The sequence below is a fragment of the Erwinia sp. V90_4 genome (assembly GCF_029967685.1).
Lineage (GTDB): Bacteria > Pseudomonadota > Gammaproteobacteria > Enterobacterales > Enterobacteriaceae > Erwinia > Erwinia aphidicola.
In genome coordinates, this window is the sequence record NZ_JASCAQ010000060.1 from 1 (window position 1) to 56,504 (window position 56,504).

Sequence of the window (56,504 nt, forward strand, 5' to 3'; positions counted from 1 at the left end):
ACAGGGATGTATTCATGCCGGTGCGGAAAGCAGCCCTCCCTCCTGAAACCGGGCACCTCTCATCCAGCGATAAAATTCAGAACAATTTTTTCTGGGGATACCTCAGGGGGCGACCTTCTTTTTTGCTCGACACAATTTCGGTCAGTCCGTTATAACGCCAGCTGCATCAATAACGTATCGCGCCATTCGCCGTGCTTAAACCCGACTTTACGGAAGTTGCCGACAATCTCGAAGCCCATTTTTTTATGCAGACTGACCGAACCCGCATTGCGCTCGCCGTTGCCGATAATCGCCAGCATCTGATGATAATTGCCCAACTGGCAGCGGGCAATCAGCGCCTGCATCAGAGCCGTACCTACGCCTCGTCCCGCCATTTCGGCATCGATATAAACCGAGTCCTCAATGGTGAATCGGTAGGCGGGGCGCGGGCGATATTGGGTGGCATAGCAGTAGCCGACTACCGCGCCGTCGATTTCGGCCACCAGCCACGGCAGGGCGAATGAGTGCACCTTAGCCAGCCGGGCGGCCATTTCTGCGGCATCGGGCGGGATCTCTTCAAACGAGCCGCAGCCGTGCAGCACGTGCCAGGCATAGATACGGGTAATAGCGTCAATATCGGCAGGTGCGGCATCGCGCACTACCATGGCAGAACCGGGAAGGGACATCATTGCTCCATGCACTTTTTTTTATTCAGTTTGCCACTGGCGGCTGAAGTTGCGGTCATAGATTATTCTTATGACGGCGAACAGGTTTTTACATCGCAAATCCTATAGTCCCGGCCAGGGCAAAAGCATAAACTAGCCGGCAAATTGACTGGCGCATCGCAGCGTCTACTTCAGTATCAGGAACCTTTTTCATGTCTGGCTTGTTAACTTTTCTTCGCATCTGTCTGCTGGCGCTGGTCGCACTCTCCCCGCAGCTGGTGCTGGCTGCCGATAATAGCGATTCGCAGCAAACTGAGGATGCCGCACCGAAGGTCAATGCGGCCGTCGAACTGCCAAAAATGCAGAAAGTGCTGGATAAAATCAAGCAGCAGGTTTCAGGCGAGACTAACGACAGCAAGCTCAGCGCGCTAAATGATATGGCGCTGGAGCTGTCCGGCGATGCCGATACCCTGGTCCAGAGCATTACCCCGCAGCGTGCGCAGCTGCAGGCGCAGCTGGCGGTGCTTGGCCCGGCCCCCAAGGCCGACAGCGGGGTGAAAGAGACCGCTGAAGTGACCAGCAAGCGTACCAAGCTGGAAAACCAGAAAAGCAAAATGGACGACCAGATCAAGCAGGCCGAAGCGATTAAAAGCGGCTCGATTAATCTGTCGGCACAGATTGTTAACCTGCGACGCGACGCGCTGAAAACCCAGCTGGCGCTCAACGCAGGCAGCATCTTTGGCCCGCGCTTCTGGGCACCGCTGTTCAATACCCAAAGCGATGACAGCAGCAAGATCGGTGATTTTGTCGATGAGCTGACGTCAACCGCCGCGCTCTCCTGGGAACCTGGCTGGCGTTTAGGCACGCTTGCCTGGCTACTGGCTGCCGTGCTGGTCGCCACGCTGGGCCGCCGTTACCTGGAAGAGTTCCTCGCCTGGGTCGGCATCCATCATCTGCCGGAAGGGCGCCTGCGCCGCAGCTTCCTTGCGGCCGCCACCGCGATGACCACGCTGGCTGCCGTGGTGCTGGCGTTTAACTTCCTCGACCAGGCGTTTACCCGTCACGATGAAGTGATCGATGACGTGCGCGACTTCGCCGATAAGCTGGTCGGCCTGAGTATTTTCTGCGGGCTGATTGCCGGGCTGGGGCGCGCTTTCCTCTCCACGCGCCGCCCGTCCTGGCGCCTGCCCAATATCTCTAATGAAGTGGCAATGGCGTTAAAACCTTTCCCGCCGCTCACTGCCGCGCTGGTGTTTATCTTCCAGACGGTGGAAATTTTTAACAGCAGCGCCAACACCAGCGTCGGCACGACGATTTTTGCTAACGGCATGACCGCGCTGCTGATTGGCGCGACCGCGCTGTCGATCAGCATGCGCACTAACCGCGTGCGTCGCCGGATGATCCAGCAAGGGCAGCAGCCGGAGGCGAAGTCGACGCTGGTGGGCTTGATCCAGATGGCGCTGACGCTGATTGGCGTGGCGATTATGATTGCGCTGACGATCGGCTATATCACCATGGCGCGCTTCCTGAGCTACGAGCTGATCTGGATGGGGCTGGTGTTTGGCACCTTCTATATCTTCAGCCAGCTGGTAGCCGACGGCTGTGAAAGCCTGTTTTCGACCAACAATGCCACCGGTAAGCGTATCCAGACCTCGCTGAATATTGACGAGCGCCACCTGGGGCAGATTGCCGCGGTGCTGGGCGCTATCGGCAAAACCCTGCTGGTGCTGGCCGCTGCGATGGCGCTGCTCAACGGCACTTTCGGTAGCTCGACGCCGATTGAGCTGGTGCAGAAAGCCATTGAGTTTTGGGGCGGTAAAGGGCTGGAGTCGCTGAATATCGTGCCGGCGCATATGGTGAATGCGCTGATCTGCCTGGTGGTCGGTATCTGGGTGCTGCGCTCGGTGAAGCGCTGGCTGGAGCACGACTTCCTGCCGAAAACCACCATGGATACCGGCATGCGCGTCTCGCTGATCACGCTGTTCAGCAACATCGGCTTTGTGCTGGTGATCCTGATGACGCTGTCGATTATGGGCCTGCAGTGGAACAAACTGGCGTGGATCGTCAGCGCCCTGTCGGTGGGTATCGGTTTTGGTTTACAGGAGATAGTGAAGAACTTTATCTCTGGCCTGATCCTGCTGACCGAGCGCCCGGTGAAGGTCGGCGATCTGGTGAGCATCAGCGGTATCGAAGGCGATATTCGCCGGATTAACGTGCGCGCCACTGAGATCCAGCTCAGCGATAAATCGACGGTGATTGTGCCGAACTCGCAGCTGATCTCACAGAATGTGCGTAACGCCACCATGGGCAACGCGCAGGGCGTAGCGACCATTACGCTGACTTTCCCGCTGGATATCGACCCGCAGCAGGTACGCCAGCTGCTGCTGGATGTGTATAACGAAAACGAGCGCATTCTCGAGAACCCGGAGCCGTCGGTGTCGTTCAAAGACCTGACCACCAGCGGCATTGTGCTGTCGGTAACCGGTAACGTGGCCAGCCCGCGCCAGGTGAGCGGGGCGAAAAGCGATCTGCTGTTCGATATCCTTACCCGCCTGCGTAAAGAGGGCGTGGTACTCTCCACGCCGCAGACCATGATCATTGAACGCAAGAATGGTCAGATGGTATTGCAGGAACCGAAAGAAGAATAACCCGGCCCGTGATAATCCCTACGGGACGACCCTTTTTTCCGGTCGTCCCGCTCAGATCGGCAGAGGGTTGTGATTGTGGACTGTTATGGTTTATCGCATCCGCACTCACCCCAGTGTTTCGCACGCGTGGTTTTGCCAATCCCCGGATTAAAACTGTTGGTCGGGTCGAGCTGCTGGTAAAACGCCTTCAGCTGCGGCTTGGCCTTGTACAGATGGCCGACATTGTGCTCGGCCGGGTACTCCGCGCCGCGCGCCGCCAGAATCTCCAGCATCTTCTCTTTTAGCGCGTGCACATCCACGCCTTTCTTCACGATATAATCCTGATGGAACACGTGGCACAGGAAGTGGCCGTAGTAGAGGCGATGCGTCAGCGCCGCATCAAACTCCGGCGGCAGCCGCTCGAACCAGTCGCGGTCGTTGCGGCGCAGGGCGATATCCAGCGCCAGGATATCCTCCACCTCGGTATGGTGCACCGCGTGATAGCGCACCGCCGCACCCGCCGCCGCAAAGCGATGCAGGAACGCGTGCGCCCCCTCTTTGCCCGCACATTCGAAATATTCGCCTTCGGCCTGCTGGAAGAACGTTTGCAGATAGGCGCGCGCTTCCGCCACGCCCTCACCGGACATTTTCAGCATCAGGTGATGTTCAAAACGGTCGCGATACTGCTTCATGCGCGCGGGCAGATGCGAAGGTAGCAGCGCGGCCAGTTTCTGCAACAGGCGGTCGCTGAAGTGCGGCTTCAGCCACGGGATACGCGCCAGCAGCGCATCGGCACGTCCTTTCAGGGTGAAGAACAGCGGCATTTTGTCGGTACCGAGCTTGTCGATCATCACAAAGGTATCTTTGCCGTAGGTCTCGGCGATATCGAAAATATCGCGATGCATATATTCGCCCGCCACCGGCAGGTTACTGAAGTTAGCGAGCATATGGCGACGCAGCTGGTCGAGCACCGCCGTGTCGTTGGTGCCGATATAAAACACCTGCTGGGCGCTTTCACTGGCAAAGGTGTCAAGGCGAACGGCAAACAGCGCCAGCTTACCGGCGCAGCCGCTGGCTTCGAACAGGCGGCGTGCGTCGGCGTTAAAGCGGGAGGGGGTATCGGCATCAACATCGCGCACCCGCTCGGCGTAATCGGGGTCGGAGGCGTGGCGCTCATCGTGCTGCACGTCAGCGGGCTGCCAGCTTTCATCATCCAGCTTGCTGAGGATCTGCTCCGGCGAGCTGCCAAGTGCGATCCCCAGATGGTTAACCAGCTGCAGTTTGCCCTCGGCGGTGATCTGCGCATACATCGCCATCTCGCTGTAGGCCGGGCCGCGCTTCACCAGCGAGCCGCCAGAGTTATTGCATATCCCGCCCAGCACCGAGGCACCGATACAGGATGAACCGATCACCGAATGCGGTTCACGCCCCAGCGGCTTCAGCACTTTTTCCAGCTGATACAGCGTGCTGCCCGGGAAGGCCAGCACCTGCTTACCGCCGTCCAGCAGCTGAATTTTGTCCATGCGCAGGGTGCTGATAATCACGATATCGCGCGGATAATCATTGCCGTTCGGCGTGGAGCCTTCCGTCAGGCCGGTATTGGCCGCCTGCATCAGAATAATCACATCAGCGGCAACGCAGGCTTGCAGAATACGCCACTGCTCCAGCAGCGTGCCTGGAAACACCACGGCGAGGGCATCGCCTTCACCCGATCGGAAACCCTTACGGTAGCGTTCGGTTTTTTCCGGTTCGGTGAGCAGATGGTTGCGGCCAACGATACGGCCCAGTTCAGCAATCAGTTTTTGTGCGGCGGGTTGAGAGGTGTGCATGTCATGTCCTTGTCAGTATCACCGCTTTACTGTAGCACTCGTGAGCGAGCAATAAAGCCCGGGAGGCGAGCGCTGTGATTCATCACCTGAAAACTAGCTGCTATTCTCAAGGTATGACACACTGCACCCACTTGTTACCTCTGGGTAAAAAAAATCAAACAACCTAGTCACTTGAGAGAAAATCATCTGATGAAATGGATTTGTTCTGTCAGCCTTGCCGTCACTCTGTCTATGCAGCCCGCTTTTGCCGAAGAGCTTATCGGCCCGCATCAACTGACCCCGCAGGCGCGCGACGCTTTCGTCAGCGGGCTGCTGAAAAAAATGACGCTCGATGAGAAGATTGGCCAGCTCAGGCTGATCACCGTCGGCCCGGATAACCCGAAAGAAGCGATCCGCGACATGATCCAGCACGGTCAGGTCGGGGCGATTTTCAACACGGTGACGCGTCCCGATATCCGTGCGATGCAGGACCAGGTGATGCAGCTGAGCCGCCTGAAGATCCCGCTGTTCTTTGCCTATGATGTGATCCACGGTCAGCGTACCCAGTTCCCGATCCCGCTGGCACTGGCCTCCAGCTGGGACACCGATGCGGTGGCGCAGGTTGGGCGCATTGCGGCCTATGAAGCCGCCGATGATGGCCTCAACATGACCTGGGCGCCGATGGTCGATGTCACCCGTGAACCGCGCTGGGGCAGGGGGTCGGAAGGCTTTGGTGAGGATACTTACCTGGCGTCCGTGATGGGCCGCACCATGGTTAAGGCGATGCAGGGCAAAAGCCCGGCTGACCGCTACTCGGTGATGACCAGCGTCAAGCACTTTGCCGCCTACGGCGCGGTGGAAGGCGGGCGGGAATACAACACGGTGGATATGAGCCCGCAGCGCCTGTTCCAGGACTATCTGCCGCCGTACAAAGCGGCGCTGGATGCAGGCAGCGGCGGGGTGATGGTGGCCCTGAACTCGCTGAACGGCGTACCGGCCAGCGCCGACAGCTGGCTGCTGAAGGATGTGCTGCGCGATGAATGGGGCTTCAAGGGGATTACCATCAGCGACCACGGTGCGATCAAAGAGCTGATTCAGCACGGGGTGGCGCGTGACCCGCAGGACGCGGTGCGTATCGCGCTGCAGTCCGGCATTGATATGAGCATGAGCGATGAGTACTACAGCAAATATCTGCCGGGCCTGGTGAAAAGCGGCGCGGTGAGCGAGCAGGAGATTGATAACGCTGCACGTCACGTGCTCAATGTGAAATATGATATGGGCCTGTTTAATGACCCGTACAGCCACCTCGGGCCGGTGGGGAGTGACCCGGCGGATACCAATGCCGAAAGCCGCCTGCACCGCGCTGAAGCACGCGATGTTGCGCGCAAGAGTATGGTGCTGCTGAAAAACCGTCTGGAGACGCTGCCGCTGAAAAAATCCGGCACCGTGGCGCTGATTGGCCCGCTGGCCGACAGCCAGATTGATATTATGGGCAGCTGGTCCGCCGCGGGCGTCGCGAAGCAGTCCGTGACGCTGCTGCAGGGGATGAAAAATGCCACCGCCGGCAAAGCCACGCTGCTGTATGCCAAAGGGGCAAACGTCACCGACGATAAAGGCATTCAGGACTTCCTGAATCTGTATGAGAAGGCCGTCACCATCGATACGCGCACGCCGCAGCAGATGCTGGACGAAGCCGTTGCCACCGCGAAAAAAGCTGATGTGGTGGTGCTGGCGGTTGGTGAAGCGCGCGGCATGGCGCACGAAGCCTCCAGCCGGACGGACCTGACGTTGTCCCACAGCCAGCTGCAGCTGATTGATGCGGTGAAAGCCACGGGTAAACCGATCGTGATGGTGCTGATGAATGCCCGCGCGCTGGCGCTGACCCACCAGCTTGAGCAGTCGGATGCGATGCTGGAAAGCTGGTACCCTGGCACCGAAGGTGGTAATGCGATTGCCGACGTGCTGTTCGGTGACTACAACCCGTCGGGCAAGCTGCCGATGTCCTTCCCGCGTTCCGTCGGCCAGATCCCGATTTATTACAACCACCTGAATACCGGCCGCCCGTATAACTATGAGAAGCCGAACAAATACACCTCTCACTATTTCGACGAGGCGAACGGCCCGCTGTTCCCGTTCGGCTATGGGCTGAGCTACACCACGTTCACGCTGTCGCCGGTGAAATTGTCGTCCGCAACGATGGCGCGTAACGGCACGGTCAATGCCAGCGTGACGGTCACGAATAGCGGTAAGGTCGACGGCGCCACGGTGGTGCAGCTCTACCTGCGCGACGAAGTGGCGAGCATCAGCCGCCCGGTGAAGGAGCTGAAGGGCTTCCAGCGCATTATGCTGAAGGCTGGAGAATCACAAACCGTGACCTTCCCGATTGACGTCAGCGCGCTGACCTTCTGGAATGCCAGAATGCAGCAGGTGGCCGAGCCGGGTAAATTCAGCGTGATGATCGGGCTGGATTCAGCGCGCACCGTCGATGCGGAATTTGATTACCTGTAACGAGGGTCGGGCATACCTGAACGACGGGGCGGGCATGCCCGCCCCCTACGCGCCCGGTTTAAGGAATAGCATCATGGTCACTATGCGCGATAAAATTCAGCAGCAGGTCTTCCGCTTAAACGGCCTGTCGCTGAATGAATTTGACCTGTCAAAGCCGATGGGTGACCCCGGCCTTTACGGGCCGGACAGCGTGATCTGGCGCGTGCACGGTGACTTTACCTCCATGCTGTGCGGCGGCATCTGCGCGCTGCTGCTGCAGATGCTGCATCCGCTGCCGCTGGCGGGCGTCTGGGATCACTCCACTTTTCGCGAAGATATGATGGGGCGGCTGCGGCGTACCAGCCAGTTTATCGCCGTCACCACCTTCGGCAACACCGCCGATGCTCATATCCTCATCGAGCGCGTTAAGCGCATTCACCTGAAGGTCAGTGGCGTCGACGCGCACGGTCAACCCTATGAGGCCAGCGATCCGCAGCTGCTCACCTGGGTTCACGTTGCGGAGACCAGCAGTTTCCTCGCCGCGCACCTGCGCTATAAAAATCCGCAGCTCAGCCTGGGCGAGCAGGATCGTTACTACGCCGAGGCCGCAGTGGTTGCCGAAGCGCTCGGCGCGCAAAACGTGCCCAAGAGCGTGGCGGCCGTCGAAGGGTATCTGCAGGCGATGCGTCCGCAGCTGCGCTGCGATGAACGCACGCGGGAAGTGCTCTCCCTGCTGATGAACGCCCCGGCCCCAAGCTGGCAGGCGCGCCCGGCAATGAAAGCGATAATGACCGCGGGCATTGAGCTGCTGCCTGACTGGGCTTTACAAGACTTTGGCCTGCATTTTTCCCCGATAAAGCGCCGGATTATTCACGGGCGTATTCATACTCTTGCCGCGCTGCTGCGCTGGGCTATTCAACGCGGCGCCTGGCAGCGTGCCATGGCGCGCGTTGGGCGTGAGTATTAATCATCATAAGGATATCATCATGAAAAAAATCGTTACCGTGTCGCTGTTGCTGCTGAGCGGAAGTGCCAGCGCCGCAGGCATCCTGCGTCAGGATCTGGATACTCAGCTGGAAAACTGTCAGCAGCAGGCGGTCAGCACCCTGGCCAATCTGCAATGCTATGACGCGGCGAATAAAGCCTGGGATGCCGAGCTGAACAAGCAGTATAAGCTGCTGCTGGCCGGGCAGTCAGCGGCGGCACAGAGCGCGCTGAAAGCCTCGCAGCGTGCCTGGGTTAGCTATCGCGATAGCTACTTTGAGGGGATGAATAAGTACTATCAGCAGCAGCAGGGGACTATCTGGGGCCTGGTGGCGTCGGAGTCAAAGCTGAACGTGGTTAAAGAGAAGGCGCGCGATCTGTATCGCCTGCGCAACAGCACCCATATGGAAGGGTAGGCGTTCAACCCGGGTCAGGCATGCCTGACCCCTACGCTTATGTTGCCCGGGCATGCCTGGCCCCTACGCTTTTGTTGCCTGGGCATGCCTGGCCCCTACGCTTTTGTTGCCTGGGCATGCCTGACCCCTATGCTTATGTTGCCCGGGCATGCCTGACTTCACGCACAGCGGGTCCCGTAGGGGCGAGGCATGCCTCGCCCACATCGTTATATGCCACCCTCGCAGCCATTTTGAGACTTTTACCCTTGCCTCCGGCGGCCTTCAGGCGCCATCCTCTCTTAATATCCTGGCCTATGCTTCAGGAATGGATCCCGCCACACACCGTCGAGGCGTTATGACACAGCCCTACCCGATTGCTGAAGTCACCAATCAGCAACAGACGCTGATCGCGATAGTCGAACAGGATGCGCGCACAGCCTATTTCTATATCTGGCCGGCCGAAGGCTTCCGCACCCAGTTTGCCGTGCGCGGCTGCTGGCTGCGCAACCTGCTGCCTGCGCCCATGCAGGAAGATGTCGAAGCGATGCAGCAGGGCACGCCGCCGCTGCTCAGCGCCGAATATTGCCGTACGCTGGAAGCCGAACCGATGCTGGATCCGGCCGGATTGCAGATTGTCTGGGAACCGACGGATGACGGTGCTGCCGTCTGGTATCAGGGCCAGCTGCTGGCCGTGATCCCCGGCTGGAGCCTGTATCAGGATAAGCAGGTCAGTTACTCCGCCAGCTGCATCAAAGCCAACCGCCTCACCGCGCCGCTCGGATCCGCATCCACCAATGAGTACTACGCCGCCGCGCAGCAGCACCGACAGTTCTGGCGCGACTGGCACGACGGCCAGCTGTGGGAGCCTATCCAGCAGGAGATGCTGCAGTGCTATGAAGCGCAGTATGGCGAGTCGCTGAAGTATTACTCCATCGATCAGGGTAACTGGCCGCCGATGGCGATCTCGCAGCACTACCACGAGGGCTGCTGGTATTTCCTGACCCTGGGCATGAGCATTCGCCCGATGCCGTGGGTCGATTTTCTCTATGAAGATCTGGCGCCGCAGTATCGGCGCGCCGAGCTGGCGCTGGCGATCGATGCACAAGTGATGACCGAAGAGAATGCGGTTCAGATGGCCAGCGCGCTAGCCGGATTCGCACATGTGCCCTGGGCACGCCTCAGCTGGCTGGGCGAGGGGCACACTCTGGAGTCGTCGGTGGCACCGATGGGCTTTGAGGGCTTTATTCTCTCCAGCGCGCTCGGGCGCGAAAGCGGACAGTTCCCGCTGCCGAAGCGCGAGGGTGAGAAGGTGAATCTGCTGTGGGCGGCCCCGGTCACCACGCTGGAGCGCGAGTTTGCCCAGGCGGAAGAAGATGGCGGACTGCAGCTGGTCGCACGCCTGCTGCAGTACGGCAGCGGCCATATTTTCCGCGCCCGCCAGCAGGTGGTTGAAGCCGGGGAGTGATCCCCCGCTGCGCTGTTTGTTAAATTTGTGAAGTCTGTCACTCAAGTAATTCATTAACACGCCGTTAACACGATCAGGCAATTGTGCCTTTTTCGTGTTGAGTGGTGTGCTCATGTTTAAAACAACCCAGGCCAGATTTACCCTGCTGATCGTCAGCTTCTTTGTGTTACTGCTGCTGATCACCGTGGTGGTGATCAAACTGTTTGTAGCGCCTCAACTCGCGACCAATGAGAGTCGTCTGGTGCGCTACGAGGTAGAAACTATCGGTGCCAGCATCACGGAAATGATGAATCGCGTGCAGGCACAGCAGCGCAGTATTACCGAGTCCGTTGCCGTGCTCGACAGCAACAATATTGATGCCGTGCTCCCCGCGCTGGTGAATCAGTATCAGGACGTCGACGTGTTTGGCGGCGGCGTCTGGCCGCTGGCGCGTCAGCGCGATCCCGCGCGCGACAAATTCAGCAGTTTCTTCGCCCGCGACAGCAGCAACAAGCTGCAGGTCAACACCTACTGGAACTCCGCCGAGGCGCCTAATTACTACGAGCAGTCGTGGTACAAGGATGGCATGGCAGCGGCAAAGGGCCAGTGCGCCTGGGCTAAAGCCTATCAGGATGCCGCCAGCCCGCAGCCGCGCACTAACTGCGCCATGGCGATTTATCGCGACGGCAACGCGTGGGGCGTCGCGACTATCGACGTGACGCTGGGCTTCTTTAACCATCTGGCGAAGCAGATGGGCGAAGCCATTCACGGCACCACGCTGATTGTTGAAGCGGACGGCAAAGTGGTGGGGGATGCCAGCCTGGTCGACGGCGCGCCAAAACTGCGCAATCTGTCGGAGCTGAACACGCCGATGGCGAGCGCACTCAGCCAGATGCTGGGCAAAGTCAGCGGCAGTGAGCCGCAGCAGAGCAGCTATGATGGCGAAGACGGCAGCCATACGCTACTGGTGCAGCAGATCGGCGGCAGCCCGTGGTTCCTCGCCAGTGATGTGCCGAGCGCGCTGTTAGCGCAGCAGACCAGCTCGATTCTCACCCGCCTCGGCCTGGTCCAGATCCCGCTGGCTGTTGTACTGCTGCTGGTGCTGCTCGGCTTTATTCGCGCCATGATGAAGCGCCTTAGCGGGCTTAACGACAATATTCTGGCACTCTCCACCGGCGGTGCCGACCTTACCCAGCGCCTGCCAGCCAGCTCCAGCCCGGAATTCAACGCGGTGGCGCAGAGCTTCAACCAGTTTATCGCCAGTCTGCAGGGGCTGATGCGCCAGGTCGGTGACAGCGCGTTGGCGATTACCACCGCATCGCGTGAGATCGCCAGCGGCAACCTCGATCTCTCCGCCCGCACCGAAGAACAGTCCAGTTCGATTGTGGAAACGGCGGCGTCAATGGAGGAGTTGACCGGTACCGTGCGTCAGAATGCCGATAACGCCACGCATGCCAACCAGCTGGCGGCGGATGCATCGCAGGTGGCGGAACGCGGCGCGCAGGTGGTGCAGAGAGTGGTGTCGACGATGGGGGAAATTAACGTCTCGTCGCGCAAAGTGGTGGATATTATCAGCGTCATCGACAGTATCGCCTTCCAGACCAACATTCTGGCGCTCAACGCCGCGGTGGAAGCCGCACGTGCGGGCGAGCAGGGGCGCGGTTTTGCGGTGGTCGCTTCAGAGGTGCGTAATCTGGCGCAGCGCTCGGCGAACTCGGCGCGTGAGATTAAAAAGCTGATTGAGGAGTCGGTGGCGAATATCGACGAGGGCAGTCTGCTGGTGCAGCAGGCGGGTACCACGATGGACGAACTGATGAGCGGCGTCAGCAGCGTCAATACGCTGATGGCCGAGATTATGTCGGCCAGCCGCGAGCAGAGTATGGGGATCGATCAGATCAACACGGCCATCACCCAGCTCGACAGCACCACCCAGCAGAATGCCGCGCTGGTGGAGCAGGTCTCCGCCGCTGCGCAGGCGATGGAAGAGCAGAGCGTACAGCTGGAGCGCGTCGTCAGCAGCTTCAAACTGTAATTAAAGCCGCATCCGGCGCAGCCAGCGCCGGATACGCTTCTGCCGTTATTGTCACACACCGCACGATTTTATGCAGATCAATGTCGACTTCTTATGCCAGAATAGTGGCATTCGTCTTAAGGAGTCGGCATGTCTGCAATTGAAGTTATCCTCGTCGATCGCCACGATCGCCCCACGGGTAAAATGGAAAAAATGGAAGTACACGAAAAAGGCTTACTGCATCGGGCGGTCACCGTTTACGTGTTCAATTCCCGCCATCAGCTGCTGTTGCAGCAGCGCGCCAGCGGTAAATATCACTGTGGCGGGCTGTGGAGCAACACCACCTGCGGGCATCCTTACCCCCAGGAATCGACTCAGCATGCCGCTGAACGCCGACTGTATGAAGAGATGGGCTTGCGCCTGACGCTGCAACCGATGTTCGAACTGAGCTATAACCTGCCGCTCAGCAACGGGCTGACCGAGCACGAGTATGGCCACGTCTATTTCACCATCAGCGATGCTCTCCCGGTGGTTAACCCGGAAGAAGCCGACGGCTGGCGCTACAGTTCGCTGGCGGATATTCAGCGTGAAATTGACAGCCACCCGGAGCGCTTCACGCCCTGGTTCCTGTTCACTTTCGCCCGCATCCCGCAGGAATTTGCCCGTTTTGTCGGGCAGCAGTAAAACGCGCGTTACTCTTCAAGATAGAGCCCCATTCTCTCCGCCAGCGCCAGCAACTCCTCCACTACCGGGCGCTCAGTAATCTTATGCGTTTTACTTTCGCTGAGCAGCATAGTGCCGTCGATACGGTCACCAAACCACTTCGCACAGCGCGACGCGAGGACTCTCCCCGGCATATAACGTGGGGATCACCGTTCCGTCAGGGGTAAAAATGGGGCTGAAGCGGGCATTGCCGCTGACCGTGTTGTTAAAGCTGCTGCCGGAATAGCGCTGGCGGTGCACGCGACACAGCGTTGTGCCCGCCGGCAGGCTGAACGTATTGATTGCCACGGGGTGAGAAGGCGGGGCGAAACGTGAAACTCCCTTTTCGGACTGGCTCTCCTTAGCCATGCTGCGCCCCCTCTTTTGCCTGCCGTGCGGCGGCAATCACCGCTTGCGGATCGCTGCTCAGCAGATCTTTCGGCCGGCGACCGCCCAGCCAGCTATTGCTGCCGGCAAACCAGGCGGCCAGTGACCAGGGCGTGCGCGAGCCGTCAAAAATAGCCAGCACCTGTTTCACCGCCGGCAGCGGCTGCCAGGCTTCATCAAAAGCATAATCCGGGTAGCGGTCCTGACCTTCAACGCTGATGGCAAAGGTTCTGCCACGGCGTTTCCAGGCGTTGGGGCCGGCGCTGCGGTTGGCGTTAGTGAAATGTGCTTTGTCTGACAGTTCGCTGGAGCTGAGCCACTGCCCGTCCGCCAGAATGAATGCGCGCAGGTCCTCTTTGCGCTGCTCATTATTGATTCGATACTGTTCGAAACCGCTAAAGATACTGTCACTGTTTTTTGCCGTCGGCGTGGTTTTAGCCCCGGCACGTGATGGCATTAGCAGGTTCTGGGCGATTTCAAAAAAGGCCAATGCCAGCGAAGGATCGAGGCGGGGATTGCTAACCAGCTTTTCCAGCTTTTTACGCAGCGCATCGCGGGTCCCGTTTTTGGACGGCGCAGCATCTTTCAGCTGATCGACATTGATCACCAGATATTCAGCGCTCTCTTCAGCTGCCATGCTGCGCAGCTGCTGCCCGCTGAACAGGCTAACCGTTTCTGTTTGTGCTGCACTGTTTTTGGCTGACATCGATCACCCCGTCTGGATAGATTGCATATATTGAATATATCGCATATCCAACGGAGTGTCTAAACTTTCGCCAGCTTAGCAATTATTCAGGCGAAGTCTTCGGCATCGACATCTCTAACGCGTCGTGCGCCGAAGAAGTGATTTCAGTCATGATGTTGAGTTTTATGTTCGGGAGTAAACTCAGAGCATAACGGCCCGACTGGCAGAGAGAAATTCCAGCTGGTTATGTGTCACAACGAAATGATCAAAGCCGGGCGGCCGGGGATTACCGCCAGTGTTTGCGCTCAGGAACGAACGATGAAGGTGTATCCAGCCAGCATCACGCCGCCGATGCCACCAACGGCCATCAGCAGAAAAATAAACACCACACCAATTTTTTGCCAGTTCATAGCGAAGCCTGTTTTCTTAAGGGAGGGCGAAGTATAGCGCCTTCGCCCAGCGGAATTAAGCTGAAAGCGGCATTTTATTGCCCGCTGGCCGCCTGCTTAGAGAAAAACAGCGTGACGCGCGCCACTTCGACGCCGAACTTTTTCATCGAGGTGACGTTCATCAGGTGCTGCGCATCCTGCTGGTAAATCCAGTCGTCAAAGTTCAGCTTGTAGCTGCTGTCGTCGGTTTTCACCGTCATGGTATAGCGCCAGTTAAAGGCGTTGCCACGGGAGTGCCCCTGCGCGGTGCCGATAATATCCCCGGCGGTACCGACATAGCTGCCGTCGCTCAGGCGGCGGATATGCCAGACGCGCTGCTGCTTCTCGCCGTCGTCATAGACGAAGTGTTCATTCAGCGTCAGGGTATCGCCGACCACCTGGCCGTTAATGGTCACTTCAAAGCGGCGGATCTGTTTGCCGCTGTAGTCCTGTACCATCCCCCAGGCGCGCGAGTCGCCGTTGAACCAGCTGAAGATATCGATTTTCGGCTGGGCTTGCTGATAGTCCTCAATTTTGGCACCGCAGCCTGCAATCAGCAGGCTCAGCGTCAGCAGCAGGAATTTCCACATGGTTAACCTCCGGTCAGTTTCCGACGAATATCGGGATAGGTGGTGTTCGGCGCGAGCCAGATACCCAGGAAAGCATCACGGAACTCACGATTAAAATATGGGCCGATGGGTTTCATGGCGCCCTGCATCCCGGCGGGCTGCCAGTAAAACTGGCCGCCGTCGGCATCGGCAGTAAAGGCCAGCCGCGTACCGTCGCTGACGTCCGGCCAGATGTCACCAAGCTGCTGCAGCCACTGCTGTTGCTGGCTGCTGCTGCCGGTTTTCTGCGCCTGCCACTGCTCCAGCGTGGCGTCCAGCAACGCCTGGCGGGTGATATCGCGGCGGTAAACGATCACCAGGGAGACGGGCCACTGCTGCGGCTGCCAGCGCCCGTTCGGCGTCAGCAGCTGTGAGTCGTAGACGGTGAACGGTCCCCAGGTCAGCGTGGCCTGGCCGACCGTACGCCAGCTCAGCCAGTCAGCGGCCTGGACAAGGGGGGAGAGCAACAGCAGGAGCAGCAGTAATTTTTTCATCAGTCGCGTCCTGAAGCAGTTGTGACCTGTTTTATCGGGCTGACCGGAACAGAGGGTCAGCCCCTACAAAAAATCATCACTGTGGCAGGGGCCGATCATCTTTTCCGCTCGGCCCGTGGCTGGCACTCGCTGCAGCCGAGACAGGCAGACACCAGCGGCAGATAGATCGCCCAACCCACCGCCAGCACGCCAAACACCAGGAGCGCAGGCTGATGCAGCTGCATCGCGCCCAGCCGTTCCCCGACGAAATAAGCAAACGGGCCGCCCAGCGCCCCCACCAGCGCCAATAGCGGGGCACGTAAAGCAAAGCGCTGCTGTAGCAGCCACCACCAGCAGGCGAACACCAGCCACAGCGCCAGCATCCAGGGCGGGAAAAACGCAACGCCGCTAAAGCTGAACAGCCCGCTCCACAGCCACAGGCTGTCGAGGGCAACGCCACCCGCGGCCACCAGCAGCAGCCGGGCTTTTACCTCGCGCGGGCAGAGTAGCCACGCCAGCAGCGCCACCGCCGATAATGCCAGCCAGATGCGCTCGCGCAGCGCGACCGCCAGCCCCCAGTAGAGATCAAAGCCCAGGGTCAACAGCCAGAAGCGCCAGCGGCTCATGCGCGCTGCAGCGTCAGCTGGACAGTGCCAATGGTGTTGGAGCGGAAGCCCGCTTCGCAGTAGCACAGGTAATAGAGCCACATGCGGCGGAAGCGCTCGTCGAAGCGGCCCTGCGCCAGCTGCGGCCAGGCGTTGTCAAAGCGCCGCCGCCAGTGTTGCAGGGTCTGCGCGTAGTCATGGCCAAGCTCAAACTGGTCGAGCACGCTGAAATCACTGACGGCCTTCAGGGTCTTCTGCAGCAGGCTGACCGAAGGCAGGAAGCCGCCGGGGAAGATGTAGCGCTGAATAAAATCGACGCCGCGCGCGTAGCTGGCAAAGCGCTCCTCGCTGATGGTGATGGCCTGAATCGCCAGGCGTCCGCCCGGTTTCAGCAGCTGCTGGCAACGTTCGATAAACAGCGGAATATAGGCTTTACCGACCGCTTCGATCATCTCAATGGAGACGATTTTGTCGTACTGCCCGGTCAGGTTACGGTAATCCTCGCACAGCACCGTAACGCGGTCGCTTAGCCCGGCGGCGGCGATGCGCTGGCAGCTGTATTCATACTGCTCCTGCGAGATGGTGGTGGTCGTGACGCGGCAGCCGTATTCGCGCGCGGCATATTCGGCCATTGCCCCCCAGCCGGTGCCAATCTCCAGCAGGTGATCGTGCGGGCTAAGTGCCAGCTTGACGCACAGCCGCTTCATTTTGGCCTGCTGTGCCTGCTCCAGCGACATCTCCGGCTGCGGGAACAGTGCGCTGGAGTAGAGCATCTCTTCGTCAAGGAAGCTGGTATAAAAGTCGTTGCCGAGGTCATAGTGCGCGGCGATATTGCGTTTCGCCTGACGCACGTTGTTGCGGCGCAGGGCATGCACCAGCTGATTGAGCGGGGCGCTTATCCAGCTGAGGCGGGACTCCAGCTTATCGACGACGCGGCTGTTGTTCGCCAGCGTCAGGATCACCGCCGTCAGGTCCGGGGTCTCCCAGTCGCCGTCCATAAAGGATTCCGCCGCCGCGATACTGCCGCCGAACAGCACCCGGCGGTAAGCACGGCAATGATGCACCACCACTTCCGCCTGCAGCGCTGCCTGCTCGTCGCCGAAGAACTGGCTGCCCAGATAGGGATCGTGCAGCGTCAGCCCGGCACCCTCAATGTGCTGCAGCAGGGAGAAGACCACCCGGCGCGAAGCACAAAAACGTTTACCCGTTTTGCTGCGGGTGGTCAGGCTGATATCGCTGCCAGTCATCACTTATTTCTCCAGCTTGCTGTGGTCATATACAGGCGCACCTTTGCGCCAAAGTTTCCACGCCTGCCAGTAAATCGCCAGCGCGGTTCTCACGGTCATCATCGGGAAGCGCCAGAGGAAATGGCGCAGGGTTTGCCGGGTAAGCGGCTGGCGGCGCAGATGCAGGGTGGCATCAAACTCACGGCCTTCGCGGTGATTTTCAATATGCACCAGCAGCGATTTACCCGGCGGCGAGAGCCGCCAGTGGTAGATCATCTCCAGCGGATTAAACGGCGAGACGTGAAACACTTTTTCCGTGGTTTCGCTGCCGTCCGGTTTCACTGCATAGGTGTGTCGCTCATTCCACGGCGTGTTGCGCACTTCGGCCAGCATCCAGCGCAGGGTGTCGGCGTCATCGTACAGATAGTAAAAATTGACCGGGTTAAACGAGCAGCCGAAGTAGCGCAGCTGGGTCAGCAGCATTACCCGCCCGGAAAGCTGCTCGCCGGTGAGCTGGGCAATACGCGCCTGCGCCCGCTGCTTAATATCGCCACCACCGAGGTAGTCGTCGCTGCTGAAGCTGGCGGCGCGCAGGCGGCTGTGGCCAATGCCGACATTTTTCAGCAGCGGCAGCTCGTCGAGGTCAATCAACGGCATAAAGATCCGGTAGCTGAACTGGTGGTCGACCGGCGTAAAACGGCGGTGGCGCACGTGGCCGCTGTACAGCACGCTGTTCACAGCAGCTCCCCCTGTTCCATCGCCGCGATCACGTCGAGCGCGCTGCGGATGCCGTCTTCGTGAAAACCGTTATAGCTCCACGCGCCGCAGAACCAGCTGCGGTTGCTGCCATTGAGCAGCAGGCGCTGCTGCTGGGCGTGCAGGCAGTCGGGGCCAAACTGCGGATGATGGTACTCAAAACGGCGCAGCACTTTTGCCGGATCGATGGGCTGCGTGGGGTTCAGGCTGACGCAGAAAGTGTGCGGCGCTTTGATCCCCTGCAGGATATTCATGTTGTAGGTGACGCTGGCGCCCAGCAGCTCGTCTCCCGCCTGAGTGTCTTCCAGCCGGTAGTTCCAGCTGGCCCAGGCGGCGCGCGCTTTCGGTAACATACTAATATCGGTATGCAGCACCACTTCATTGGCGCGATAGGGGATGCCCGCCAGCATCGCCGCTTCGGCCCCGGAGGCATCGCCCAGCAATTGCAGCGCCTGATCGCTGTGACAGGCAAATATCACCTGGTCATAGCGCTCGCTGCCGCGTGCGCTTTCCAGCGTGACGCCGGCCTCATCGCGCAGGACGCGGGTCACCGCGGTGTTAAGATAGACAGCGATCTTCTCGCCAATCAGCTGCATCAGGCGGCGGATGTACTCGCGCGACCCGCCGGGGATGACGAACCACTGCGGGCGCTGCGCCAGATCGAGCAGGCCGTGGTGGTTAAAGAAGTGCAGAAACTGCGCCAGCGGCATGCGGCGCATCTCCGCCAGCGAGGTTGACCAGATAGCCGCGCCCATCGGCAAAATATAGTGCTGAGCAAAGAAGGCGCTGAAGCCGTGCAGACGGAGAAAATCATCCAGCGTCCCCTGATCCTGCTGGTGCTCCAGCCACTGCTTGCCGCAGCGGTTAAAGCGCACAATCTCAGCGAGGAAGCGGTAAAACGAGGGTTTTAACAGATTGCTGCGCTGGGCAAACAGGCTGGTCAGCGAGTGGCCGTTATACTCCAGCCCGCTGCGCTGATTGCGCACTGAAAAGCTCATCTCCGTTGGCTGACTCTCCAGCCCGAGCTCGGCCAGCAGCGCCAGAAAGCGCGGATAGGTGCGGTCGTTATAGACAATAAACCCGGTATCAATCGCCCAGCGTTTACCCGCCAGCTCGACATCCACCGTGGCGGTATGACCGCCAAGCGTTGGGCCAGCCTCGTACAGATGGACCTCAGCGCGCGCGGCAAGTTTCCACGCACAGCTAAGACCCGAAATACCACTACCAATAATTGCAACCCGCACGGGCTACCTCGCTATTCGCTGCGTGAGCAGGCGCTGAAGGGCAATGGGCAGGCGGGATGTGACCCGCAGAATAAAGGCAAACAGGCGGGGGAAAGCGATTTCCGCTTTGCCCTTCTCCAGACCGTGGCGAATAAAGCGCGAGGCCTGGACCACGTCGACAATCATCGGCATGGCGAAATCATTGCGCCGCGTCAGCGGGGTATCAACAAAGCCGGGCAGCACCAGGCTGATACCGACCTGCTGGCGCGAGACGTCCTGTGCCAGGCTGCGGGCGAAATAGGCCAGCGCGGCTTTCGATGCGCCGTAGGCTTCGGCCCGGGGCAGTGGCACCAGGCTGGCGGTGGAACCCACCAGCGCCACGCGGCTGCCGGGCTGCATCTGCGGCAGCAGGCTGTCGAGGCAGTTAATCGGGCCGCTAAAGTTAGTCTGCATCACGCGGTGGACTTTTTCCGCTTCCACCAGACCATGATCAAGGTATTCACAGGTGCCGGCGCACAGGATAGCGAGATCAACCAGCCTGTTGCTGAGGGCTGAACGCGTCTGCGCCAGATCGGTAATATCGAATTCGCACAGTTCAATTTGTGGATGCTGAACCTGCAGGGCTTCCAGCCGTTCGCGGTTGCGGCCACAGGCGGTGACGTGCCAGCCAGCGGCGGCATAATCCTGCGCCAGCTGCTGGCCAATGCCGGAACTGGCACCGGTAATCAGAACGCGTTTCATGGCTGTAGCCTCTTTTTGATCCGGTTGACCACTGAGCCCAGCAGCGGCAGCTTCTCATACAGCATTGCGCCCATATCGTAGTAGTCGCGCTGGAAAACGATCTTATCCGCGCGAAAGCGCAGATAGCTGCTGCCCTCCAGGCTCTGCTCCGCGCCGCGTTGTAGCGCCGGGTGGGCATACTCCATACGCCATAGCAGCAGGGCATCATTGTCGAACTCGCGCACCAGCGTGACGATAAAGCGGCAGTAGCGCATATTTTTTAGCAGTTCGGTAAAGTAGCGTTCAACCACCGCCAGCCCCTGATGTTCACCCACCGGATCGCACAGGCGAATATCGTGATGGTAAATCTGTGGCAGCTGCGTAAGACGGCTGCTGTCCAGCGTTTCATAAAATTCTACCAGCTGGTTCAGTGTCGCCTGTTGCGTCATGCCGTGCCCCTTCAATTACCGTGTGAGGTGATGGAGAATCCCTGTTCCTGCCAGTGAGCCAGCTGCTCCTGCTGGCGTTTGGTCAATGCTTTACCGGTGTAAACAAAGATATGCTGGCCGGGAAAGAGCTCAGGTCGCGGGGACTCCAGCGGTTCCGCCAGCACGTCAATACGCCAGCCCTGCTGCGCCAGGCGCCATGCTTCCATCCACAGCCGCGTGCGGTCGGTAATGCCCCAGCCTACCAGCAGGGCATCTTTACCTGCCTTCTTGCGCGAACCGGCTAAACAGAAGCAGATATAATCAATTAAAGCACCATCCAGCAAACTGCACATAGCGCGAGCCGTATTTTGATCCAGCCCCAGCCGTTGACGGATAGGAACAAAAACGTGATCGATAAGCGATTCGGCCGGATTTTCCTTGCCAATACTGGCAATTTTGACGCGTAATTTGGACGGGCGCACCATGCGCAGCACGACCATCAGTTCTTCCTGAAGGGTAAACCACCCATCATCAACATTAACGTTTTCGCCTTCCAGCAAGGCCTTAACTTTGCCGACCGGCACGCCGCTCTCTATCCAGCGCTTGATCTCCTCAATGCGCTCAATGTCTTCTTCGTCGAACTGGCGGTGGCCACCCTCTGTGCGCTGTGGCTTGAGCAGGCCATAACGACGCTGCCAGGCACGCAGCGTGACCGGGTTAATACCGCAGCGTTCGGCGACATCACCGATGCTGTACAGAGTCATGCATTACCTCTTACTGACTACATTCCTGACACCAACGTAACCAATTACGTCAGGTTGTACAATTTATTTATAGTTGTACAACTTGAAACTGTCAGGTTTTCCGGTTAAATCTCATATATGAGATTAATTCCCTAATATGAGAAGATAAAGTGAAACAGACTCCAACGGAACAGCGGCTTGCTCAGCGTCTGGCCGATCTGCGTGATGAAAAGGGCTGGTCGCTGGAGGTGTTGTCAGATCTTACCGGGATTAGCCGCGCTTCGCTATCGCGTATCGAGCGTGCTGAGAGCAGCCCCACGGCGGCACTGCTCAATCGCCTGTGCAGTGCCTATGGTTTAACCATGTCTCGCCTGCTCAGCGAAGTGGAACAGGGCGGGGTACAGCTTTTGCGTCCTGAACAGCAGAGCCTGTGGCGCGATGCGGAGAGCGGCTACCAGCGCCGCAGCGTCTCGCCTCCGGCGCAGGCGTTTCACGCAGAGCTGGTGGAGGCGCACCTCGAAGCCGGGGCGCGCATCGACTATGACATCCCGCCGGTGGCGGGACTGGAGCAGCATATCTGGATGCTGGATGGCGTGCTGGAACTGCGCATGAACGATCGGCAGTGGCGGCTGGAGAAGGGCGACTGCCTGCGCTTCCACCTGTTTGGTCAAACCTCTTTTCACGCGCCGGAAACCAGCGGCGCGCACTATGCCCTGGTGGTGGCCCGCTCATGAATGAACTCGAATATCAGTGGTTAGACGCACAGCAGGCTCATTCTGAGCAGGAGGCACTGTGCCGGGTACTGGACGGATGCGTGGCGCACGGTGCCAGCGTCGGCTTTGTCAATCGCGACCCGGCAGTGCTCAGCCGATTCTGGCAGGACGTGGTGCTGAGCCTGGCGTGCGGCGATAAACAGCTGCTGGTGGCGCGCCTGCAGGGGCGGATTGTAGCCACGGTGATGGTGGTGCTGGCGATGCCGCCTAACGGCGCGCACCGGGCGGAAATCGTCAAGCTGCTGGTGCATCCTGAAGCGCGGCGGCGCGGCATTGCCCGGGCGCTGATGCAGCAGGCAGAGGAGCGCGCGCGTGCCGCCGGGCGCAGCCTGCTGGTGCTGGACACCCGCAGTGGCGACGTTGCGGAACCGCTGTATGCCTCCCGCGGCTGGCAGGTCGCCGGGCAGATCCCGGACTATGCGCAGTCGGTAGCGGGGGAGAGAGAAGCCACAACGGTGATGTACAAGCGGGTCTGAAACGCCTGGCAAACTGCGAGCCGTCTCGGGAGAATAGTCATTGCAGGCTGACGCCACGGCAATACTGTGTAAAAATACAGCCTTGTTCAGCAGGAAGTGGTTGTCATGGCGTTAACTGTCGCGTTAAAAACGCAAATTGCCGGGTGGTATAAAGCCCTGCAACAGCAAGTCCCCGATTTTATTCCGCGTGCTCCCCAGCGGCAGATGATTGCTGAAGTGGCTAAAACGCTGTCGGGGGACGACGGTCGTCATCTGGCTATTGAAGCCCCCACCGGCGTGGGTAAGACGCTCTCCTACCTGATCCCCGGCATTGCCGTTAGCCGCGCTGAAGAAAAACCGCTGGTGGTCAGTACCGCCAACGTGGCGCTGCAGGACCAGATTTTCAGCAAGGATCTGCCGCTGCTGAAAAAGATTATCCCCGAACTGAAGTTCACCGCCGCCTTTGGCCGCGGGCGCTACGTCTGCCCGCGCAACCTGTCGGCGCTGGCGACGGACGAAGAGAATCAGGGCGATCTGCTGCTGTTTCTCGACGACGATATGACCGCCAGTAAAGATGAGCGCGCGATCTGCACCGAACTGGAAAAATCCCTTAAGCGCTATCAGTGGGATGGCCTGCGCGACCACAGCGCGGAAAATATCGAAGATTCGCTGTGGCAGCGCCTCAGCACCGATAAAGCCAACTGTCTCGGCAGTAACTGCAACTGGTTCCGCGAGTGCCCGTTTTACGTGGCGCGGCGTGAAATTGAGAACGCCGACGTGGTGGTGGCGAACCACGCACTGGTGATGGCGGCGCTGGAAACCGAATCGGTGCTGCCGCCGCCGAAGAACCTGCTGCTGGTGCTGGACGAAGGCCACCATCTGCCCGACGTGGCGCGTGATGCGCTCGAAATGAGCGGTGAGATCACCCCGGGCTGGACCATGCTGCAGCTTGACCTGTTCTGCCGCCTGGTGGAGCAGTGCCTCGCGCAGTTCCGCCCGAAGCGCCCGCCGCCGCTTAGCCACCCAGACAAACTGAAAGCGCACTGTGAAGAGGTGCGTGAGCAGCTGCAGATGCTGTCACAGATCCTCGGCCTGTACCTGCCGCCGGACGGCCAGGAGGGCGAGTACCGCTTTGAGATGGGCCTGCTGCCTGAGGAGATCCTCACCCTTTGCGCCCGCCTGTTCAAGCTCAGCGATGCGCTGCGCGGGCTGGCGGAAGGGTTGATGAACGACCTCAGCGAGAAGAGCGGCCAGTTTGACGTGGTGCGGCTGCAGCGCACGCTGATCCAGATGAATCGTGCGCTGGGCTGGTTTGAAGCCAGCAGCAAGCTGTGGCGGCTGGCGGCGATGGAGCAGGCTTCCGGTGCGCCGGTGTCAAAGTGGGTGGCGCGGGAGATCCGCGATGGCAATGCGCACCTGCTGTTTCACTGCGCCGGGATCCGCGTCAGCGATCAGCTGGAAAAGCTGCTGTGGCGTAAGATCCCTCACGTGGTGGTGACCTCCGCCACGCTGCGGTCCCTTAACAGCTTCCAGCGCCTGCAGGAGATGTCCGGCCTGAGTGAAAAGGCGGGCGATCGCTTTGTCTCACTCGACTCGCCGTTTAACCACGTCACGCAGGGCAAGCTGGTTATTCCGCAGATGAAATATGAGCCGATGCTGGCGAATGAAGTGATGCACCTGGCTGAAATGGCGCACTTTTTTCGCCAGCAGATCAAAGAGGCGCAGCACAAAGGGATCCTGGTACTGTTCGCCAGCAATCGGGCGATGCAGCAGTTTATCGCCTATCTGCCCGAGCTGCGCCTGATGATGCTGGTACAGGGCGACAAGCCGCGCCCGGCACTGGTGGCGCTGCACCGCAAACGCGTAGAGCAGGGCGAAACCAGCGTGCTGGTAGGGTTACAGTCGTTCGCCGAAGGGCTGGATCTTAAAGGTGACCTGCTATCCCAGGTGCATATCCATAAAATTGCTTTCCCCCCGGTCGACAGTCCGGTTATTTTGACCGAGGGCGAGTGGCTGAAAAGCCTTAAGCGCTATCCGTTTGAAGTGCAGAGCCTGCCGAGCGCGTCGTTTAATCTTATCCAGCAGGTTGGCCGCCTGATCCGCAGCCATGACTGCTTCGGCGAGATTATTATTTATGACCGCCGTCTGATCAGCAAAAGCTATGGTGCGCGCCTGCTGGGTGCGCTACCGGTATTCCCAATAGAGCAGCCGCCCATGCCGGAGGGCGAGCTGCCGAAAGCCGTGACGCCTGCCGTGAGGCCAAAACCCGCAGGCAGGCGGCGTCGTTAATCGAGACAACCAGGCATGAGCATGGAATATAACAAGATTATTAAAGAGGTCGGGCGCGGCAAAAATCACGCGCGCGATATTGATATTGATACCGCCCGCGACCTGTATCGCCAGATGCTGGCCGGCAACGTGCCCGAGCTGGAGCTAGGCGGGATCCTGATTGCGCTGCGCATCAAAGGTGAAGGCGAAGAGGAGATGCTCGGCTTCTACCAGGCGATGCAGGAGCAGATGCCGCGGTTGAGGCCGCCTGCGCACCTGCCTATGCCTGTTGTCATCCCCAGCTATAACGGTGCACGCCGTCAGGGCAACCTTACGCCGCTGCTGGCGCTGCTGCTCTCTCGCCTCGGTTTCCCGGTGCTGATGCATGGCGTTAGCGACGATCCGACTCGCGTTACCAGCGAAGCGGTGTTCGCCGCACTGGGTATCGCGCCGGTGGCTTCAGCGGCTGAAGCGCAGGCGAAGCTGGACGCCGGTGAACTGGCGTTTATCACCATCGGAACGCTGTGCCCGGCGATGGAGCAGCAGCTCTCGCTGCGCTGGCGTATGGGAGTGCGCAACAGCGCCCATACGCTGGCCAAGCTGGCGACGCCGTTTGCCGAGGACGCTGCGCTGCGCCTCGCCAGCGTATCGCACCCGGAATATATCCCGCGCGTCGGTAAGTTCTTCAGCGATATAGGCGGGCGCGGGCTGCTGCTCAACGGCACAGAAGGGGAGGTTTACGCTAACCCGCAGCGCTGCCCGTCAATCAGCCTGATTGCCGGTGCACAGCCGGAACAGCTGCTGGGGCGCCAGGATGAGCGGGTGCTGAGCGACGGTGCGTTGCCGGAGGCAAAGGATGCCGAAACCACCGCCGCGTGGATCCATCGTTGCCTGGCACAGGAAGTCCCGGTGCCGCAGTCGCTGCGGCTGCAGATCGCCTGCTGCTACCTTGCCACCGGGCGCGCCGCGGATCTCGATGGGGCGTTAGAATTGATTGCTCAGGCGGGGTATTAATAGATCGGGTCAGGCATGCCTGACCCCTACGAAACCTGTAAGGCTGGCGTAGGGGCAAAGGCAAGCCTCGCCCCGATTGAGCGGCGGGATTTACGCGGGGAATATGGCCGTTCTGTACATTGTCTTGTGTCGGGGCGGACCCTGTTTTTCGCTCCGCCCGCTGCGATGATCAACGTGGCAACAGCTGCTCTGCCAGCGCGGTCCACAGCGCAATACCGGGGCCGATCAGCGCATCGTTAAAATCGTAACGTGCATTGTGCAGCGGCGCTGACGGCGTCTCTCCATCCGCACCCAGCCAGAAATAGGCGCCCGGGCAGGCTTCCAGCATGCAGGCAAAATCCTCTGATGCCATCGACGGGTTCACATTCCACTGCACTTTTTCCGCAGGCAGCAAGGTTAATGCACAGTCGCGCACCCTGGCGGCTTCCTGCGCGTGGTTTGCGGTTACCGGATAATCGGTCTGATAGTCGATGCTGCCGTCAATGCCCAGCGGGGCGGTAAAGGTGGTGACAAACTCGTCAATCATCTGACGCACGCGCTGGCGCACGTCGGCCTGCAGGCAGCGCAGCGTGCCGCGCAGCACCACATTTTCCGGGATCACGTTAATCGCTTCACCGCCGTTGATCTGCGTAATGCTGACCACCGCAGATGCCAGCGGTGACAGGCGGCGCGAAGGAATGGTTTGCAGCGCCAGGATCAGCTGCGCGGCGGCGACAATCGGGTCCGCGCCGTTTTCCGGCATCGCCGCATGGCAGCTGCGGCCGCGCAGGGTAATTTCGAACGAATCGAGCGACGCCATCATCGCCCCTTCATTAACCGCAACGTGCCCGGCGGGCAGCCCCGGCCAGTTGTGCATGCCGTAAATAGCATCCATCGGGAACAGATTAAACAGCCCCTCTTCCACCATGCGTCGTGCACCGCCGAGGTTTTCCTCCGCAGGCTGAAAGACAAAATGCAGCGTGCCACTAAAGTTGCGCGTGCTGCTCAGGTGCCTGGCAGCGGCCAGCAGTATCGCGGTATGGCCGTCATGGCCGCAGGCATGCATCACGCCGGGGCGGGTCGAGCGGTGAGCGGCGCTGCCTAATTCGGTGATCGGTAATGCATCCATATCCGCCCGCAGGCCTATCGTTGGGCCGGGGCCGTTTTCCAGCGTGCCCACCACGCCAGTGCCCGCCAGCCCACGATGCACCTGTAGCCCCATTGCGGTGAGCTGTTGCGCCACCATTTGAGCCGTTTGATGTTCCTGATAGCCCAGTTCAGGTTGGGCGTGCAGCATCCTGCGCCAGCCTGTGGCTTCTTCAATCAGCGAAAGGGGAATGGCCATCGGTTACGTCTCCTGTGCGGGGCGCTATTCACTTAGCGGGCAGGAAATAAGTTAGCATAAAACGCGGGTAAGAGGGGCAGTGATGCGATGAAAAACGGGCCTGCAGAGCAGGCCCGTTGCGGCGTTATTTGACCATCGGCAGATTGAGCTCGTGCTGATGAGCGCAGTTTTTGGCGATGTCATAACCGGCATCCGCGTGGCGCATCACGCCGGTGGCGGGATCATTCCACAGCACGCGGCCCAGGCGCTTGTCGGCTTCTTTGGTACCGTCGGCGACAATGACGACCCCTGCATGCTGTGAGAAGCCCATACCCACGCCGCCGCCGTGGTGCAGGCTGACCCAGGTCGCGCCGCCTGCGGTGTTCAGCAGGGCGTTAAGCAGCGGCCAGTCAGAAACGGCATCTGAACCGTCCTTCATCGCTTCGGTTTCACGGTTTGGCGAGGCGACGGAGCCGCAGTCAAGGTGATCGCGACCGATGACGACGGGCGCCTTCAGCTCGCCGTTGCGCACCATTTCGTTAAAGGCCAGGCCCGCCAGATGACGCTCGCCGAGGCCCAGCCAGCAGATACGCGCCGGAAGGCCCTGGAAAGCGATGCGCTCCTGCGCCATATCCAGCCAGCGGTGCAGGTTTTTATGGTCCGGGAACAGCTCTTTTAGTTTGGCGTCGGTCTTATAGATATCCTCCGGATCGCCAGAGAGAGCCACCCAGCGGAACGGGCCTTTACCTTCACAGAACAGCGGACGGATATAGGCAGGAACGAACCCTGGGAAATCAAAGGCGTTTTTCACTCCTTCTTCCAGCGCGACCTGACGAATATTGTTGCCGTAGTCGACAGTGGGAATGCCCATATGGCAGAAGTCGAGCATCGCCTGCACGTGGACCGCCATCGAAGCGCGTGCTGCTTTTTCGACGGCTTTAGGATTCGTTTTGCGCTCGGATTCCCAGCGCGCCAGATCCCAGCCCGCAGGCAGATAGCCGTTAATCGGATCGTGCGCGGAGGTTTGATCGGTGACAATATCCGGCTTCATGCCGCCTGCTTTAGCACGCTCAACCAGCTCCGGCAGGATTTCGGCGGCGTTACCCAGCAGGCCAACGGAGATGGCGCGCTTCTCTTTATTGGCTTTAGTGATGATATCCAGCGCTTCTTCAATGCTGTAAGCCTTGTAGTCGAGGTAGCGGGTGCGCAGGCGGAAGTCGATACGCGACTCCTGGCACTCCACTGCCAGCACTGATGCCCCGGCCAGCACGCCCGCCAGCGGTTGCGCACCGCCCATGCCGCCCAGCCCGGCGGTGAGGATCCACTTACCGCTTAAGTCGCCGTCAAAGTGCTGGCGGCCGGCTTCGGTGAAGGTTTCAAACGTTCCCTGCACGATGCCCTGGGCACCAATGTAGATCCAGGACCCGGCGGTCATCTGGCCGTACATCATCAGGCCCGCTTTATCCAGCTCGTGGAAGTGGTCCCAGGTCGCCCAGTGCGGCACCAGGTTGGAGTTGGCGATCAGTACGCGTGGCGCATCGGCATGTGTGCGGAAAACGCCCACCGGCTTGCCGGACTGCACCAGCAGCGTCTCTTCCGGCTGCAGCGCTTGCAGTGAACGCAGGATCTGCTCGAAGCACTCCCAGTTACGCGCCGCTTTACCAATACCGCCGTACACCACCAGATCTTCCGGGCGCTCGGCCACGTCCGGATCGAGGTTGTTTTGGATCATGCGGTACGCGGCTTCAATCAGCCAGTTGGCGCAGTGCAGAGTGCTACCATGCGGGGCACGAATGGTACGCGCGACGGCTTTGCTTACGGACTCGGTCATAACAGTTTCCTCCAAAGGATTTAGGCTTAGCGAGCGCGTGCGGGCAGCAGCGCGGCAATCATTTCCGGCCAGGTATCCTGGCTGGCCCACAGGCGCATCTGTTCAATATCTGGCGCCATCAGGCGATCTTTTTCGAGGTAAGGCACGCGCTGGCGAATGCTGGCCAACACCTGCTCCAGCTGCGGTGAACTGCGCAGCGGGCGATGGAAATCAATACCCTGCGCGGCGGCCATCGCTTCGATACCGACCACAGCGGCGGTGTTAAAGCACATGGCGCCGAGGCGACGCGCGGCGTAGGTCGCCATCGACACGTGATCTTCCTGGTTAGCAGAGGTTGGCAGGCTGTCGACGCTGCCCGGATGGGCAAGGGATTTGTTTTCTGAGGCCAGCGCGGCGGCGGTAACCTGGGCGATCATAAAGCCGGAATTGACCCCGCCATCGTTCACCAGGAACGGCGGCAGCCCGGACAGCCCGGTATCCAGCAGCAGGGCGAGGCGACGTTCGGAAATGGCACCGATTTCGGCCACCGCCAGCGCGATAATATCGGCGGCAAAGGCTACCGGCTCTGCATGGAAGTTGCCGCCGGAGATCACTTCACCCGTATCGGTGAATACCAGCGGGTTATCGGATGCGGCGTTAGCTTCGATCTGCAGCACTTTTGCTGCGTGATTGAGGTTATCGAGGCAGGCACCCATCACCTGCGGCACGCAGCGAATCGAGTAGGGATCCTGTACGCGCCCGCAGTTGGCATGTGAAGGCAGAATATCGCTGCCCTCCAGCAGGGCATTGACCGCTGCGGCAACGTCAATCTGCCCCTGCTGGCCGCGTGCTTCATGAATGCGATGGTCAAAAGGTTTAAGCGAACCTTTAATCGCTTCCAGCGACAGTGACCCGGCTACCAGCCCGGCGGCGAAGGCGTTTTCTGCTTCGAACAGGCCGCGCAGTGCCAGCGCAGTAGATACCTGGGTACCGTTGAGCAGCGCCAGGCCCTCTTTCGGCCCCAGCACAAAAGGCTCCAGCCCGGCGAGGGCTAACCCCTGGGTGGCTGGCATCAGTTTGCCCGCCACGCGCACTTCGCCTTCACCCAGCAGCATCAGCGAGAGATGCGCCAGCGGGGCGAGATCGCCGGAGGCACCGACCGATCCTTTCTCTGGAATGCACGGCATAACACCCGCGTTAAACAGGCTAATCAGGCCGTCCACCAGTTCAATACGAATACCGGAATGGCCGCGAGAAAGGCTGATCACTTTCGTCGCCATGATCACACGCGCGACATCATCCGGCAGCAACTCTCCGAGCCCGACGCTGTGCGACAGGACCAGGTTGCGCTGCAGTTCGGCCAGGCGCTCGTTGGGAATGGTGGTTTGCGCCAGCTTACCGAAGCCGGTATTGATGCCGTAGGTGACCTTGCCGGAGCTGACGATAGCATCCACGGTCGCACTCGCCTGCTGAATACGGCTGCGTGATGGCTCGTCCAGCGCCAGTTTTACCCCACCGCGATAAATCGCTTTTAGGGTGGCCAGGTCCACCTTGCCCGGTGTGAGCAGGCAATGATGTGTAGTCAGTGACATGGTATACTCCTGTATAGACAAGTGCGTGTGCAATGAATATGTGTCGAAGACATCATTGAGTGAATCACATGTGTATAGTCTTGTCTATACAACCAGCAAGAGTTGTGCCACCTGCGTCACAAATATGAATTTGGCTGCTTTGAGCGCACTTTTAAACTCGACTGACGCGCAGTAGGCGCCCTGCGCGACGCTGCGCTGCACCATGCTGGTTCAATTTGCCATTTTCCGGTGCAAAGAGGATGTATATACATTTAAGAATGAAGTCAGTAAACTGCCCGTTATTACCACTATAAGGAACTTGCTATGGTCGTGCAGACTGCCATTTCACAACTCTCCGCCGCCATGAGCGATCAGCCCGCGCCGATCTATCAGCGTGTCAAGCAGGCGATTATCAGCCAGATTAGTGAAGGGGTATGGAAAGCCAACCAGCGCGTGCCGTCCGAAAGCGAACTGGTCAATGAACTCGGCGTCAGCAGGATGACCATCAACCGGGCATTGCGCGAGCTGACCAGCGAAGGTTATCTGATGCGTATGCAGGGCGTGGGGACCTTTGTCGCGGAGATGAAAGGCTACACCGCGATGTTGGAAGTGCATAATATTGCTGAAGAGATTGCCCAGCGCGGTCATCGCCACAGCTGCAAAATTCTCACGCTGCGCGAAAGCAAAGCCGATCCAGAGCAGGCGGCGGTGCTCGGATTAACGACCGGGCAAACGCTGTTCCAATCGCTTATCGTCCATTTTGAAAATGACCTGCCGGTGCAGCTGGAAGAGCGCGTCGTCAACCCGCTGGTGGCGCCTGATTATCTGCAGCAGGATTATCACAGCCAGACGCCGTACACCTATCTGATGCGCGTCGCCCCATTAACCGCCGGGGAACATATCGTTGAAGCGGTGCTGCCGGATGCCCAGCAGTGCCAGCTTTTGGCCATTGAAGCGCAGGAGCCTTGCCTGCTGATCCGCCGCCAGACCTGGAGCGACAGCAAAGTGGTGACCTATGCAAAGCTGCTCTACCCGGGGTCGCGCTACAAGCTGCTGGGGCGTTTTAAGGGCCACGGCTGAAGTTTAGCGGGGAATTAACGTTCCCCAAAGCAGCTGCGCGTTTTCGCTCAGCGGGATAAACTCTCCGGCACCTTCCTCCCACCAGGCGCCCTGGCCTGCGGCCAGCACCCCATCTGCGCACTGCCACTCTCCGGCAACCACATACACCCCGCCGCTAACCTCATCCTGCGGGGCAAAGCGCTGGGTGGCGATCCCCGCCTCCGGCTGATAGCGGCTGCGGCGCGCCATAATATTGAAGTCAGTGCTGCAACCGCCTGCCAGACGGGCGGCAATAGCCTCTTCACCCGGAAAAGCGAACGGCTGATGAAGGGCAAGATGCTGGATAAGCGCGCCCTGGCGGTAGAGTGCGACATCGCCGCTCAGCAGAGTGATAATGCGATCAATGCCGGGAAACGTGGAAAAATCGCCGTCGCTGGCGATGGTAGCGATGCTGATGCGCCAGTCGAAATCTACCACGCCGGGCGGATAGCTGATGATTTCCCGCGTCTCACCGCCGCCGTTGCGCCAGCGGCTGACGGGTAACTGCTGACTGTCATAACGCTGGATCATCGCAGTGCCTCCAGGGCTTCGCGCAGGTCGGCATCGATCTCAGCCTGCTGCGCATGCATACCGTCGTTAATCCGCTGCTGCCCGGCGACAAACACGTCCTGAATCTGCGCGCGGTTGCCGGCAAACAGCCAGCGGTTCAGCAATGACGCATCCGGCGTGCTGGCGAGCAGGGCGTCGTCGGCCAGCACCAGCCAGTCGGCACGATAGCCCACCTGCAGGCTGCCAGTTTTCACCCCGCAGGCCTGCGCACCGCCGCTCAGCGCCTGCTGGTAGAGCACATCACCCACCGAGGGTTGCTGCGCGGTAACGATGCGGTTGCGGCGGCGGTCACGCAGGCGCTGGGCGTACTCCAGCCAGCGCAGCTCCTCGACGACATCCAGCGAGACATGGCTGTCGGAGCCAATTCCCCAGCGGCCACCCTGCGCCACATACTGCGTGGCGGGGAAGATGCCGTCACCGAGGTTCGCTTCGGTGGTCGGGCACAGGCCAGCAACGGCCTGGCTGGCGGCGAGGCGCGCGATTTCAGACTCATCCAGATGCGTGGCGTGGATCAGGCACCAGCGCGCATCCACGGCAAAGCGGTCCAGCAGCCAGCTAACCGGGCGCTCACCGCTCCACGCCAGCGAGTCGTTGACCTCTTTCTCCTGTTCGGCAATATGAATATGCACCGGCAGGTCGGATGGGCTATTTTCCAGCACCTGGCGCATCTGCTGCTGGTTAACGGCGCGCAGTGAGTGGAAGCACAGTCCCTGATTCAGCAATGGCTTAGCGGCGATTTTCTCTCGCAGGCGCTGCTGCTGCGCCAGGTAGCTGTCGGCATTTTGAATAAAGCGCTTTTGCCCGGGCTGCGCGGGCTGGCTACCGAATCCGGCAAAGCTGTACAGCACCGGCAGCATAGTCTGGCCGATGCCGCTGCGCTCTGCCGCGAGGATCAGCGCATCCAGCATCGCGTCATCAGGGTAGGGTTGACCGTCGGGCTGATGGTGAAGATAGTGGAATTCCGCCACCTGGGTATAGCCGCCTTTCAGCATATCGACATAAAGGTGGCTGGCGATCGCGGTCACTTGCGCAGGCGTCAGGCGCTGCACCATGTGGTACATCAGTTCGCGCCAGGTCCAGAAGCTGTCCTGCGGATTACCGGCAACTTCGGCCAGCCCGGCCATGGCGCGCTGGAAAGCGTGAGAATGCAGGTTAGCCATCGCCGGAAGCACGCTACCCTTAAGACGCAGTGCATCCTGTGGCGTACTGTTGGCGGTGAGAGCGGCGATGTTACCCAGATGATCGACTTCAATCAGGACATTATGTTGCCAGCCTTCAGCCAGCAGGGCGCGGGGCGCAAAAAAGCGAGTCATGGTTGCTTCCTGTGCAATGAGGTTGTATATACATATACATACTTATGAAACAACAGTAAAGCGCACAACGCAGGAGAGCGGATGAACCAGCAACTCAGCTGTGACCATTTATGGTTCGGCGCCGATATCGTCACTATGCGCGACGGGCGCTATAGCATTATTGAACAGGGCGCGATCGCCGTGAGTGGCGAAAAAATCGTCTGGATCGGGCCTTTATCACAAAGTGCGCATATTGTGGCGCAGCAGCGTACCGACCTTGGCGGCGGTATCGTTACGCCAGGGTTGGTGGATTGTCATACCCACCTGGTCTTTGGCGGCGACCGCAGTCACGAATTTGAGCAGCGACTGAACGGCGTCAGCTACAGCGAGATTGCTGCGCAGGGCGGGGGGATTATCTCTACGGTACGCGCGACGCGGGCGGCGTCGCAGGATACGCTGGTGGCCAGCGCCCGTCAGCGCCTGGGGCATCTGCTGGCAGAGGGGGTCACCACCGTCGAGATTAAGTCCGGTTATGGGCTGGAGATTGACAGTGAGCTGCGCATGCTAAAAGCCATCCGTCAGCTGGCTACAGAAGTGCCCGCGCAGGTGGAAGCCACCTGTTTAGCGGCGCATGCGGTGCCGCCGGAATACAAAGACCAGCCCGATGCCTGGGTGGAGGTGATTTGCCAGCAGCTGCTGCCGCAGGTCGCTAAAGAGAAGCTGGCGGATGCGGTTGACGCTTTCTGTGAGCATCTGGCGTTTTCACCTGAGCAGGTTAGCCGGGTATTCAGCGCTGCACAACAGCTTGGCCTGCCGGTTAAACTGCACGCTGAGCAGCTCTCTTCTCTGGGCGGCGGTGCGCTGGCAGCAGGGTTTAACGCGCTGTCCGCTGACCATCTTGAATACGCCACTGAACGTGACGTGGCGGCGATGGCGCAACACGGCACGGTGGCAGTGCTGCTGCCGGGTGCCTTCTACCTGCTGCGCGAAAAGCAGCATCCTCCGGTTGAACTGTTCCGCCGCTATCAGGTGCCGATGGCGCTGGCGAGCGATGCCAATCCGGGCACCTCGCCCGCGCTGTCGCTGCGCCTGATGCTCAATATGGGTTGTACGCTATTCGGCATGACGCCGGAAGAGGCGCTGGCTGGCGTCACGCTGCACGGCGCGCGCGCGCTGGGGCTGGCCGAGCGGATAGGCTCGCTGGAGGTCGGAAAGCTGGCGGACTTTGTGCACTGGCCGCTGACGCGCCCGGCAGAACTGGTTTACTGGCTCGGCGGGCAGCTGCCGTGCCGGGTGGTGTTTAGAGGTGCAGACCGAGGAGAACAACGATGAACGCTTTTCAATTCAGCGCCGGTAAACTGCCGCTGCTGCTGAGTATTCCCCACGCGGGAACGCTGTTAACACCAGAAGTGGAAGCCGGGCTGAGTGATGCGGCAAAAGGTTTGCCGGATACCGACTGGCACATTCCAAAACTGTACGATTTCGCCCGTGAGATGGGCGTCAGCGTGCTGGTGGGAAACTATTCACGCTTTGTGATCGATTTGAACCGTCCGCCGGATAATCAGGCACTCTACACTACGGCCACCACGGGTCTGTACCCGGAAACGCTGTTTGACGGCACGCCGACTTTCAAGCCGGGCATGACGCCAACTCCGCAGCAGCGGGCGGGCTATCTGCAGCATATCTGGCAGCCGTATCATGGCAAAATTCAGCAGGAGCTGGCGCGTATCAAGCAGCAGCACGGCTATGCGCTGCTGTTTGATGCCCACTCGATCGCTTCAGTGATCCCCCGCCTGTTCGAGGGGCAGCTGCCTGACCTGAATCTCGGCACCAACGACGGGGCAAGCTGCAGCCCACGTCTGGCGCAACAGCTGACCGCGCGCTGTGGCGCACAGTCGCAGTTTAGCTGGGTGCTGAACGGGCGCTTCAAGGGGGGATACATTACGCGCGCCTATGGCAAACCGCAGGAGAACCAGCACGCGGTGCAGCTGGAACTGGCGCAGTGTAACTACATGGAAGAAGCACCGCCGTTCAAATGGCGTGGGGATAAAGCGGCTCAGCTGCAGCCGCTGCTGCAGCAGCTGATTGACACGCTGTTGCAGTATCACAACCGCTAACGCGCCTGCGGTCAGGCCCTGCTGCTACAGCAGCAGGGTTTCAATATCTCGCCAGTTTTCCACGCGACGGTAGCCCGTAACCAGACGGTTGTGTGGCGCAGAATAGAGAAGGCCTTCCCCGCAGAAATTGACGAAGTTAAACGCATTGTCGTCGATCATATAATCGGCATTGATAATACTTTTGTTGCCGCAGAACACAATATGGCTTGGTCTGATATCAGGGAAATGCGTCTTCAGCCACTGAAATTTGGCGTTAAACGAGGTCGGGACCTCCATTGCGGCGGTGGTAATAAAAATCTCGTACCGCTCGCTCAGCCGGGCAATCACCCGCTGGCTGTCTTCGATAACGTCGAGGTCAGCAAAGAATGTCGGGTCGCTCACGACCAGCTCAAAAAGTTCTCCCAGCCGGTCAGGGTCATCCTGGTGCAGCTGAAACAGGTTCAACTCTTCGGGCGTCAGCCGTTGGGAAAAATGACTGTTCCATGTTTTTACCATTTTAGGATGAAAGTCAGCGATAACCTCATCCATATCGATAGCAATGCGTTTCATAATCACTCCATGACTTCTCTGTTATTCAGCCCCGCATGATAACAAAAAAGCCCATCGCGTAAAGGCGACGGGCTTCATTTACAGCCTCAATGCGCTGAAATTAGGCCAGTTCCAGCACCACTTCCTGCGGCTCAAAACGCAGGCTCAGCATATCCAGCCGTTCAACCCGTATCCAGTGCAGCACATCGCGGGCAATGGGGTGGGTGAGTTCGGTAATGGCAAACGCCAGCGCCCGACACCGATCGCAAAAAAGCGGTGAATATCTACTTGCGCGCATCCGGCCTGACCATATCAAAGCGTAGCGCCTCGCTGATGCCGTAATAGGCGCTTGGGCCGCCGGCACGCAGGATCGGTTCGGCCTTCGCCGTCTGATAGATACCGTCGACCAGCAGCTCATCATCAATATGAATCGCCACCACTTCGCCCAGCACCAGCCAGGTCGGGATCTGTTCACCGTCGGCACTCTGCAACTGAATGCACTGCGACAGGCGGCACTCAAAATTGACCGGGCTTTCCGCCACCATGCTGACATTCACCTGCGTGGCAGGGACAGCCGTCAGACCGGCATAAGTGAACTCATCTTCGCCGTGCGGCAGCGAGGCTGAGCTTTCATTCATCGGCACTGCCAGCGGGCGGGTCGCGAGGTTCCAGACAAATTCGCCGGTCTCCTGGATATTGGCCACGCTGTCTTTCCAGCCGCTGCTGGCGAAGCCGATGATCGGCGGGCGGTAGTTAAAGCAGTTAAAGAAGCTGTAGGGCGCCAGATTGCGCTGCCCGCTGGCGTTTTGCGAACTGATCCAGCCAATCGGGCGCGGGCCGATAATCGCATTCAGCGGATCGTGCGGCAGGCCGTGGCCCAGCTTCGGTTGATAGGAATAGCGTGTACGTGACATAAAACCTCCCTGAAAAAATTGTGTAACGCGGAAAAATGGCGTCAGTGGTTTACCATTATTACCACAGCAGGTATCTTACGCGCCTGCCGATAAGAGAGCCGCCAATGAAAACCCCCGTCGAAAAAAATGTGCTTCACCCGCGTAACCGCCACAGCGGCCGCTATGATTTCGCTGCGCTGATTGCCAGCCATCCCCCGCTGGCACCGTTTGTGGCGGTCAACAACTGGGGCAGCGAGTCAATCGACTTCGCCAACCCGGACGCGGTGAAGGCGCTGAATCAGGCGCTGCTGCACCATTTTTACGGCATCGCCCACTGGGATATCCCCCCGGGTTTTCTCTGCCCGCCGGTGCCGGGGCGCGCTGACTACATCCACCACCTGGCCGACCTGCTGGCGGAAGATAACCGCCGCGTGGTGCTGCGTGAAATTAACGTGCTGGACGTCGGCTGCGGCGCCAACCTGATCTACCCGCTGATTGGCCACAGTGAATACCAGTGGCGCTTTACCGGCAGCGAAGTGAACGAGCAGGCGATGGCCGGCGCTAACGGCATTATTGCCGCGAATCCGGGCCTGAATCGCGCTATCCGTCTGCGCCGCCAGAAAGACCCCAAAGCGATCTTCAACGGCGTGATCCACAAAAGTGACTTCTATCAGGCCACGCTGTGTAACCCGCCGTTCCACGCCTCGGCGGAAGAGGCGCATCAGGGCAGCCAGCGTAAGCTGCGCAACCTCGGCCTGGACCGTAAATCCCCGCTCAACTTCGGCGGCCAGCAGGACGAACTGTGGTGCGAAGGCGGCGAAGTGGCCTTTATCCTGCGCATGATCGAGGAGAGCGTCAGCTTTGCCCGCCAGTGCGTGTGGTTCACCACGCTGGTATCGCGCAAAGAGCACCTGCCGGAGCTGTGGCGCGCGCTGGAAGAGGCCGACGTCGCCGCCGTGCGCACCATCGATATGGCCCAGGGGCAGAAACAAAGCCGCTTTATTGCCTGGACTTTTATGGAACAGCCGCAGCGCACACGCAACCTTCATCTTTGAAGCCGTAGCTGCGTTGGCTGCATGCGTTCACCCCAGTCACTTACTAAAGTAAGCTCCTGGGGACTCACGTATTTGCCGCCTTGCCACAACTCCAAATATTTTGGTTGCGTAAAGTTGCCATAACTTACTCCGGTGCCGTCAGTGCTTTATAACTGGCGGCACCTTCAATATCGACCCCGCTCTGCATCACCTGCACCGTCTGGTGCGGTGCCTTAATGCCTGCCTTATCAAAGTGCTTCTTCACCATGCCATCCAGCGCGAAACGCACCGTCCACTGCTTCAGTGGTTGAGTAGTAAACGACACGCGCACGGTAAATGACTGATTGGTCAGCCCGACCAGCCCGGCAAATGACGGCTCGCCGATCACCATACCGCGAATGCTCTCGTCTTCCAGCAGCTCCTTCACCGCCGCCTGCAGCGTGGCGTTCACCTTTTCAGTCTCTTCACGACGGTCAACATCATAGTTGGCGACAAACGAACCGATGCCGCGCACGAAGTTGGCAAAGGTGGTAATCGAAGACCACGGGATAATATGGTAAGCCCCGGTATCCTGACGCACGCCGACCGAGCGGATAGACATGCGCTCCACGGTGCCGGTGATGGCGCCAATGGTCACCAGATCGCCGGTATTCATGCCGTTCTCGAACTGGATAAAGATGCCGGTAATAATATCCTTCACCAGCGTCTGCGAACCAAACGACACGGCCAGGCCCAGCGCCCCGGCCCCTGCCAGCAGCGGGGCGATATTCACGCCAATCTCCGACAGCAGGATCATGATGGTGATGGTACTGATAATTACCGCCAGTGCATTACGGCACAGCGTCAGCAGGGTACGCGCGCGGGCGCTCGGCATCGGCCGTCCGTGCGAGTCAGACGCCAGCCGGCTTTCGATCATGCTGGCCAGCAGCGTCCAGCCCACGGCGGAGAAGAACAGGATCACCACGATGCGGATCAGAATATCCACCAGCTTCTCGCCCGCGCCGACCGTCAGCCAGTGCCACAGATCAAACAGGTTCCAGGCATTAAGCAGCAGCAGGGTGACGGCAAACACGGTGATCACGCGCGCCAGCTTGAGCATTGCCGACACCCAACCGTTGACCCGGCTTTGCAGCTCGGGGTAGTTACGCCGCAGCTCCGGGGAGAGCACGATAGTTTTGCCAATCCAGCGCGTCAGCATGCCGGAAACCAGCGCGCCGATGCCGACAATCGCCAGCGAGCGCACTGTGGCGGCCATCATAAACTGCAGGCTGTCGCCAGGGTTGAACATTGAAAACAGGAACAGCGCAATAAAGTAGGCGCTCGCCAGCCAGTGCCACACCAGCGCAAACGCACGGATAAACAGCGCAAAGAAAGAGAGCGAGCGGTCTGCCAGGCGCGCCAGCGCCTGCTGGATATTGCGTCGGTTATGGAAAATCAGATACAGCGCCCACAGGGTGATCAGCCCCATGATCGCCACGTTAACCAGCGCTGCAACCTGCACGTTCACCTGATTCGCCACAATCGGCACAATCACCAGCAGGCCGTAGCCAATCAGCCCGCTCAACCAGCTCAGGCGCGTATTCCAGTAGTGAGCGCGGCCGTCGGAGAGGTGGAAGAAGCGCAGCTCGGGAAAGCGCGGGCAGAACATCAGGCGCAGGATAGCCTTGAAGAATTCAATGAGCGCAAAGGCGTTAAGGAACAGCCCCTGCTGATAGGCGATGGTGCGGCTCCCGGCGTTCATATTGTCACTGAGGATCTGCCCGACGACCAGCGCCAGCGCCAGCAGCAGCAGGTCAATGATAAAGGCCGCGGCAATCATCCCCGGCAGGTGCAGCCAGCTGCGGCGGTCGGCATTCTTCTGCCGCCCCCACGCGCCCATGCGGCGGTACAGTGGGGAGACCGCCCAGCGCACCAGCCAGTAGAACGTAAATAGCGCGCCCGCCAGCATGGCGAAATGGCTCAGCGCGTTGAAAAATGTCTGATGATTAAAGGGCTTATGCGGAGCATTAACGATGCTGCTGTGCAGCTGCTGCAGGCGTGAGGCAAACTCGGCGCCAAAGTGGCGGCTGACGCCGGTGACGCCCTGCAACACGGTTTTATCTTCATCCTCTTTCGGGGGCGTGAGCAGCGGCGCTTTGCCCGACGGCTGCGCGGCAGCGGCGTTTCGCAACTGTGCAATCAGCTCCTGGCGCGACGGGTCGTCAGCGAGAATATTTGCCAGCGCAGCATAGGCGGCTTTTTTATCATTAAGATCCGGCTCGGCCTGAGTATCGCTGTTCTGCTGGGAGTGTGAAGCGGCAACGGCGGCGGCGGGCAGGCTGACGGCCTGTGACTGCGGCACACCGATAAACAGCAGCAGCAGCAATGTGATACGCAGCGTGCTGGCGAATCCTGTCATCCTCTTCTCCTCGGGTAGCGCAAAGCAGAAAAGTATAGACCCTGATTATCGGGTGGGGGAGGAAGAGGGCATTTTGCGATAAATTGAAAGCAGGGGCAGCGGGCGCCGCCCCTGAACAGATTACGACACGTGCTGCAGGAACTCACGCAGACGGTCGCTTGGCGGGTTGCTGATCAACTCGTCAGGATTACCATCCTCGGCGATGCGGCCCTTATCGATAAAGATCAGGCGCGAAGCCACTTTCTGGGCGAAGCCCACTTCGTGCGTGACGATCACCATCGTCATGCCTTCTTCGGCGAGGTCCTGCATCACTTTCAGCACCTCGTGGCGCAGCTCCGGGTCGAGGGCCGAGGTTGGCTCATCAAACAGCATCATCTTCGGTTTAACCGCCAGCGCACGGGCAATCGCCACGCGCTGCTGCTGACCACCGGAAAGCTCGGAAGGGAAGTGGTTGGCGCGCTCGGCCAGCCCGACTTTGCCCAACAGCTCACGCGCCAGGCGCTGGGCTTCGGCTTTCTTCGTGCCGCGCACGCGGATAGGGCCAAAAGCGACGTTATCCAGCGCGCTCATCTGTGGGAACAGATGGAACTGCTGGAATACCATCCCGGCTTCCTGACGGATCAGGCGGTCATCAACTTTTGGGTCGTTAACCTTTTTGCCATCGACGATCAGATCGCCGCTGGTGATCTCTTCCAGCTTGTTAATGCAGCGCAGCAGCGTGGATTTACCGGAGCCGGATGGCCCGATAATCACCACCACTTCACCCTGATTGATTTTCAGATCGATGTTGTGCAGCACCTGGGTAGCACCGAAGTGCTTGGATACGTTTTTAAATTCAATCACAGGATTTTCATCCTTCTCTCAAGGCGACGCAGAACAAAGCTCAGCACCAGCGTAATAATCAGATAAATAACGGCAACGGCGCTCCAGATCTCCAGCGCGCGGAAGTTACCGGCAATAATTTCCTGGCCCTGACGGGTCAGTTCCGCCACGCCAATGACGATAAACAGCGAGGTGTCTTTGATGCTGACAATCCACTGGTTACCCAGCGGTGGCAGCATGCGGCGCAGCGCCAGCGGCATAATCACGTAGCGCAGCGTCTCGCGGCTGGAGAGGCCCAGCGCCAGACCGGCTTCACGGAAGCCACGGTTGATCGACAGCACCGCACCACGGGTAATTTCCGCGATGTAGGCGCCGGAGTTGATCATGATCGTGACCACTGCAGCGGTCAACGCGTCGATTCTGAAGTCAGGTAGTGCCATAGGCAGAGCAAAATAGATAAACATCACCTGCACCACAATCGGGGTGCCACGGATCAGCTCGATAAAGACCAGCGCGATGTTACGTGAAATCCAGCCGCCGTAAGCGCGGGCAAAGCCAGCGGCCAGGCCGATAATCACGCCGCCCAGCAGGCCCAGGACCGAAATCCACAGGGTCATTTTGGCGCCTTCAAGCAGGATTGGAATAGCAGGCCAGATGGCGCTCCAGTCAAACTGCATGTTAATTCTCCGGATCTAAAACCATTTTTGTTGAAGTGGAAAAAACGCAGAGGCAGAAATCCCGTTCTCTGCGTTTAAGCTAAAAGCTGTTTTTATAATTATTTAGGTTCGCTGCCGAACCATTTTTTGTACAGTGTGTTGTAAGTGCCGTTGTCGCGCAGCGTTTTCAGCGCGCCGTTCACTTTTTCACGCAGGTCGTCGCTGCCTTTCGGGAACGCGATACCGTACTGCTGTGCTTCAATAGAGTCACCGACGGTTTTGAACTTACCTTTACCAGCGGTATGGATGTAATAGAGGATATTTGGCGTATCGTGCAGCACGCCGTCAGCACGGCCAATACCGAGTTCCATATAGGCGTTGTCAATGTTCGGGAACTGACTCAGCTCTTTGGTTTTGATGTGCTCTTTTGCGTAATCAACCGAACCGGTGCCGCTTTTCACTGCCAGCACTTTGCCTTCCATGTCTTTGATGCTTTTCACTTTGTCGTTGTCGGCACGCACCATCAGCAGCAGGCCGCTTTTGTAATAACCGTCGGAGAATTCGATCGCTTTCTTACGTTCGTCAGTAATGGTGATACCGGCCAGCGCAAGGTCAACATTACGGGTTTGCAGTGCAGGAATAATGCCGCTGAAATCCATTGGCTTCAGGGTGTATTCCATATTCAGCTGCTTCGCGATGGCATCCCACAGGTCGATGTCGAAACCGACATACTTGTCACCCTGTTTGAATTCAAAAGGGACGAAAGCGGTGTCGGTAGCAACGACCAGCTTTTTGTCGGCAGCTGTGGAAGACATAGCAAATGCCAGCGTCAGCGCGGCAAGTGAAACCTTAAAAATTGACTTCATCATTTTATCCTTATCGCTTTTCAGGAAAGGTCTTTCCCAATTAAATGCCCGCAGCCCTATGGAAGAATCGTGCCAGGTTTGCAATGACGATGAAAAACAGCGGGTTAATTGCGATTTTTCTTAAAGCAGCTGATACGATTCAGGCTGTTGCACTCTTTTGGTGCCTTGTTTTGGTGCGTGATGTTTTTTGTGGTGCAGGGCAGTTTTAACAAATTATCGGATAAAGACAACAGATAATGTCGCACGGTAACAATTTATTGCTATGGAGTTCTGATTTTTAACCTGGAAAGGGGGGAGAAGCGCTCAATTTGCCGGGCGGCTGCTGGGAGCGGTGGGTAAAAAAAAGCAGCTGACGCGGCAGCTGCTTAGGGTTCAGGGTTTCCAAAAGCTGCGCCGGACAGGGCGCAGTAACGGAATTATTCGATGTTAGATTCGATAAACCACAGGAACTTATCGAGGTCGCGAGAAGCCGCGGTGAAGATATCGGCGGTGTCTTCATCCGGCACTTCGCTAATCGCTTTGCGCGTATCGTTAGCAACCACTGCGTAGCGGTCAGCCAGCGCTTTCAGGTGATCCTGCACGCTGTGAATATTCAGCGGGTAGCTTTTCAGCGGAGTTTTATCCTTCACGATCTGCACTGTGCCCAGCGCCACGCCACCTAACTGCACCACACGTTCTGCAATGGTGTCCTGGTGCTCGGTAATTGCGGTGCGGAATCCATCCAGCATCTCATGCACGCCGATAAAGTTCGCGCCACGCATGTTCCAGTGCGCCTGCTTGGTGATCAGCGACAGATCGATAAACTCGGTAACCAGACGATTAAGCACCTCGATAGTGGCTTTTTTCTCGTCTTCAGCCACGTCGTTACGGGTGTAAATCAGTTCGGAAGATTTTGCTTTAACCAGTTTAGCGGTACTCATATTAATATCCTCTTAATAGTCAGGTTGTCCTAAATACGGGATTAAGTATAGCACCGCTTTTAAAGCCTGCCCGGAAGTTAGCGCCTATTGATGGGATAGCAGCACGCTGTTGACTAAATAAACGTAAACTGGTCCTTTTTTAAATAAGGATAAGAATGATTTTCATTGTTATTGTGGTTTTATCTTGTTGTTTTGTAATGGCTTTATTTTTATCATGCTGCTGGCTTTATTTTTTTAATTAAAAGAATAACAAAATATGTCAGAGAGGAGTAATTAACCTTTTATTCACCTGAGGGTATTTTGTTATTAACTAATAAGATAATTCTCACCCGGCAGCGATTATACCAGCAGGTGAGAACCGTTTATTCTCTTAGCTCACTGACCGGGTCGATTTTTTGCTTCGACGGGCGCATGGTCAAGGTAGAGCCCGCCGAGGCGGCAATGATAGCCAGCAGCGCCAGCCACTGTACCAGGCTCAGAACCTCACCCAAAAACAGCATGCCTGAAATGGCCGCCATCGCCGGTTCCAGGCTCATTAACGTCCCGAACGTTTTAGCCGGCAGGCGCGTCAGGGCCACCATTTCCAGCGAGTAGGGCAGGGCGCTGGAGAGCACGGCTATCGCCAGGCCAATCGGAATTAAAGAGAGCGTCCAGACCCCGGGGTTGGCATAAATCAGCCCGAGCGGAACAAACACCAGTGAACCAATCAGCGACCCCGCCGCGACGGTGGCAGGTCCGTGCTGACTGCCCGCCCGCTGCCCGGCAAGGATATACAGCGCCCACAGTGCGCCCGCGGTGAGGGCCAGCAACGCCCCTTCTGGATCTACACTTCCGATGTCGTGGCCGATTGGCAGTAAGAAGTAAAGGCCGACCACCGCCAGCGCCACCCAGATAAAATCCAGCGGTCGGCGCGAACCCATCAGCGCCAGCACCAGCGGACCGGTGAACTCCAGCGCCACGGCAATGCCGAGGGGAACGGTGCGGATCGCCAGATAAAAGCTATAATTCATCCCGCCGAGCGCCAGACCATAGATTGCCAGCGGTACCAGCTGGCTGCGGCTGAATCGCAAGCGCCAGGGTTTGAAAATCAGGCACAGTATCAGGGTGCCCAGCCCAAGTCGCAGCGCAGTGATACCCGGCGCGCCCACGGTCGGAAACAGGGTTTTCGCCAGCGCGGCGCCTCCCTGAATCGAAGTCATTGCAATGATGAGTACCAGAACCGGTAACCAGACAGCGTGCTTTGCATGAGTTAAGGACATCCTGTATTCCAGCCTTTGTTGATCCGTGACATGAAAATGACGGCCTCAGTGTACTGTAAGGCGAAAAAAAACGCTGTGAGCGGGCAAAAAAATTGTCAGGAAAGGGTGAAAATAGGGCCATTCTGGTAAAGAAATGTCAAAATCAATTAGGAATTATCTCAATGAACCTTTTTTTACAGTAATAATTGCCCGGCAGGATTTGGTGATAATCATAAGTAAAAAGAATGACATACATTGCATCATTAACTTTCTGTTACACCAAACTTTTCATTAGACAATGAAATCAGGGCAGAGTTTCTTGCTGTTTTTTGTTATATTTTCAGCGTTGTCAGGAGAGAAGTACTTTCACATTTGAGGTGGTTTATGAAAAAAATTGCATGTCTTTCAGCACTGGCTTGCGTTCTGGCAGTATCTGCTGGTTCAGCAATGGCAAAAAGCACCGTTTCTGCTGGTTATGCGCAGAGCGACTATCAGGGCGTTGCTAACAAAGCTAACGGCTTCAACCTGAAGTACCGCTACGAAAACGGCAGCGATGCTCTGGGCTACATCGGCTCTTTCACTTACACAGAGAAAGATCGTACTGACGCAGGCGACTACATCAAGGGCCAGTACTACGGCATCACTGGTGGTCCAGCTTACCGTCTGAACGACTGGGCAAGCATCTACGGTGTTGTAGGTATCGGCTACGGTAAATACCAGTACAACGAACCAAACCGTGAAAAATCTGATTCAAGCGACGTAGGTTTCTCCTACGGTGCTGGCCTGCAGTTCAACCCAATCCAGGACATCGCTCTGGACGTGGGCTACGAGCAGAGCCGTATCCGCAGCGTTGACGTTGGCACCTGGACTGCTGGCGTAGGTTACAGCTTCTAAGTTGTCACCGCCAGAACCGTTTACCGGTTCAGCGCTGAAGAATCCGCCCCAAGGGGCGGATTTTTTTTATCTATTTTCCGAACGGATCCTGCTGAAGCTGGCTGAACGGCAGGCGCTGAAGCTTGAAGTTGGTCACTTCAATCGGCGGCGCTTTATCAGCGGAAACAAACCGATAGCCCGGCGCAATTTCCCGCGCCTGAATGCCGCTCCACTGGGAGAACAGCAGCAGGAAATCATTTGCCGAACGTGCAGCAGGGATCGGCTGGTGTCGGCTGTCGTCGCTGGAAGTGATAAACAGCGGTACCTCAAAATTCTGGCGATACTTATCGTCATGAGTCAGATACTCATTGCGCGTCCCTTTCTCCTTCAGTGCCAGGCCGTGATCGGAAAAATAGATCAGGGAGAAGCTCAGGCCGCTGCTGTGCAGCTGTTGCCAAAGCTGCTGCAGAAAACCGTCGGTCTGGGTAATGCTGTAGAGATAGCAGGAGGTTTCCAGCGAGTGCAGGCGTTCTACGTAACGGCCGCGCGTGCGGTCGCAGGCTTTCGGATGCGAGCCAACCAGGTGATAAACCAGCAGGCGCGGGCGATCCACCGGGCGGGCAAGCGCCTCAAGGGTGTACTTCAGCAGGTCCTCATCGCGCGTGGCTGTATCCGCTTCGAAATCCCCATCTTTCAAAAAGTGCACCGTTTTTGCCCGGCGGGCAATGCTGGCAATCGGAGTATCGAACTGGCCAATTTGCCCCTGGTTGGAGAGCCACCAGGTATCGAATCCGGCGCGGTTAGCCAGCGTAATAATATTGTTCTGATATTCCGGCTTACCGCCCACGACCTGAGTCAACGTCAGGCCGAGAGACTTTTGCGTGGATGAGGCCGCAGCGCTGTAGTGGGTGAAAAACTGCCCGTTGAGCTGGCTGGCGAATGGCGTGTTGTCCCAGCGGCCACCGAACGCGCCCAGCGCATCGCGGCGGGCGCTTTCACCGATCACCACCACGTAGATCTGCTGGTGCGGCTTTACCGCGGTCACGTGCCAGTCATCTTTCAGCGTTGCCAGCTGGTTCATGCGGTCGATCTCTTTATCGACCGACAACTTGCTCTCCACGGTGTCTTTAACGAAGCGCGCCAGCGGAATACCGGTGTCTTTCAGGTTGAATACGCCGCCGGTCATCTGGTTGAGCAGCGGCTGGGTCAGCCATGCCACCACGACAAATGCCAGGCAGGCGCTCTCCCTGTGGCTCCAGCCATGCGCGGGCATCGGTTTACGCCATAGCGCGACGAGACCCAGCGCCAGAATAGCCAGCCCAATCAGATAGTCGTGCAGCGGGAAGATGGCCAGGATCTCACTGGTTTCTTCAGCGTTAGTGGCGTGCAGTGCCAGTAGGGTGTTGAAGTTCGGCGGGCCATAAACCTGGCCAAATGGGTAGTAAAATCCGGCAAGCAGCGCAGCGATAGCAATCAGGCACTTCTGCGCTCTGGGCGCAACCGCTGCCAGCAGCATCAGCAGCGCGCAAAATGCCAGGCTGTAAAGGCCGCTAAGCGGGTAGCCAAAAGACAGATTGATCAGGACGGACAACAGCAGATACAGCCCAATATACGGGCTAAGCCACGCACGGTAACGCACCGCCGTCGCAGTTTTAATTAAGGTCAGGTTCATTATTGGTTCTTATCAGGTCATTCCAAAGCGGCCGCTTCGATGCACACCGAAGCCGCTGACTGCCGATACAGCTCGTAAGACATCAGAAGATAAGGAGGAGGGGGAGCCCGACTGCCTGCACTCTTTACGAAAGGCTGGCAAGATAATCGCTGTTTTGAGTAAAGGCAACCAGCAATATCAATACGTTCTGTGAAGCAGCAAACAAAATAGTGAAGGGCAGCGTCTGCGGGTTTTAAGAAGCCTGGGGACCAGGCTTCGGATGCGTCAACATTTCCAGCAGCATTAAGCGCAGCGTAAACGGCGAGCGGCTAAATAATTTCAGGATTAGGGGTAATTTCATCTGATGGCCCTCCGGTCAGTCAGGATATGAGTGAATTATCTACAGGTATAGCACAGGCTATAACTCTTAACCAGTGCTATTACGCTAAATTTTGTGCTTCTCAGTGGTTCGTTTACAATGTGCCACCAATGACCGCTGCGGCAGGGTTATAGTCGTAGTGGATAAGAACAAGAGGAAGCTGAATGAGTCGTCGCGCAAAAGTTGCAGTGCCCGCGCCACTGAAAGATATCGAAGAGCATGTCGAAGGCTTCCGCCAGGTACGTGAAGCACATCGTCGTGAGCTGATCGATGACTATGTTGAACTCATCTCAGATTTGATTCGGGAGTTTGGCGAAGCTCGCCAGGTCGATATGGCCGCCCGCCTGGGCGTGTCACAGCCCACCGTAGCAAAAATGCTTAAGCGCCTTGCTACCGTAGGCCTGGTAGAACAGGTGCCTTATCGCGGCGTCTTTTTGACGCCGGAAGGTGAAACGCTGGCTGAAGAGAGCCGCGAACGCCATCATATCGTCGAATCTTTCCTGCTGGCCTTAGGCATCAGCCCGGATACGGCGCGCCGCGATGCGGAAGGTATCGAACATCACGTCAGCGATGAGACGCTGGCAATATTCCAAAAATTCAGCGAAAGCCGTCAATAACGCCAGGTGCGCCAGCATGACCTCACTGCTCAGACCTTTTTTGCACGATCGATTTCTGCATTTGTTAGTGGTTCTGGGCCTGCTGCTGGCCTGCTTCGTTCCTTTTAAACTGGCCGAACTGCCGCGTGCCGTTGACTGGCCTACCATGGTGACCCTGTGCGGCCTGCTGATGCTGACCAAAGGCATCGAAGCCAGCGGCTATTTCGATGTGCTGGGGCGCCGACTGGTGCAGGGCTTTCACCATCAGCGCCAGCTGGCGCTGTTTCTGGTTGCTGCCGCCGCGCTGCTGTCCACCTTTCTGACCAATGACGTGGCACTGTTTATCCTGGTGCCGCTGACCTTATCGCTGCGCAAATACTCCGCACTGCCGATTGCCCGACTGATCATCTTTGAAGCGCTGGCGGTCAACGCCGGTTCGCTGCTGACGCCGATCGGTAACCCGCAAAACATCCTGTTATGGCGCCACGGCGAGCTGGGATTCGCCGGTTTTATCTGGCAGATGCTGCCGCTGGCGGCGTGGCTGGTGCTGAGCCTGCTGCTACTGACCGCTATCTGTTTCCCGCCAAAGAGAATCGAGCGCCATGCCGGGCAGGAAGACGCTTCCTGGCAACGCCGGCTGCTGGTGGCAAGCGCGCTGCTCTATGTGCTGTTTATCGTGGCACTGGAGCTGGATGTGGCTGCCTGGGGACTGCTGCTGGTGTTTGTCAGCTTCCTGCTGCTGTCGCGCCGCATTCTGCTCAGCATCGACTGGAGCCTGCTGGTGGTGTTTATCGCCATGTTTATTGACGTGTTCCTGCTCACCCGCCTGCCGGTGCTGCAGAGCGCATTAGCCTCCGTGGGGCAGCTCTCCCACGGCGGGCAATATCTGCTGGCCGCCGGGCTGTCGCAGGTTATCAGCAACGTGCCGGCCACCATCTTGCTGCTTAGCAGTCTGCCGCCTTCTCTGCTGCTGGCCTGGGCGGTCAATATCGGTGGCTTCGGGCTGCTGCCGGGTTCGCTGGCGAATCTGATTGCGCTGCGTATGGCGAAAGATCGCAGTATCTGGTGGCACTTCCACCTCTACTCTCTGCCGATGCTGGCCTGGGCGCTGGCGAGTGGCTGGATTCTGCTTATGGTAATTCGTGCGGCCTGACCTCAGGCAAATCTGTATTCGTCAAGAAAGCCTGGCATTTGTCAATTTAGCCTCTATCGTTATAGAGGCTTTGCTCCGTAATTGTGCCCCAGTCCTTCGGACCACGATCCACTGCGGGACACAGCCTTGCGTAGATAATTGCGGCTACGGTTTCGTACCGCCTTTTGATTGATGGATATTATGGCTAATCAGACACCTTCCGTTCCCGATGATGAAAACCAGCAGCAAAATGACCACCCGCAGGACGATGAGACACCGCGCAAAAGCCCCGGCAAGAAGCCACTGATTATACTGGCGGTGGTCGTGGTGGTGATGGTTATCGTCGCGCTGTTCTTCTGGCTCACCACCCGCAATATCGAAACCACTGACGATGCCTTCACCGAGGCGGACGCAGTGACCATTGCCCCGAAAGCATCGGGCTATGTCACCGAGCTGAAGGTGAAGGATAACCAGCGGGTGAAGAAGGGCGATCTGCTGGTGGTGATAGACCCGCGTGACGCCACTGCCCAGCGCGAACAGGCGCAGGCGCAGCTCGGTCTGGCACAGGCGCAGCTGCATCAGGCGCAGGCGCAGTTAGCGCTGGCCCGCGTGCAGTATCCGGCGCAGAAAGACCAGGCGCTGGCGCAGCAGGCGCGTGCGCAGGCTAACTATAATAACGCCCAGGAAGACTATAAACGTCAGCGCGGCGTTGACCCGCGTGCCACCTCGCAGCGCAATATCGATGCCGCCAGCGCGCAGCTGCGCAGCGCCCGTGCCGAGCTGACGAACGCCCAGGCCCAGGTGGAAGTGGCCTCGCAGGTGGCATTGCAGATCCGCCAGCAGGAAACCAACGTCGAAGCGCGTCAGAGCCAGGTAGAACAGGCGCAGGCGCAGCTGAATACCGCCAATCTCAACCTCTCTTACACCGAAGTGCGTGCGCCGTATGATGGCTTCGTCACTAAGCGTAACGTGCAGGTCGGCACGCTGGTGCAGGCCGGTTCTTCGCTATTCTCGCTGGTCTCTGCCGATACCTGGATTGTGGCAAACTTCAAAGAGTCGCAGCTGGCACGCATGAAGCCGGGTGACAAAGTGGAGATCGGCATCGATGCCTGGCCGGACATGAAAGTGGAAGGGCACGTCGACAGCGTACAGATGGGCTCCGGCTCACGCTTCTCGGCCTTCCCGTCTGAAAATGCCACCGGCAACTACGTGAAAATCGTGCAGCGCGTGCCGGTGAAGATTGTGATTGATAAGGGACTGGATGCCAATCATCCGCTGCCGATTGGCCTGTCGGTTGAACCGAAGGTGACGGTGGAATGAGTTCCGGCCAGAGCTGGAAACCAGCCAGTAACCCGTGGCTGGTCGCGATGACCGTCACGCTGGCGGTGTTTATGGAGATCCTCGACACCACCATCGTCAACGTGGCGCTGCCGCATGTGGCAGGCTCGCTGTCGGCCAGCTATGACGAATCGACCTGGGTGCTGACCTCGTACCTGGTGGCGAACGGCATCGTGCTGCCGATCTCGGCGTTCCTCAGCCGTCTGCTGGGGCGCAAGCAGTTCTTCCTGATCTGCATTGTGATGTTCACCGTCTGCTCGTTCCTCTGCGGCATCGCCACCGAGCTGTGGCAGATCATCCTGTTCCGCGTGCTGCAGGGCTTCTTCGGCGGCGGCTTACAGCCGGTACAGCAGTCGGTGCTGCTTGACTACTTCAAGCCTGCCGACCGGGGTAAAGCGTTTGGCCTGTCATCGATCGCGGTTATCGTCGCGCCGGTGCTCGGCCCGACGCTCGGCGGCTGGATCACCGATAACTACAGCTGGCGCTGGGTGTTCTTTATCAACATCCCGGTCGGTATTCTTAGCGTGCTGGCGATCTACCAGCTGCTGGAAGATCCGCCATGGGAGCGGAAATGGGCCAAGGGCAAGCTGCGCGTCGACTATATCGGCATCAGCCTGATTACTCTTGGGCTCGGCTGCCTGCAGGTGATGATGGATCGCGGCGAAGATGAAGACTGGTTCCAGTCGAGTTTCATTGTCACCTTTGCCCTGCTGGCGCTGACCGGCATTGTCGGGGCGATCTACTGGCTGCTGTATGCCAAAAAACCGGTGGTTGACCTGCACGTGCTGAAGGATAAAAACTTCGCGGTTGCCAGCCTGCTGATGGCGGGCATGGCGGCGATCCTCTATGGCAGTTCAGTGGTGATCCCGCAGCTGGCGCAGCAGGATCTGGGCTATACCGCCACGCTCTCAGGGCTGGTGCTGTCCCCCGGTGCGGTGCTGATCGTGCTGTCGATCCCGCTGGTGCTGAAGCTGATGCCGATTATCCAGACGCGCTGGCTGATTGCCTTCGGCTTTACGCTGCTATGCGTGTCGTTTATCTACTCGGCCACGCTCACCCCGAATATTGATTTCACCACGCTGGTGTTGATGCGCAGCTTCCAGACTATCGGGCTGGGCTTCCTGTTCGTGCCGCTCACCACCATCGCCTTTGTCACCATTCCGCAAAAGCTGAATGCGGATGCCTCGGCGCTGTTCACGATGTTCCGCAACGTTGCCGGATCGATCGGTATTTCGCTCTCCACCGCGATGATTACCGAACGCTCGCAGGCGCGCAGTGCGGAGATGGTGCATAACATGACCCCGCTCAATGAGCCGTTTAACCTGGCGGTTGAACGCTGGGCGCAGGGCGTCAGGGACTTTGCGCATACGGTCGGTGACCCGGTGACTATCGCCACCGGCCAGCTCTATCAGCAGATGATCGTGCAGTCGCGGTTCCTCGCCTATATCGATGTGTTTATGGGGCTGAGCCTCCTCGCCCTGGTTCTCATTCCATTTTGTTTACTGCTGGCGCCAATCAAAAGCGAGGGCAGTGCAGGTGCACACTGACATGAACGTTTCTTCCATTTTTATGCGCTCGCGTAGCGCGCTGCTGGTCGCGGCAACGCTGGCGCTCGGCGCCTGTGCGGTGGGGCCAGATTACCAGGCGCCGAAGCCGGTTACGCCGGGCAGTTTTAACAGCATGCAGTCTGAAGGCGGTTCTCGACCGCTGGCGGCATCCACTAACCCCAACTGGTGGAAATCGTTTAACGATCCGCAGCTCGACAGCCTGATCGAGCGGGCGATAAAAGGTAACCTCAGTCTGCAACAGGCGGTGCTGCGCATTGCCGGGGCACGTCAGCAGCTCAATCAGGCGCGCGGCGCGTGGGCGCCGTCGGTAAACGGTAATGCGCGCTTTACCCGCCAGCAGCTGGGGATCAAGGGTGAGCTGGAGTCCGAAGGGGTTTATGACCAGCTTGACCAGGCCAATACGGAGACCGATCTGCGCCCGGCGCTCGACAGCCTGTCAAAACCCGTCGGGTTATATCAGGGCAGCTTCGATGCCTCATGGGAGCTGGATCTGTGGGGCAAAGTGCGCCGCCAGGTTGAGATGGCCGACGCGCAGCAGCAGCAGTCGGTGGAAAATCGCAACGATGCGCTGGTGTCGTTAGAAGCGGAAGTGGCGCGCGCCTACCTGCAACTGCGCGGCGCACAGGCCATTACGCAGACGCTGCAAACCCAGATTGACGTGGCGCAGCAGACGCTGGAACTGACGCAGAGCCAGCAGAAAAACGGCCTGGCGCCGCAGACCGACGTGGAGAATGCCCGCGCCCAGCTGAACTCCCTGCGCGCACAATTGCCGCAGTATCAGGCTCAAATTCATCAGGCGATGAACGGGCTGGCGGTATTGACCGGCAGAGTACCCGGCGCGCTGGATAGCGAGCTGATGGCAAGCAAACCGCTGCCTGCGCTGCCTAAAGCGGTGCCGGTTGGCGTGCCGTCACAGCTGGCACGCCGCCGCCCGGACGTGCGCCAGGCGGAAGCCAGCCTGCACGCAGCAACGGCCAATATTGGCGTGTCGGTGGCGGAGCTGTTCCCCAGCCTGTCGCTGACCGGACAATTTGGCATGCGCAACAGCGATGCCAGCTATCTGGATAACTGGAGCAGCCACTTCTACAGCTTTGGTCCGTCGGTCACTATCCCAATTTTCCAGGGAGGGCGGCTGGTCTCCAGCGTCAAGCTGGCACGCGCGCAGCAGGCCAGTGCGGCGCTGGGCTACCGCCAGACGGTGCTGACCGCACTGCAGGATGTGGAGAATGCGCTGGTGAGCTACCGCAGCGATCAGCAGCAGGTTGAGGGGCTGGACGATACGGTGGATGCCTTGCAGAACGCCTTTAAGCTCGCCAGCGACAGCTACGGTCAGGGGCTGTCGACGTTTATCGAAGCGTTGGACGCGCAGCGCCAGCTGGCGCAGGCGCAGCAGCAGGCCGAGCAGGCGAGGGTGCAGAGCAGTCTCGACCTCGTCGCGCTGTATAAAGCGCTGGGCGGCGGCTGGGAAGCGTATCAAAACGTCGATCTGCCGCAGTATTCGGTGTTCGGCCCGGCGGAAAATCCGTAACCCCCATTCCCGTAGGGGCGAGGCACGCCTCGCCCGGCTTTTTTCGGTCGGGCATGCCTCGCCCGGCTTTTTCGGTCGGGCACGCCTCGCCCGGCTAACCTGCTTAAATCCCCTTCTTCAACGCTTAATTAAGTGGCTTATTTTTATCAGCCACTGATGGCTTCCTGTCTTTTCTGATTACAAATGAAACGAAAATCCATAATGAAACATGAGATGAAACGTTCTCAAATTATCCTAGATGCGCGTAGCTCCCATAAATACAACAGAATTAAGCTAATAATGTCTAATCAATCACGTTAACACTGGAATAGCGAGATGTGCGCCTCAAAATTTAATTTTCATTGTTGTTTGAAATGAAAAATATGATCTAAATTAAGGTCAGAGGCGGTGAACGGGTAAAAATCATGATGAGTCATCCCTCTTTTCCCAACTCAACCAGGTCGATGAGAGGTCACTGTAGTCACCATGGCAAAAGAACAATATATCACCCCCAACCGGGCGTCTGGGCCTAACAGCACCACCAAAACAGAACCCTTTGTAAAGGTGATTGCGGTGGTTGCCACCCTTGGGGGATTACTTTTCGGTTACGACACCGGCGTTATCTCCGGCGCACTGCTGTTTATGGGCGACGAGTTACACCTGACGCCATTCACCACCGGGCTGGTCACCAGCTCACTGCTGTTCGGTGCCGCTTTTGGCGCGCTGTTCTCCGGGCACTTCGCTGCCGCGCAAGGGCGTAAGAAAATCATTATCGTGCTGGCGATTATCTTCGCCATCGGCGCGATGGGCACCGCGCTGGCGCCGAATGTTGAGTGGATGATTTTCTTCCGTCTTATCCTCGGCGTGGCGGTAGGGGGGGCATCGGCGACCGTGCCGGTGTATATCGCCGAAATTGCCCCGGCCAATAAGCGCGGGCAGCTGGTGACTATTCAGGAGCTGATGATCGTCTCCGGCCAGATGCTGGCGTATATCTCTAACGCGGGGTTCAACGCTGCGTGGGGCGGTCATGAGACCTGGCGCTGGATGCTTGCCGTGGCCACCATTCCTGCGGTGCTGCTGTGGTTTGGCATGATGTTTATGCCGGATACGCCGCGCTGGTACGCCATGCAGGGGAGGTTGGCCGAGGCGCGCCGCGTGCTGGAGCGTACCCGCGCCAAAGAGGATGTGGAGTGGGAGCTGGAAGAGATCGCCGAAACGCTGGAGGAAGAGGACAGGCAGCAGACGCGCGCCAGCGTGCAGGAGCTGAAGAAACCCTGGCTGTTTAAACTGTTTATGATTGGCGTGGGCGTGGCGGTTATTCAGCAGACCTCAGGCGTCAACACCATCATGTACTACGCGCCCACCATGCTGAAAGCGGTGGGGATGAGTACCGATGCGGCGCTGTTTGCCACCATCGCCAATGGGGCAATCTCGGTGCTGATGACCTTTGTCGGTATCTGGCTGCTGGGCAAAATCGGCCGCCGCACCATGGTGAAAATCGGCCAGTTTGGCTGCACCGCCTGCCTGTTCTTCATCGGCGCCGTCAGCTACTTTATGCCGGAAACGGTCAACGGCCAGGTCGACGTGCTGCGCAGCTATATGGTGCTGTTAGGCATGCTGATGTTCCTCAGCTTCCAGCAGGGCGCGCTCTCACCGGTGACCTGGCTGCTGCTGTCGGAAATCTTCCCAACGCGCCTGCGCGGCGTCTTTATGGGCGGGGCGGTGTTCGCCATGTGGATTGCTAACTTCCTTATCTCGCTGGCTTTCCCGATGCTGCTGGCCAGCGTCGGCCTGTCGGGTGCCTTCTTCATTTTCGGTCTGATTGGCATCTGCGGTGCGGTGTTTGTCATTAAATGCATTCCTGAAACCCGTAACCGCAGCCTGGAACAGATTGAACACTACCTGCGTGACTGGCTGAGCAGCGATGAAGAAAGTGCGGTAGTGAGCGCGACAAAACGTAAAGCGGAGAACCATTAATTGCCGGCGGGCCTGTGCTGGCTGGCCCGCTCTGCTGCTTGCAGTGCAGCGTTAACCTCAGGCTAACGCTGCTGATGTGAACTGAACTCAGCACCCTGTTAACTGGTCGATGAGAGGTCACTAAAGTCACTATGGCAAAAGAACACTATATCACCCCCAATCGGGCCTCCGGGCCTAATAGCAGCAGCAGAACCGAGCCATTCGTCAAAGTGATTGCGGCGGTAGCCACGCTGGGCGGCCTGCTGTTTGGCTACGATACCGGCGTTATCTCCGGCGCGCTGCTGTTTATGGGCGACGAATTACACCTGACGCCATTTACCACCGGGCTGGTCACCAGCTCACTGCTGTTCGGTGCCGCTTTTGGCGCACTGATCTCCGGCCACTTCGCTAACAGCGCCGGACGTAAGAAAATCATCATCACTCTGGCGATTATCTTTGCACTTGGCTCCATCGGTACCGCGCTGGCGCCGGAC

At 58.6% G+C, this 56,504-nt stretch carries 53 protein-coding genes (1 of these 53 running past the window's edge); 24 read left to right on the forward strand and 29 right to left on the reverse strand.

All coding sequences use genetic code 11. The features are described from left to right. Positions 1 to 149 precede the first annotated feature (149 nt). Positions 150 to 668 (reverse strand): GNAT family N-acetyltransferase, encoded by a 519-nt coding sequence (locus QLG07_RS17605; RefSeq protein WP_282469787.1) that lies wholly within the window; start codon positions 666 to 668, stop codon positions 150 to 152. Positions 669 to 856: 188 nt separating this feature from the next. Between QLG07_RS17605 and QLG07_RS17610 the strand changes: the two genes are divergently transcribed. Then, positions 857 to 3,292 carry a DUF3772 domain-containing protein gene (locus tag QLG07_RS17610; RefSeq protein WP_282469788.1) on the forward strand — a complete coding sequence of 812 codons (2,436 nt, stop codon included), beginning with the start codon at positions 857 to 859 and terminating at the stop codon, positions 3,290 to 3,292. Between the two features lie 83 nt (positions 3,293 to 3,375). Here QLG07_RS17610 and dld read toward each other — a convergent pair whose 3' ends face one another. After that, entirely contained in the window at positions 3,376 to 5,100 is a 1,725-nt protein-coding gene (dld, locus tag QLG07_RS17615) for a D-lactate dehydrogenase (RefSeq protein WP_282469789.1), read from the reverse strand. A gap of 189 nt (positions 5,101 to 5,289) precedes the next feature. Between dld and bglX the strand changes: the two genes are divergently transcribed. From bglX to idi, 6 genes are all read left to right on the forward strand, one after another. After that, the gene (gene bglX, locus QLG07_RS17620; RefSeq protein ID WP_282469790.1) at positions 5,290 to 7,587 is read left to right on the forward strand and encodes a beta-glucosidase BglX; all 2,298 of its coding nucleotides are present in this window, start codon (positions 5,290 to 5,292) and stop codon (positions 7,585 to 7,587) included. Positions 7,588 to 7,660: 73 nt separating this feature from the next. Beyond that, on the forward strand, positions 7,661 to 8,533 hold the full coding sequence (locus QLG07_RS17625) for an oxygenase MpaB family protein (protein WP_048916642.1): 873 nt from the start codon (positions 7,661 to 7,663) through the stop codon (positions 8,531 to 8,533). 19 nt (positions 8,534 to 8,552) lie between these two features. Then, complete coding sequence (locus tag QLG07_RS17630; protein WP_048916641.1) at positions 8,553 to 8,966, forward strand: lysozyme inhibitor LprI family protein; 414 nt, start codon at positions 8,553 to 8,555, stop codon at positions 8,964 to 8,966. 334 nt (positions 8,967 to 9,300) lie between these two features. After that, on the forward strand, positions 9,301 to 10,410 hold the full coding sequence (locus QLG07_RS17635) for a suppressor of fused domain protein (protein WP_099753723.1): 1,110 nt from the start codon (positions 9,301 to 9,303) through the stop codon (positions 10,408 to 10,410). A gap of 112 nt (positions 10,411 to 10,522) precedes the next feature. Then, the gene (locus tag QLG07_RS17640; protein WP_282469791.1) at positions 10,523 to 12,421 is read left to right on the forward strand and encodes a methyl-accepting chemotaxis protein; all 1,899 of its coding nucleotides are present in this window, start codon (positions 10,523 to 10,525) and stop codon (positions 12,419 to 12,421) included. Between the two features lie 129 nt (positions 12,422 to 12,550). Then, on the forward strand, positions 12,551 to 13,084 hold the full coding sequence (gene idi / locus QLG07_RS17645) for an isopentenyl-diphosphate Delta-isomerase (protein WP_282469792.1): 534 nt from the start codon (positions 12,551 to 12,553) through the stop codon (positions 13,082 to 13,084). A gap of 126 nt (positions 13,085 to 13,210) precedes the next feature. On the opposite strand, the gene QLG07_RS17650 is transcribed toward idi, so the two are convergent. The 12 genes from QLG07_RS17650 to QLG07_RS17705 form a co-directional block, all read right to left on the reverse strand. After that, positions 13,211 to 13,471, reverse strand: coding sequence for an RES domain-containing protein (locus tag QLG07_RS17650; protein WP_282469793.1), 261 nt, complete (start codon positions 13,469 to 13,471; stop codon positions 13,211 to 13,213). Next, a complete protein-coding gene (locus QLG07_RS17655; protein WP_282469794.1) occupies positions 13,464 to 14,195 on the reverse strand; it encodes an integrase in 732 nt (243 codons plus the stop codon). Before QLG07_RS17655 ends, QLG07_RS17650 begins: the two co-directional genes overlap by 8 nt. 284 nt (positions 14,196 to 14,479) lie before the next feature. Further along, positions 14,480 to 14,584 carry a protein YohO gene (locus QLG07_RS17660; RefSeq protein WP_099753719.1) on the reverse strand — a complete coding sequence of 35 codons (105 nt, stop codon included), beginning with the start codon at positions 14,582 to 14,584 and terminating at the stop codon, positions 14,480 to 14,482. Between the two features lie 74 nt (positions 14,585 to 14,658). Beyond that, on the reverse strand, positions 14,659 to 15,192 hold the full coding sequence (locus tag QLG07_RS17665; protein ID WP_048916635.1) for a DUF3833 domain-containing protein: 534 nt from the start codon (positions 15,190 to 15,192) through the stop codon (positions 14,659 to 14,661). Between the two features lie 2 nt (positions 15,193 to 15,194). After that, complete coding sequence (locus QLG07_RS17670) at positions 15,195 to 15,704, reverse strand: hypothetical protein (protein WP_282469795.1); 510 nt, start codon at positions 15,702 to 15,704, stop codon at positions 15,195 to 15,197. A gap of 95 nt (positions 15,705 to 15,799) precedes the next feature. Next, a complete protein-coding gene (locus QLG07_RS17675) occupies positions 15,800 to 16,309 on the reverse strand; it encodes a DUF2878 domain-containing protein (RefSeq protein WP_282469796.1) in 510 nt (169 codons plus the stop codon). After that, positions 16,306 to 17,535: a cyclopropane-fatty-acyl-phospholipid synthase family protein gene (locus QLG07_RS17680; protein WP_048916670.1), complete on the reverse strand. Its 1,230-nt coding sequence runs from the start codon at positions 17,533 to 17,535 to the stop codon at positions 16,306 to 16,308. The genes QLG07_RS17675 and QLG07_RS17680 overlap by 4 nt, the downstream gene beginning before the upstream one ends. 3 nt (positions 17,536 to 17,538) lie before the next feature. Further along, a complete protein-coding gene (locus tag QLG07_RS17685) occupies positions 17,539 to 18,252 on the reverse strand; it encodes a DUF1365 domain-containing protein (RefSeq protein WP_048916632.1) in 714 nt (237 codons plus the stop codon). Further along, positions 18,249 to 19,514, reverse strand: coding sequence for an FAD-dependent oxidoreductase (locus QLG07_RS17690; RefSeq protein ID WP_282469797.1), 1,266 nt, complete (start codon positions 19,512 to 19,514; stop codon positions 18,249 to 18,251). The genes QLG07_RS17685 and QLG07_RS17690 overlap by 4 nt, the downstream gene beginning before the upstream one ends. Positions 19,515 to 19,517: 3 nt before the next feature. Further along, positions 19,518 to 20,234 (reverse strand): SDR family NAD(P)-dependent oxidoreductase, encoded by a 717-nt coding sequence (locus QLG07_RS17695; protein ID WP_048916630.1) that lies wholly within the window; start codon positions 20,232 to 20,234, stop codon positions 19,518 to 19,520. Beyond that, on the reverse strand, positions 20,231 to 20,662 hold the full coding sequence (locus tag QLG07_RS17700; RefSeq protein WP_282469798.1) for a nuclear transport factor 2 family protein: 432 nt from the start codon (positions 20,660 to 20,662) through the stop codon (positions 20,231 to 20,233). Before QLG07_RS17700 ends, QLG07_RS17695 begins: the two co-directional genes overlap by 4 nt. A gap of 11 nt (positions 20,663 to 20,673) precedes the next feature. Continuing rightward, positions 20,674 to 21,405 carry a MerR family transcriptional regulator gene (locus QLG07_RS17705; RefSeq protein ID WP_048916628.1) on the reverse strand — a complete coding sequence of 244 codons (732 nt, stop codon included), beginning with the start codon at positions 21,403 to 21,405 and terminating at the stop codon, positions 20,674 to 20,676. 149 nt (positions 21,406 to 21,554) lie between these two features. On the opposite strand from QLG07_RS17705, the gene QLG07_RS17710 reads away from it, so the two are divergent. From QLG07_RS17710 to ybiB, 4 genes are all read left to right on the forward strand, one after another. Next, positions 21,555 to 22,118 (forward strand): XRE family transcriptional regulator, encoded by a 564-nt coding sequence (locus tag QLG07_RS17710; protein ID WP_282469799.1) that lies wholly within the window; start codon positions 21,555 to 21,557, stop codon positions 22,116 to 22,118. Then, on the forward strand, positions 22,115 to 22,633 hold the full coding sequence (locus tag QLG07_RS17715; RefSeq protein WP_187498236.1) for a GNAT family N-acetyltransferase: 519 nt from the start codon (positions 22,115 to 22,117) through the stop codon (positions 22,631 to 22,633). The genes QLG07_RS17710 and QLG07_RS17715 overlap by 4 nt, the downstream gene beginning before the upstream one ends. A gap of 105 nt (positions 22,634 to 22,738) precedes the next feature. Beyond that, the gene (gene dinG / locus QLG07_RS17720; protein ID WP_099753713.1) at positions 22,739 to 24,901 is read left to right on the forward strand and encodes an ATP-dependent DNA helicase DinG; all 2,163 of its coding nucleotides are present in this window, start codon (positions 22,739 to 22,741) and stop codon (positions 24,899 to 24,901) included. 21 nt (positions 24,902 to 24,922) lie between these two features. Continuing rightward, on the forward strand, positions 24,923 to 25,894 hold the full coding sequence (ybiB, locus tag QLG07_RS17725; protein ID WP_282469800.1) for a DNA-binding protein YbiB: 972 nt from the start codon (positions 24,923 to 24,925) through the stop codon (positions 25,892 to 25,894). 169 nt (positions 25,895 to 26,063) lie between these two features. On the opposite strand, the gene QLG07_RS17730 is transcribed toward ybiB, so the two are convergent. The 3 genes from QLG07_RS17730 to hutH all read right to left on the reverse strand — a co-directional run bounded on the left by QLG07_RS17730 (position 26,064) and on the right by hutH (position 30,599). Beyond that, on the reverse strand, positions 26,064 to 27,218 hold the full coding sequence (locus QLG07_RS17730) for a M20 aminoacylase family protein (protein WP_133624121.1): 1,155 nt from the start codon (positions 27,216 to 27,218) through the stop codon (positions 26,064 to 26,066). Positions 27,219 to 27,342: 124 nt separating this feature from the next. Continuing rightward, complete coding sequence (hutU, locus tag QLG07_RS17735) at positions 27,343 to 29,028, reverse strand: urocanate hydratase (protein WP_282469801.1); 1,686 nt, start codon at positions 29,026 to 29,028, stop codon at positions 27,343 to 27,345. A 26-nt stretch (positions 29,029 to 29,054) separates the two neighbouring features. Beyond that, the gene (hutH, locus tag QLG07_RS17740; RefSeq protein ID WP_282469802.1) at positions 29,055 to 30,599 is read right to left on the reverse strand and encodes a histidine ammonia-lyase; all 1,545 of its coding nucleotides are present in this window, start codon (positions 30,597 to 30,599) and stop codon (positions 29,055 to 29,057) included. Between the two features lie 303 nt (positions 30,600 to 30,902). On the opposite strand from hutH, the gene hutC reads away from it, so the two are divergent. Then, on the forward strand, positions 30,903 to 31,658 hold the full coding sequence (gene hutC / locus QLG07_RS17745) for a histidine utilization repressor (protein WP_187498765.1): 756 nt from the start codon (positions 30,903 to 30,905) through the stop codon (positions 31,656 to 31,658). A gap of 3 nt (positions 31,659 to 31,661) precedes the next feature. Here the strand turns inward: hutC and QLG07_RS17750 are convergent, their stop codons facing one another. Both QLG07_RS17750 and QLG07_RS17755 read right to left on the reverse strand, forming a co-directional pair. Further along, a complete protein-coding gene (locus QLG07_RS17750) occupies positions 31,662 to 32,207 on the reverse strand; it encodes a HutD family protein (RefSeq protein ID WP_282469803.1) in 546 nt (181 codons plus the stop codon). Next, on the reverse strand, positions 32,204 to 33,559 hold the full coding sequence (locus QLG07_RS17755) for a formimidoylglutamate deiminase (protein ID WP_282469804.1): 1,356 nt from the start codon (positions 33,557 to 33,559) through the stop codon (positions 32,204 to 32,206). The genes QLG07_RS17750 and QLG07_RS17755 overlap by 4 nt, the downstream gene beginning before the upstream one ends. Before the next feature lie 81 nt (positions 33,560 to 33,640). Between QLG07_RS17755 and hutI the strand changes: the two genes are divergently transcribed. Together hutI and hutG are read left to right on the forward strand one after the other, a co-directional pair. Then, the gene (hutI, locus tag QLG07_RS17760) at positions 33,641 to 34,870 is read left to right on the forward strand and encodes an imidazolonepropionase (RefSeq protein ID WP_282469805.1); all 1,230 of its coding nucleotides are present in this window, start codon (positions 33,641 to 33,643) and stop codon (positions 34,868 to 34,870) included. Then, positions 34,867 to 35,655, forward strand: coding sequence for an N-formylglutamate deformylase (hutG, locus tag QLG07_RS17765; protein ID WP_048916616.1), 789 nt, complete (start codon positions 34,867 to 34,869; stop codon positions 35,653 to 35,655). The genes hutI and hutG overlap by 4 nt, the downstream gene beginning before the upstream one ends. Before the next feature lie 24 nt (positions 35,656 to 35,679). Here the strand turns inward: hutG and QLG07_RS17770 are convergent, their stop codons facing one another. The 3 genes from QLG07_RS17770 to QLG07_RS17780 all read right to left on the reverse strand — a co-directional run bounded on the left by QLG07_RS17770 (position 35,680) and on the right by QLG07_RS17780 (position 37,097). Continuing rightward, a complete protein-coding gene (locus QLG07_RS17770) occupies positions 35,680 to 36,204 on the reverse strand; it encodes a 5'-3'-deoxyribonucleotidase (RefSeq protein WP_282469806.1) in 525 nt (174 codons plus the stop codon). A gap of 100 nt (positions 36,205 to 36,304) precedes the next feature. Beyond that, positions 36,305 to 36,481 (reverse strand): hypothetical protein, encoded by a 177-nt coding sequence (locus QLG07_RS17775; RefSeq protein WP_282469807.1) that lies wholly within the window; start codon positions 36,479 to 36,481, stop codon positions 36,305 to 36,307. After that, entirely contained in the window at positions 36,468 to 37,097 is a 630-nt protein-coding gene (locus QLG07_RS17780) for a flavin reductase family protein (RefSeq protein WP_282469808.1), read from the reverse strand. Before QLG07_RS17780 ends, QLG07_RS17775 begins: the two co-directional genes overlap by 14 nt. Positions 37,098 to 37,201: 104 nt before the next feature. Between QLG07_RS17780 and rlmF the strand changes: the two genes are divergently transcribed. Continuing rightward, positions 37,202 to 38,131, forward strand: coding sequence for a 23S rRNA (adenine(1618)-N(6))-methyltransferase RlmF (gene rlmF, locus QLG07_RS17785; protein ID WP_282469809.1), 930 nt, complete (start codon positions 37,202 to 37,204; stop codon positions 38,129 to 38,131). Positions 38,132 to 38,255: 124 nt separating this feature from the next. On the opposite strand, the gene ybiO is transcribed toward rlmF, so the two are convergent. The 4 genes from ybiO to glnH form a co-directional block, all read right to left on the reverse strand. After that, positions 38,256 to 40,508, reverse strand: a complete 2,253-nt coding sequence (gene ybiO, locus QLG07_RS17790; RefSeq protein WP_282469810.1) for a mechanosensitive channel protein — start codon at positions 40,506 to 40,508, stop codon at positions 38,256 to 38,258. Positions 40,509 to 40,628: 120 nt separating this feature from the next. After that, complete coding sequence (glnQ, locus tag QLG07_RS17795) at positions 40,629 to 41,351, reverse strand: glutamine ABC transporter ATP-binding protein GlnQ (RefSeq protein WP_048916611.1); 723 nt, start codon at positions 41,349 to 41,351, stop codon at positions 40,629 to 40,631. After that, positions 41,348 to 42,007, reverse strand: coding sequence for a glutamine ABC transporter permease GlnP (gene glnP, locus QLG07_RS17800; RefSeq protein ID WP_048916610.1), 660 nt, complete (start codon positions 42,005 to 42,007; stop codon positions 41,348 to 41,350). The genes glnQ and glnP overlap by 4 nt, the downstream gene beginning before the upstream one ends. Positions 42,008 to 42,105: 98 nt before the next feature. After that, positions 42,106 to 42,852: a glutamine ABC transporter substrate-binding protein GlnH gene (gene glnH, locus QLG07_RS17805; RefSeq protein WP_048916609.1), complete on the reverse strand. Its 747-nt coding sequence runs from the start codon at positions 42,850 to 42,852 to the stop codon at positions 42,106 to 42,108. An 83-nt stretch (positions 42,853 to 42,935) separates the two neighbouring features. On the opposite strand from glnH, the gene QLG07_RS17810 reads away from it, so the two are divergent. Further along, the gene (locus tag QLG07_RS17810; RefSeq protein WP_263575949.1) at positions 42,936 to 43,061 is read left to right on the forward strand and encodes a hypothetical protein; all 126 of its coding nucleotides are present in this window, start codon (positions 42,936 to 42,938) and stop codon (positions 43,059 to 43,061) included. Positions 43,062 to 43,268: 207 nt separating this feature from the next. Here the strand turns inward: QLG07_RS17810 and dps are convergent, their stop codons facing one another. Both dps and rhtA read right to left on the reverse strand, forming a co-directional pair. Further along, positions 43,269 to 43,772 (reverse strand): DNA starvation/stationary phase protection protein Dps, encoded by a 504-nt coding sequence (gene dps, locus QLG07_RS17815; protein WP_282469811.1) that lies wholly within the window; start codon positions 43,770 to 43,772, stop codon positions 43,269 to 43,271. Positions 43,773 to 44,134: 362 nt separating this feature from the next. Further along, complete coding sequence (gene rhtA / locus QLG07_RS17820; protein WP_099754860.1) at positions 44,135 to 45,031, reverse strand: threonine/homoserine exporter RhtA; 897 nt, start codon at positions 45,029 to 45,031, stop codon at positions 44,135 to 44,137. Positions 45,032 to 45,394: 363 nt separating this feature from the next. Between rhtA and ompX the strand changes: the two genes are divergently transcribed. Further along, entirely contained in the window at positions 45,395 to 45,904 is a 510-nt protein-coding gene (gene ompX, locus QLG07_RS17825; RefSeq protein WP_048916606.1) for an outer membrane protein OmpX, read from the forward strand. A gap of 70 nt (positions 45,905 to 45,974) precedes the next feature. Here ompX and QLG07_RS17830 read toward each other — a convergent pair whose 3' ends face one another. Continuing rightward, positions 45,975 to 47,555 carry a sulfatase-like hydrolase/transferase gene (locus QLG07_RS17830; protein ID WP_282469812.1) on the reverse strand — a complete coding sequence of 527 codons (1,581 nt, stop codon included), beginning with the start codon at positions 47,553 to 47,555 and terminating at the stop codon, positions 45,975 to 45,977. A gap of 522 nt (positions 47,556 to 48,077) precedes the next feature. Between QLG07_RS17830 and mntR the strand changes: the two genes are divergently transcribed. The 7 genes from mntR to QLG07_RS17865 all read left to right on the forward strand — a co-directional run. Then, entirely contained in the window at positions 48,078 to 48,530 is a 453-nt protein-coding gene (gene mntR, locus QLG07_RS17835) for a manganese-binding transcriptional regulator MntR (protein WP_048916604.1), read from the forward strand. A gap of 16 nt (positions 48,531 to 48,546) precedes the next feature. Next, positions 48,547 to 49,662: an SLC13 family permease gene (locus QLG07_RS17840; protein WP_187497222.1), complete on the forward strand. Its 1,116-nt coding sequence runs from the start codon at positions 48,547 to 48,549 to the stop codon at positions 49,660 to 49,662. A gap of 171 nt (positions 49,663 to 49,833) precedes the next feature. Next, positions 49,834 to 50,961 (forward strand): HlyD family secretion protein, encoded by a 1,128-nt coding sequence (locus QLG07_RS17845; RefSeq protein WP_048916602.1) that lies wholly within the window; start codon positions 49,834 to 49,836, stop codon positions 50,959 to 50,961. Continuing rightward, complete coding sequence (locus QLG07_RS17850) at positions 50,958 to 52,526, forward strand: DHA2 family efflux MFS transporter permease subunit (protein WP_048916601.1); 1,569 nt, start codon at positions 50,958 to 50,960, stop codon at positions 52,524 to 52,526. Before QLG07_RS17845 ends, QLG07_RS17850 begins: the two co-directional genes overlap by 4 nt. 1 nt (position 52,527) lies before the next feature. Next, positions 52,528 to 54,075: an efflux transporter outer membrane subunit gene (locus QLG07_RS17855; protein ID WP_048916600.1), complete on the forward strand. Its 1,548-nt coding sequence runs from the start codon at positions 52,528 to 52,530 to the stop codon at positions 54,073 to 54,075. Between the two features lie 465 nt (positions 54,076 to 54,540). Then, positions 54,541 to 56,031: a sugar porter family MFS transporter gene (locus QLG07_RS17860; protein WP_133624104.1), complete on the forward strand. Its 1,491-nt coding sequence runs from the start codon at positions 54,541 to 54,543 to the stop codon at positions 56,029 to 56,031. A 131-nt stretch (positions 56,032 to 56,162) separates the two neighbouring features. Continuing rightward, positions 56,163 to 56,504 carry the 5' end (the start) of a sugar porter family MFS transporter gene (locus tag QLG07_RS17865; RefSeq protein ID WP_282469813.1) on the forward strand. The gene runs 1,146 nt beyond the window's last position, so 342 of the gene's 1,488 nt are visible here — the first part of the coding sequence; it begins with the start codon at positions 56,163 to 56,165; its stop codon lies off the right edge, out of view.

Excerpts from the sequence above, each read along its gene's own strand:
- QLG07_RS17605 (WP_282469787.1), bottom strand. The coding sequence starts at position 668 with ATGATGTCCCTTCCCGGTTCTGCCATGGTAGTGCGCGATGCCGCACCT.
- QLG07_RS17610 (WP_282469788.1), top strand. The coding sequence starts at position 857 with ATGTCTGGCTTGTTAACTTTTCTTCGCATCTGTCTGCTGGCGCTGGTC.
- dld (WP_282469789.1), bottom strand. The coding sequence starts at position 5,100 with ATGCACACCTCTCAACCCGCCGCACAAAAACTGATTGCTGAACTGGGC.
- bglX (WP_282469790.1), top strand. The coding sequence starts at position 5,290 with ATGAAATGGATTTGTTCTGTCAGCCTTGCCGTCACTCTGTCTATGCAG.
- QLG07_RS17625 (WP_048916642.1), top strand. The coding sequence starts at position 7,661 with ATGGTCACTATGCGCGATAAAATTCAGCAGCAGGTCTTCCGCTTAAAC.
- QLG07_RS17630 (WP_048916641.1), top strand. The coding sequence starts at position 8,553 with ATGAAAAAAATCGTTACCGTGTCGCTGTTGCTGCTGAGCGGAAGTGCC.
- QLG07_RS17635 (WP_099753723.1), top strand. The coding sequence starts at position 9,301 with ATGACACAGCCCTACCCGATTGCTGAAGTCACCAATCAGCAACAGACG.
- QLG07_RS17640 (WP_282469791.1), top strand. The coding sequence starts at position 10,523 with ATGTTTAAAACAACCCAGGCCAGATTTACCCTGCTGATCGTCAGCTTC.
- idi (WP_282469792.1), top strand. The coding sequence starts at position 12,551 with ATGTCTGCAATTGAAGTTATCCTCGTCGATCGCCACGATCGCCCCACG.
- QLG07_RS17650 (WP_282469793.1), bottom strand. The coding sequence starts at position 13,471 with ATGGCTAAGGAGAGCCAGTCCGAAAAGGGAGTTTCACGTTTCGCCCCG.
- QLG07_RS17655 (WP_282469794.1), bottom strand. The coding sequence starts at position 14,195 with ATGTCAGCCAAAAACAGTGCAGCACAAACAGAAACGGTTAGCCTGTTC.
- QLG07_RS17660 (WP_099753719.1), bottom strand. The coding sequence starts at position 14,584 with ATGAACTGGCAAAAAATTGGTGTGGTGTTTATTTTTCTGCTGATGGCC.
- QLG07_RS17665 (WP_048916635.1), bottom strand. The coding sequence starts at position 15,192 with ATGTGGAAATTCCTGCTGCTGACGCTGAGCCTGCTGATTGCAGGCTGC.
- QLG07_RS17670 (WP_282469795.1), bottom strand. The coding sequence starts at position 15,704 with ATGAAAAAATTACTGCTGCTCCTGCTGTTGCTCTCCCCCCTTGTCCAG.
- QLG07_RS17675 (WP_282469796.1), bottom strand. The coding sequence starts at position 16,309 with ATGAGCCGCTGGCGCTTCTGGCTGTTGACCCTGGGCTTTGATCTCTAC.
- QLG07_RS17680 (WP_048916670.1), bottom strand. The coding sequence starts at position 17,535 with ATGACTGGCAGCGATATCAGCCTGACCACCCGCAGCAAAACGGGTAAA.
- QLG07_RS17695 (WP_048916630.1), bottom strand. The coding sequence starts at position 20,234 with ATGAAACGCGTTCTGATTACCGGTGCCAGTTCCGGCATTGGCCAGCAG.
- QLG07_RS17700 (WP_282469798.1), bottom strand. The coding sequence starts at position 20,662 with ATGACGCAACAGGCGACACTGAACCAGCTGGTAGAATTTTATGAAACG.
- QLG07_RS17705 (WP_048916628.1), bottom strand. The coding sequence starts at position 21,405 with ATGACTCTGTACAGCATCGGTGATGTCGCCGAACGCTGCGGTATTAAC.
- QLG07_RS17715 (WP_187498236.1), top strand. The coding sequence starts at position 22,115 with ATGAATGAACTCGAATATCAGTGGTTAGACGCACAGCAGGCTCATTCT.
- dinG (WP_099753713.1), top strand. The coding sequence starts at position 22,739 with ATGGCGTTAACTGTCGCGTTAAAAACGCAAATTGCCGGGTGGTATAAA.
- ybiB (WP_282469800.1), top strand. The coding sequence starts at position 24,923 with ATGGAATATAACAAGATTATTAAAGAGGTCGGGCGCGGCAAAAATCAC.
- QLG07_RS17730 (WP_133624121.1), bottom strand. The coding sequence starts at position 27,218 with ATGGCCATTCCCCTTTCGCTGATTGAAGAAGCCACAGGCTGGCGCAGG.
- hutU (WP_282469801.1), bottom strand. The coding sequence starts at position 29,028 with ATGACCGAGTCCGTAAGCAAAGCCGTCGCGCGTACCATTCGTGCCCCG.
- hutH (WP_282469802.1), bottom strand. The coding sequence starts at position 30,599 with ATGTCACTGACTACACATCATTGCCTGCTCACACCGGGCAAGGTGGAC.
- hutC (WP_187498765.1), top strand. The coding sequence starts at position 30,903 with ATGGTCGTGCAGACTGCCATTTCACAACTCTCCGCCGCCATGAGCGAT.
- QLG07_RS17750 (WP_282469803.1), bottom strand. The coding sequence starts at position 32,207 with ATGATCCAGCGTTATGACAGTCAGCAGTTACCCGTCAGCCGCTGGCGC.
- QLG07_RS17755 (WP_282469804.1), bottom strand. The coding sequence starts at position 33,559 with ATGACTCGCTTTTTTGCGCCCCGCGCCCTGCTGGCTGAAGGCTGGCAA.
- hutI (WP_282469805.1), top strand. The coding sequence starts at position 33,641 with ATGAACCAGCAACTCAGCTGTGACCATTTATGGTTCGGCGCCGATATC.
- hutG (WP_048916616.1), top strand. The coding sequence starts at position 34,867 with ATGAACGCTTTTCAATTCAGCGCCGGTAAACTGCCGCTGCTGCTGAGT.
- QLG07_RS17770 (WP_282469806.1), bottom strand. The coding sequence starts at position 36,204 with ATGAAACGCATTGCTATCGATATGGATGAGGTTATCGCTGACTTTCAT.
- QLG07_RS17775 (WP_282469807.1), bottom strand. The coding sequence starts at position 36,481 with ATGCGCGCAAGTAGATATTCACCGCTTTTTTGCGATCGGTGTCGGGCG.
- QLG07_RS17780 (WP_282469808.1), bottom strand. The coding sequence starts at position 37,097 with ATGTCACGTACACGCTATTCCTATCAACCGAAGCTGGGCCACGGCCTG.
- rlmF (WP_282469809.1), top strand. The coding sequence starts at position 37,202 with ATGAAAACCCCCGTCGAAAAAAATGTGCTTCACCCGCGTAACCGCCAC.
- ybiO (WP_282469810.1), bottom strand. The coding sequence starts at position 40,508 with ATGACAGGATTCGCCAGCACGCTGCGTATCACATTGCTGCTGCTGCTG.
- glnP (WP_048916610.1), bottom strand. The coding sequence starts at position 42,007 with ATGCAGTTTGACTGGAGCGCCATCTGGCCTGCTATTCCAATCCTGCTT.
- glnH (WP_048916609.1), bottom strand. The coding sequence starts at position 42,852 with ATGAAGTCAATTTTTAAGGTTTCACTTGCCGCGCTGACGCTGGCATTT.
- QLG07_RS17810 (WP_263575949.1), top strand. The coding sequence starts at position 42,936 with ATGACGATGAAAAACAGCGGGTTAATTGCGATTTTTCTTAAAGCAGCT.
- dps (WP_282469811.1), bottom strand. The coding sequence starts at position 43,772 with ATGAGTACCGCTAAACTGGTTAAAGCAAAATCTTCCGAACTGATTTAC.
- rhtA (WP_099754860.1), bottom strand. The coding sequence starts at position 45,031 with ATGTCCTTAACTCATGCAAAGCACGCTGTCTGGTTACCGGTTCTGGTA.
- ompX (WP_048916606.1), top strand. The coding sequence starts at position 45,395 with ATGAAAAAAATTGCATGTCTTTCAGCACTGGCTTGCGTTCTGGCAGTA.
- QLG07_RS17830 (WP_282469812.1), bottom strand. The coding sequence starts at position 47,555 with ATGAACCTGACCTTAATTAAAACTGCGACGGCGGTGCGTTACCGTGCG.
- mntR (WP_048916604.1), top strand. The coding sequence starts at position 48,078 with ATGAGTCGTCGCGCAAAAGTTGCAGTGCCCGCGCCACTGAAAGATATC.
- QLG07_RS17840 (WP_187497222.1), top strand. The coding sequence starts at position 48,547 with ATGACCTCACTGCTCAGACCTTTTTTGCACGATCGATTTCTGCATTTG.
- QLG07_RS17845 (WP_048916602.1), top strand. The coding sequence starts at position 49,834 with ATGGATATTATGGCTAATCAGACACCTTCCGTTCCCGATGATGAAAAC.
- QLG07_RS17850 (WP_048916601.1), top strand. The coding sequence starts at position 50,958 with ATGAGTTCCGGCCAGAGCTGGAAACCAGCCAGTAACCCGTGGCTGGTC.
- QLG07_RS17855 (WP_048916600.1), top strand. The coding sequence starts at position 52,528 with ATGAACGTTTCTTCCATTTTTATGCGCTCGCGTAGCGCGCTGCTGGTC.
- QLG07_RS17860 (WP_133624104.1), top strand. The coding sequence starts at position 54,541 with ATGGCAAAAGAACAATATATCACCCCCAACCGGGCGTCTGGGCCTAAC.